The sequence below is a fragment of the Kineosporia sp. NBRC 101677 genome (assembly GCF_030269265.1).
Taxonomy (GTDB): Bacteria; Actinomycetota; Actinomycetes; order Actinomycetales; family Kineosporiaceae; genus Kineosporia; species Kineosporia rhizophila.
Map to the genome: position 1 here is coordinate 172012 of NZ_BSTA01000010.1, position 56438 is coordinate 228449.

At 71.4% G+C, this 56438-nt stretch carries 60 protein-coding genes (2 of these 60 only partly in view); 29 read left to right on the top strand and 31 right to left on the bottom strand.

All coding sequences use genetic code 11. From position 1 onward, the window contains the following. From QSK18_RS26700 to QSK18_RS26710, 3 genes are all read left to right on the top strand, one after another. Positions 1 to 245, top strand: the 3' end of a protein-coding gene (locus tag QSK18_RS26700; RefSeq protein ID WP_232814005.1) for a ribose-phosphate diphosphokinase. Its footprint begins 694 nt before the window's first position; the window shows 245 of its 939 coding nt (coding positions 695–939); its start codon lies off the left edge, out of view; the stop codon is at positions 243 to 245. A gap of 70 nt (positions 246 to 315) precedes the next feature. Continuing rightward, positions 316 to 840 (top strand): MarR family winged helix-turn-helix transcriptional regulator, encoded by a 525-nt coding sequence (locus QSK18_RS26705; RefSeq protein WP_232814006.1) that lies wholly within the window; start codon positions 316 to 318, stop codon positions 838 to 840. Between the two features lie 219 nt (positions 841 to 1059). After that, a complete protein-coding gene (locus tag QSK18_RS26710; RefSeq protein ID WP_232814007.1) occupies positions 1060 to 2040 on the top strand; it encodes an EAL domain-containing protein in 981 nt (326 codons plus the stop codon). Positions 2041 to 2055: 15 nt separating this feature from the next. On the opposite strand, the gene QSK18_RS26715 is transcribed toward QSK18_RS26710, so the two are convergent. Then, the gene (locus QSK18_RS26715; protein WP_232814008.1) at positions 2056 to 2868 is read right to left on the bottom strand and encodes a TrmH family RNA methyltransferase; all 813 of its coding nucleotides are present in this window, start codon (positions 2866 to 2868) and stop codon (positions 2056 to 2058) included. Positions 2869 to 2880: 12 nt separating this feature from the next. Continuing rightward, positions 2881 to 4458, bottom strand: a complete 1578-nt coding sequence (locus QSK18_RS26720; protein ID WP_269810970.1) for a cryptochrome/photolyase family protein — start codon at positions 4456 to 4458, stop codon at positions 2881 to 2883. Positions 4459 to 4530: 72 nt separating this feature from the next. On the opposite strand from QSK18_RS26720, the gene QSK18_RS26725 reads away from it, so the two are divergent. After that, positions 4531 to 5736 carry a lytic transglycosylase domain-containing protein gene (locus QSK18_RS26725; RefSeq protein WP_285624630.1) on the top strand — a complete coding sequence of 402 codons (1206 nt, stop codon included), beginning with the start codon at positions 4531 to 4533 and terminating at the stop codon, positions 5734 to 5736. On the opposite strand, the gene QSK18_RS26730 is transcribed toward QSK18_RS26725, so the two are convergent. The 3 genes from QSK18_RS26730 to QSK18_RS26740 are packed head-to-tail and all read right to left on the bottom strand — an operon-like array spanning position 5709 to position 8227. Continuing rightward, positions 5709 to 6842 (bottom strand): SPFH domain-containing protein, encoded by a 1134-nt coding sequence (locus QSK18_RS26730; protein ID WP_232814011.1) that lies wholly within the window; start codon positions 6840 to 6842, stop codon positions 5709 to 5711. The genes QSK18_RS26725 and QSK18_RS26730 overlap by 28 nt on opposite strands. Before the next feature lie 2 nt (positions 6843 to 6844). After that, the gene (locus tag QSK18_RS26735) at positions 6845 to 7396 is read right to left on the bottom strand and encodes an NfeD family protein (protein WP_232814012.1); all 552 of its coding nucleotides are present in this window, start codon (positions 7394 to 7396) and stop codon (positions 6845 to 6847) included. A 42-nt stretch (positions 7397 to 7438) separates the two neighbouring features. After that, positions 7439 to 8227 (bottom strand): ABC transporter ATP-binding protein, encoded by a 789-nt coding sequence (locus QSK18_RS26740; protein WP_285624635.1) that lies wholly within the window; start codon positions 8225 to 8227, stop codon positions 7439 to 7441. A 124-nt stretch (positions 8228 to 8351) separates the two neighbouring features. Here QSK18_RS26740 and QSK18_RS26745 point away from each other — a divergent pair, with 124 nt between their 5' ends. Beyond that, positions 8352 to 9161 carry an Rv1486c family protein gene (locus QSK18_RS26745; protein ID WP_285624638.1) on the top strand — a complete coding sequence of 270 codons (810 nt, stop codon included), beginning with the start codon at positions 8352 to 8354 and terminating at the stop codon, positions 9159 to 9161. A gap of 153 nt (positions 9162 to 9314) precedes the next feature. On the opposite strand, the gene glgA is transcribed toward QSK18_RS26745, so the two are convergent. Continuing rightward, entirely contained in the window at positions 9315 to 10496 is a 1182-nt protein-coding gene (gene glgA / locus QSK18_RS26750; RefSeq protein ID WP_285624641.1) for a glycogen synthase, read from the bottom strand. A gap of 47 nt (positions 10497 to 10543) precedes the next feature. On the opposite strand from glgA, the gene glgC reads away from it, so the two are divergent. Both glgC and QSK18_RS26760 read left to right on the top strand, forming a co-directional pair. Beyond that, entirely contained in the window at positions 10544 to 11785 is a 1242-nt protein-coding gene (gene glgC, locus QSK18_RS26755; protein ID WP_232814016.1) for a glucose-1-phosphate adenylyltransferase, read from the top strand. A 49-nt stretch (positions 11786 to 11834) separates the two neighbouring features. Then, a complete protein-coding gene (locus QSK18_RS26760) occupies positions 11835 to 12605 on the top strand; it encodes an LLM class F420-dependent oxidoreductase (RefSeq protein ID WP_232814017.1) in 771 nt (256 codons plus the stop codon). Here QSK18_RS26760 and QSK18_RS26765 read toward each other — a convergent pair. From QSK18_RS26765 to QSK18_RS26790, 6 genes are all read right to left on the bottom strand, one after another. Further along, positions 12602 to 13573 (bottom strand): NAD(P)-dependent alcohol dehydrogenase, encoded by a 972-nt coding sequence (locus QSK18_RS26765; RefSeq protein WP_285624645.1) that lies wholly within the window; start codon positions 13571 to 13573, stop codon positions 12602 to 12604. The two genes, QSK18_RS26760 and QSK18_RS26765, sit on opposite strands and share 4 nt — an antisense overlap. Beyond that, positions 13521 to 14195: a DUF2306 domain-containing protein gene (locus tag QSK18_RS26770; protein ID WP_285624648.1), complete on the bottom strand. Its 675-nt coding sequence runs from the start codon at positions 14193 to 14195 to the stop codon at positions 13521 to 13523. Before QSK18_RS26770 ends, QSK18_RS26765 begins: the two co-directional genes overlap by 53 nt. Positions 14196 to 14290: 95 nt before the next feature. Next, entirely contained in the window at positions 14291 to 14956 is a 666-nt protein-coding gene (locus tag QSK18_RS26775) for a response regulator transcription factor (RefSeq protein ID WP_285624651.1), read from the bottom strand. After that, a complete protein-coding gene (locus QSK18_RS26780) occupies positions 14953 to 16107 on the bottom strand; it encodes a sensor histidine kinase (RefSeq protein ID WP_285624654.1) in 1155 nt (384 codons plus the stop codon). The genes QSK18_RS26775 and QSK18_RS26780 overlap by 4 nt, the downstream gene beginning before the upstream one ends. A 190-nt stretch (positions 16108 to 16297) precedes the next feature. Continuing rightward, on the bottom strand, positions 16298 to 16930 hold the full coding sequence (locus tag QSK18_RS26785) for a class I SAM-dependent methyltransferase (protein ID WP_285624657.1): 633 nt from the start codon (positions 16928 to 16930) through the stop codon (positions 16298 to 16300). After that, positions 16927 to 17874: an NAD(P)/FAD-dependent oxidoreductase gene (locus QSK18_RS26790; protein ID WP_285624660.1), complete on the bottom strand. Its 948-nt coding sequence runs from the start codon at positions 17872 to 17874 to the stop codon at positions 16927 to 16929. The genes QSK18_RS26785 and QSK18_RS26790 overlap by 4 nt, the downstream gene beginning before the upstream one ends. A gap of 93 nt (positions 17875 to 17967) precedes the next feature. On the opposite strand from QSK18_RS26790, the gene QSK18_RS26795 reads away from it, so the two are divergent. The 3 genes from QSK18_RS26795 (at position 17968) to QSK18_RS26805 (ending at position 20592) form a co-directional block, all read left to right on the top strand. Next, complete coding sequence (locus tag QSK18_RS26795; protein ID WP_232814024.1) at positions 17968 to 18570, top strand: helix-turn-helix domain-containing protein; 603 nt, start codon at positions 17968 to 17970, stop codon at positions 18568 to 18570. 133 nt (positions 18571 to 18703) lie between these two features. Further along, entirely contained in the window at positions 18704 to 20017 is a 1314-nt protein-coding gene (serB, locus tag QSK18_RS26800; RefSeq protein ID WP_285624664.1) for a phosphoserine phosphatase SerB, read from the top strand. Continuing rightward, on the top strand, positions 20014 to 20592 hold the full coding sequence (locus tag QSK18_RS26805; protein WP_232814026.1) for a SixA phosphatase family protein: 579 nt from the start codon (positions 20014 to 20016) through the stop codon (positions 20590 to 20592). Before serB ends, QSK18_RS26805 begins: the two co-directional genes overlap by 4 nt. Positions 20593 to 20678: 86 nt before the next feature. On the opposite strand, the gene fabI is transcribed toward QSK18_RS26805, so the two are convergent. Then, positions 20679 to 21452 (bottom strand): enoyl-ACP reductase FabI, encoded by a 774-nt coding sequence (gene fabI / locus QSK18_RS26810; protein WP_232814027.1) that lies wholly within the window; start codon positions 21450 to 21452, stop codon positions 20679 to 20681. A gap of 70 nt (positions 21453 to 21522) precedes the next feature. Next, on the bottom strand, positions 21523 to 22227 hold the full coding sequence (gene fabG, locus QSK18_RS26815) for a 3-oxoacyl-[acyl-carrier-protein] reductase (RefSeq protein WP_232814028.1): 705 nt from the start codon (positions 22225 to 22227) through the stop codon (positions 21523 to 21525). A gap of 363 nt (positions 22228 to 22590) precedes the next feature. On the opposite strand from fabG, the gene QSK18_RS26820 reads away from it, so the two are divergent. The 3 genes from QSK18_RS26820 to QSK18_RS26830 are packed head-to-tail and all read left to right on the top strand — an operon-like array spanning position 22591 to position 26469. Next, positions 22591 to 23571, top strand: a complete 981-nt coding sequence (locus QSK18_RS26820) for a quinone oxidoreductase family protein (RefSeq protein WP_285624669.1) — start codon at positions 22591 to 22593, stop codon at positions 23569 to 23571. Further along, complete coding sequence (locus tag QSK18_RS26825) at positions 23564 to 25078, top strand: TldD/PmbA family protein (protein ID WP_352396660.1); 1515 nt, start codon at positions 23564 to 23566, stop codon at positions 25076 to 25078. Before QSK18_RS26820 ends, QSK18_RS26825 begins: the two co-directional genes overlap by 8 nt. Beyond that, complete coding sequence (locus QSK18_RS26830) at positions 25075 to 26469, top strand: metallopeptidase TldD-related protein (protein ID WP_285624674.1); 1395 nt, start codon at positions 25075 to 25077, stop codon at positions 26467 to 26469. Before QSK18_RS26825 ends, QSK18_RS26830 begins: the two co-directional genes overlap by 4 nt. 69 nt (positions 26470 to 26538) lie before the next feature. Here QSK18_RS26830 and QSK18_RS26835 read toward each other — a convergent pair whose 3' ends face one another. Continuing rightward, positions 26539 to 27303: an SDR family oxidoreductase gene (locus QSK18_RS26835; RefSeq protein WP_352396661.1), complete on the bottom strand. Its 765-nt coding sequence runs from the start codon at positions 27301 to 27303 to the stop codon at positions 26539 to 26541. Positions 27304 to 27475: 172 nt separating this feature from the next. Between QSK18_RS26835 and QSK18_RS26840 the strand changes: the two genes are divergently transcribed. Then, complete coding sequence (locus QSK18_RS26840; RefSeq protein WP_352396662.1) at positions 27476 to 28330, top strand: prephenate dehydratase; 855 nt, start codon at positions 27476 to 27478, stop codon at positions 28328 to 28330. Here QSK18_RS26840 and QSK18_RS26845 read toward each other — a convergent pair. From QSK18_RS26845 to QSK18_RS26865, 5 genes are all read right to left on the bottom strand, one after another. Further along, positions 28321 to 29241 (bottom strand): SURF1 family cytochrome oxidase biogenesis protein, encoded by a 921-nt coding sequence (locus QSK18_RS26845; RefSeq protein WP_232814034.1) that lies wholly within the window; start codon positions 29239 to 29241, stop codon positions 28321 to 28323. The two genes, QSK18_RS26840 and QSK18_RS26845, sit on opposite strands and share 10 nt — an antisense overlap. Continuing rightward, positions 29238 to 29444, bottom strand: coding sequence for a hypothetical protein (locus QSK18_RS26850; RefSeq protein ID WP_232814035.1), 207 nt, complete (start codon positions 29442 to 29444; stop codon positions 29238 to 29240). Before QSK18_RS26850 ends, QSK18_RS26845 begins: the two co-directional genes overlap by 4 nt. Positions 29445 to 29604: 160 nt before the next feature. Further along, positions 29605 to 30051, bottom strand: a complete 447-nt coding sequence (locus tag QSK18_RS26855) for a DUF3099 domain-containing protein (protein WP_232814036.1) — start codon at positions 30049 to 30051, stop codon at positions 29605 to 29607. A gap of 185 nt (positions 30052 to 30236) precedes the next feature. Next, positions 30237 to 30455, bottom strand: a complete 219-nt coding sequence (locus QSK18_RS26860) for a helix-turn-helix domain-containing protein (RefSeq protein WP_231442330.1) — start codon at positions 30453 to 30455, stop codon at positions 30237 to 30239. Between the two features lie 180 nt (positions 30456 to 30635). After that, entirely contained in the window at positions 30636 to 32234 is a 1599-nt protein-coding gene (locus QSK18_RS26865; protein WP_232814037.1) for an ABC-F family ATP-binding cassette domain-containing protein, read from the bottom strand. Positions 32235 to 32420: 186 nt separating this feature from the next. Here QSK18_RS26865 and ypfJ point away from each other — a divergent pair, with 186 nt between their 5' ends. After that, positions 32421 to 33335 (top strand): KPN_02809 family neutral zinc metallopeptidase, encoded by a 915-nt coding sequence (gene ypfJ, locus QSK18_RS26870; protein ID WP_502894274.1) that lies wholly within the window; start codon positions 32421 to 32423, stop codon positions 33333 to 33335. Here the strand turns inward: ypfJ and QSK18_RS26875 are convergent. The 11 genes from QSK18_RS26875 to QSK18_RS26925 form a co-directional block, all read right to left on the bottom strand. Further along, positions 33281 to 34573, bottom strand: a complete 1293-nt coding sequence (locus QSK18_RS26875) for a GGDEF domain-containing protein (protein WP_285624687.1) — start codon at positions 34571 to 34573, stop codon at positions 33281 to 33283. The genes ypfJ and QSK18_RS26875 overlap by 55 nt on opposite strands. A gap of 38 nt (positions 34574 to 34611) precedes the next feature. After that, complete coding sequence (locus QSK18_RS26880; protein ID WP_285624690.1) at positions 34612 to 35949, bottom strand: GGDEF domain-containing protein; 1338 nt, start codon at positions 35947 to 35949, stop codon at positions 34612 to 34614. A gap of 3 nt (positions 35950 to 35952) precedes the next feature. Further along, positions 35953 to 37185, bottom strand: a complete 1233-nt coding sequence (locus QSK18_RS26885) for a GGDEF domain-containing protein (protein ID WP_232814041.1) — start codon at positions 37183 to 37185, stop codon at positions 35953 to 35955. A 59-nt stretch (positions 37186 to 37244) separates the two neighbouring features. Continuing rightward, entirely contained in the window at positions 37245 to 37592 is a 348-nt protein-coding gene (locus QSK18_RS26890; RefSeq protein ID WP_232814042.1) for a metal-sulfur cluster assembly factor, read from the bottom strand. Further along, positions 37589 to 38089, bottom strand: a complete 501-nt coding sequence (sufU, locus tag QSK18_RS26895) for a Fe-S cluster assembly sulfur transfer protein SufU (RefSeq protein WP_285624695.1) — start codon at positions 38087 to 38089, stop codon at positions 37589 to 37591. Before sufU ends, QSK18_RS26890 begins: the two co-directional genes overlap by 4 nt. A gap of 1 nt (position 38090) precedes the next feature. Further along, entirely contained in the window at positions 38091 to 39371 is a 1281-nt protein-coding gene (locus QSK18_RS26900) for a cysteine desulfurase (protein WP_285624697.1), read from the bottom strand. Between the two features lie 79 nt (positions 39372 to 39450). Continuing rightward, entirely contained in the window at positions 39451 to 40209 is a 759-nt protein-coding gene (sufC, locus tag QSK18_RS26905; RefSeq protein ID WP_232814045.1) for a Fe-S cluster assembly ATPase SufC, read from the bottom strand. A gap of 6 nt (positions 40210 to 40215) precedes the next feature. Further along, a complete protein-coding gene (locus QSK18_RS26910; protein ID WP_232814046.1) occupies positions 40216 to 40560 on the bottom strand; it encodes a non-heme iron oxygenase ferredoxin subunit in 345 nt (114 codons plus the stop codon). Continuing rightward, a complete protein-coding gene (gene sufD, locus QSK18_RS26915; protein WP_285624710.1) occupies positions 40557 to 41729 on the bottom strand; it encodes a Fe-S cluster assembly protein SufD in 1173 nt (390 codons plus the stop codon). Before sufD ends, QSK18_RS26910 begins: the two co-directional genes overlap by 4 nt. A 48-nt stretch (positions 41730 to 41777) precedes the next feature. After that, entirely contained in the window at positions 41778 to 43190 is a 1413-nt protein-coding gene (gene sufB, locus QSK18_RS26920; RefSeq protein ID WP_232814048.1) for a Fe-S cluster assembly protein SufB, read from the bottom strand. Continuing rightward, positions 43168 to 43986 carry a helix-turn-helix transcriptional regulator gene (locus QSK18_RS26925; protein ID WP_285624722.1) on the bottom strand — a complete coding sequence of 273 codons (819 nt, stop codon included), beginning with the start codon at positions 43984 to 43986 and terminating at the stop codon, positions 43168 to 43170. The genes sufB and QSK18_RS26925 overlap by 23 nt, the downstream gene beginning before the upstream one ends. A 209-nt stretch (positions 43987 to 44195) precedes the next feature. Here QSK18_RS26925 and QSK18_RS26930 point away from each other — a divergent pair, with 209 nt between their 5' ends. From QSK18_RS26930 to QSK18_RS26995, 14 genes are all read left to right on the top strand, one after another. Then, the gene (locus QSK18_RS26930; RefSeq protein WP_232814050.1) at positions 44196 to 45197 is read left to right on the top strand and encodes an ABC transporter ATP-binding protein; all 1002 of its coding nucleotides are present in this window, start codon (positions 44196 to 44198) and stop codon (positions 45195 to 45197) included. 11 nt (positions 45198 to 45208) lie between these two features. Continuing rightward, entirely contained in the window at positions 45209 to 45994 is a 786-nt protein-coding gene (locus tag QSK18_RS26935; RefSeq protein WP_269810993.1) for an ABC transporter permease, read from the top strand. A 1-nt stretch (position 45995) separates the two neighbouring features. Further along, positions 45996 to 46541, top strand: a complete 546-nt coding sequence (locus tag QSK18_RS26940) for a flavoprotein (protein WP_285624727.1) — start codon at positions 45996 to 45998, stop codon at positions 46539 to 46541. Between the two features lie 609 nt (positions 46542 to 47150). Beyond that, entirely contained in the window at positions 47151 to 48824 is a 1674-nt protein-coding gene (locus QSK18_RS26945; RefSeq protein ID WP_285624730.1) for an ABC transporter substrate-binding protein, read from the top strand. Next, the gene (locus tag QSK18_RS26950; protein ID WP_232814054.1) at positions 48817 to 49653 is read left to right on the top strand and encodes an ABC transporter permease; all 837 of its coding nucleotides are present in this window, start codon (positions 48817 to 48819) and stop codon (positions 49651 to 49653) included. Before QSK18_RS26945 ends, QSK18_RS26950 begins: the two co-directional genes overlap by 8 nt. Next, complete coding sequence (locus QSK18_RS26955; protein ID WP_285624743.1) at positions 49650 to 50747, top strand: ABC transporter permease; 1098 nt, start codon at positions 49650 to 49652, stop codon at positions 50745 to 50747. The genes QSK18_RS26950 and QSK18_RS26955 overlap by 4 nt, the downstream gene beginning before the upstream one ends. Before the next feature lies 1 nt (position 50748). Continuing rightward, entirely contained in the window at positions 50749 to 51432 is a 684-nt protein-coding gene (locus tag QSK18_RS26960) for an alpha/beta fold hydrolase (protein ID WP_285624746.1), read from the top strand. After that, entirely contained in the window at positions 51429 to 52421 is a 993-nt protein-coding gene (locus QSK18_RS26965) for an ABC transporter ATP-binding protein (protein WP_285624749.1), read from the top strand. The genes QSK18_RS26960 and QSK18_RS26965 overlap by 4 nt, the downstream gene beginning before the upstream one ends. Beyond that, positions 52418 to 53416, top strand: coding sequence for an ABC transporter ATP-binding protein (locus QSK18_RS26970; RefSeq protein ID WP_285624752.1), 999 nt, complete (start codon positions 52418 to 52420; stop codon positions 53414 to 53416). Before QSK18_RS26965 ends, QSK18_RS26970 begins: the two co-directional genes overlap by 4 nt. Next, the gene (locus QSK18_RS26975; protein WP_232814059.1) at positions 53406 to 54164 is read left to right on the top strand and encodes an amidohydrolase family protein; all 759 of its coding nucleotides are present in this window, start codon (positions 53406 to 53408) and stop codon (positions 54162 to 54164) included. Before QSK18_RS26970 ends, QSK18_RS26975 begins: the two co-directional genes overlap by 11 nt. Next, positions 54161 to 54589, top strand: a complete 429-nt coding sequence (locus tag QSK18_RS26980; protein ID WP_232814060.1) for a cytidine/deoxycytidylate deaminase family protein — start codon at positions 54161 to 54163, stop codon at positions 54587 to 54589. The genes QSK18_RS26975 and QSK18_RS26980 overlap by 4 nt, the downstream gene beginning before the upstream one ends. Positions 54590 to 54602: 13 nt before the next feature. Then, a complete protein-coding gene (locus QSK18_RS26985; RefSeq protein WP_232814061.1) occupies positions 54603 to 55388 on the top strand; it encodes a creatininase family protein in 786 nt (261 codons plus the stop codon). A gap of 12 nt (positions 55389 to 55400) precedes the next feature. Then, positions 55401 to 56030 carry a cyclase family protein gene (locus QSK18_RS26990; protein ID WP_232814062.1) on the top strand — a complete coding sequence of 210 codons (630 nt, stop codon included), beginning with the start codon at positions 55401 to 55403 and terminating at the stop codon, positions 56028 to 56030. A gap of 15 nt (positions 56031 to 56045) precedes the next feature. Continuing rightward, positions 56046 to 56438 carry the 5' end (the start) of a gamma-glutamyltransferase gene (locus QSK18_RS26995; protein ID WP_285624760.1) on the top strand. Its footprint extends 1299 nt past the window's final position, so the window shows 393 of its 1692 coding nt (coding positions 1–393); it begins with the start codon at positions 56046 to 56048; its stop codon lies beyond the right edge, outside the window.

A 56438-nucleotide genomic window follows, 5' to 3' on the forward strand; every position in this document is an offset into this window, starting at 1 on the left:
AGCGGCTGCGCGAGCGCGGCGCCGGGCAGATCCGGGTGGCCTGCACGCACGGGCTGTTCTCCTCCAACGCCCTGGACCGGCTCCAGGCCCAGCCGGACGTGCTCGAGGTGATCTGCACCAACACCGTGCCGATCGGCAAGGAGAAGCGGGTGCCCAAGCTCGAGGTCCTCTCGATCGCCCCCGCGCTGGCCGAGGCGATCCGGCGGATCCACAACGGGGAGTCGGTGTCCTCGCTGTTCCACTGAGGTCAGCCCATATGGGTGAGCGTTCAACCTTCCCGCGCGCGGTTACAGACCGAAAGGTACAGTGCTGCGTATGGCGCAACCGCGGTGGCTGGACGAGGAAGAGCACCACACCTGGCGTTCCTATCTGGCCGCCACCCGGCTGCTGGCCGCCCAGCTCGACCGCGAGCTGCAGCACGACTCGGGCATCCCGCAGTCGTACTACGAGATCCTGGTGCGCCTGTCCGAGACCCCCGGCCGACGGCTGCGGATGAGCGACCTGGCCGACGCCAGCGACTCCTCCCGCAGCCGGCTCTCGCACGCGGTGGCCCGGCTGGTGGCCAACGGCTGGGTCGAACGGGAGAGCTGCCCGACCGACCGGCGGGGGGCCTTCGCGGTGCTCACCGACGCCGGGTTCGAGGCGCTGTCCAACGCCGCCCCGTCGCACGTGGCCAGCGTGCGCGCGCACCTGTTCGACCGGCTCACCCCCGAGCAGGTGGTGCAGCTCGGCCAGATCAACGACGCGATCCTGGCCGGCCTGCGGGAGGCCTCGGCCGAGATCGACCAGGAGTGCACCGCCCGCGAGCAGGAGCGCACTGCTCCTCCCCAGGTGGCCTGAGACCGACCCGACCCGACTTCGGCCGGCGCGCAGACTCGTCCTCAGTTGGCCCTTTTCGGTGCCGCCGCGCTCTGTGGTCCCGATCTGCTCCGGCTGGCCCCGATCGTCCCCGGCGGCAAACGACGGCGAGCCGGACAGTTTCACCATATTGACAGAGCGTTATCGAATGTTGACGTCCAGTAATGGACTGTGGTGCGCAAGCGCCCTAGCGTGTCGGCCGTGACGACTGTCCTTCCGGGGCGCCCCCAAGAGGATCCGCCGGCGTACTCGACCTCGTCGGAACTCGCCGTCATCGCGCCGCGCGAGCCCGAGATCGCCGAGCCGATCGCGCAGACCCTGGCGCGGCCCGCGACCATCCGCAGCATCCACCGGCCGGTGGTGGCCCTGGCCGACGGCACCTGTCTGGGCTACCAGGCCACGGTGCGGGTCGGGGACTGGGCCGCCCGCTCGGCCGCGCCCTACTTCGAGGCGGCCGCCCAGGCCGGGCTCTCCGGACAGCTCGGGGCCCTGGCCCTGCAGTCCGCGGTGCGCGAGCGGGTCGCCCTGCCCGCGGACAAGTTCCTGGCCGTCGAGATGGACGCGGACGCCCTGACCCACCGCGACGTGCTCGACGTGCTGGAGCGGGCCGGTGAGATCAGCGACCTGGTGCTGAGCCTGATCAGCCCGTACCTGGCCCCGCGGCACCCGGCGATCGAGGTGGTCTCCGAGCTGCGCGGGCGGGGCCTGCTGGTCGCGGCCGGGGCCGGCGGCGCCGGGCTGGACGACCTCACCGCGCTCGAGCACCTGGTGCCCGACCTGGTGCGGGTGCCCGCCGAGCTGGTGCGGGACGTGCACCTGCACGCGGTGCGGCGCCGGCTGGTGGAGAACGTGGTCGACCTGGCCGAGGAGCTCGGCGCGGCGGTGCTGGCCGAGGACGTGGAGAGCCTGGACGAGGCGAGCGTGCTGCGTGGCTGCGGTGTCCGGCTGGCCTCGGGCTGGCTCTTCGGACGGGCCCGGCCGGGTTTCGCGCCGCCCTCCCCGGAGGTCTGCGAGTGGCTGCGGGTCTGGAACACCCGGCCTGGGCTGATCCCGCGGCAGTTCGTTCCGTCGCCGCCGCTCTCGCCCGAAAGTCCCTCGGAAGGGGGCCGTTACATCGACCTGGACAGCTATCGCGTGCCCGAGCCGGTGACCACCGACGAGGACGGCCCGCGCCTGCTCTGAGCAGCTGCTGACCGCCTACCCCACGCGCAGGCTCCACATCGCCACGGCCGCCGCCGCGGCCACGTTGAGCGAGTCCACGCCGCCGGCCATGGGGATGGTGACGGCCCGGTCGGCGTGCTCGATCGTGACCGGGCTCAGGCCGTCGCCCTCGGTCCCCAGGACCAGGGCGACCTTCTCCGGGGCCTTGGCCACGTACTCGTCCAGGCTCACCGCGTTCGGGCCCAGGGCCAGGGCGGCCACGTCGAAACCGGCCTTCTGCAGGTCGTCCATGCCGCCGGGCCAGGGGTCGATCCGGGTCCACGGCACCTGGAACACCGTGCCCATCGAGACCCGCACCGAGCGCCGGTAGAGCGGGTCGGCGCAGCGCGGGGTGACCAGCACGGCGTCGGCCCCCAGGCCGGCCACCGAGCGGAAGATCGCGCCCACGTTGGTGTGGTCGGTGATGTTCTCCAGCACCACGATCCGCCGGGCGCCGGCCACCACCGACTCCACCGAGGGCAGGACCGGCCGGTGCATCGCCGCGATCGCGCCCCGGTGCACGTTGAACCCGGTGATCGCCTCGACCAGGTCGATCGGGCCGGTGAACACCGGGGCCCCGGCCGCCTGCACGTCGCGGACCAGGTCGTCGAGCGAGTCCCGCCACTTCTCGGCCAGCATCATCGAGCGCGGCCGGTGCCCGGCCCGCAGCGCCCGGCGGATCACCTTCTCGCTCTCGGCCATGTAGAGGCCGCCGGCCGGCTCGAGCCGGGTGCGCAGCACCACGTCGGTCAGGCCGACGTAGTCGCTGAGGCGTTCGTCGTGCGGGTCGTCCAGGTGGATCAGGGTCACCGGACGATTTTATTAGGGTGCCGAGGCGCCCCGGTGACGCTCCTGCTCCAGCACCGCCTCGAGGTCGTTCAGCCGGCCCATCCCGGCGTACGACCGGCTCATCCGGTGGTTGTTCGCGAACTCCTCCCGGTTGCGGTCGAGGAAGGCCCAGTAGCCGGCGGTGAACGGGCAGGCGTCCGGGCCCAGCCGCTTCTTCGGGTTGTACCGGCAGCCGCCGCAGTGGTCGCTCATCCGGTTGATGTAGGCACCCCCGGCCGCGTAGGGCTTGGTCATCATCGCCCCGCCGTCGGCGTGCAGGGCCATCCCGACCACGTTCGGCACCATCACCCAGTCGTAGCCGTCGACGAAGGCCCGGTGGAACCAGTCGGTGACCGCCACCGGGTCGTAACCCTGCTGCAGGGCCCAGTTCCCGAGGACCATCAGCCGGGGGATGTGGTGCGCCCAGCCGTCCTCGCGGACCGAGGCCAGCGCGCTGGACAGGCACTTGGCCCCGACCTCGCCGTCGGGGTCAAGCTCGGCGAACCACTTGGGCAGCTTCCGGCGAGCCTTCAGGTGGTTGCGTCGCCGGTAGTCGTCACCGAAGTGCCAGTAGACGTGCCAGACGTAGTCGCGCCAGCCGACCACCTGCCGGACGAAGCCCTCGGTGCTGGCCAGGCCGGCGTCGCCCTCGTGGTAGGCGCGCTCGGCCCGCTGGGCGACCTCGACCGGATGCAGCAGGCCGAGATTCAGCGGCACCGAGAGCAGGGAGTGCGCCATCCAGCGGTCGTCGGTCAGGATCGCGTCCTCGTAGGGGCCGAAGTCGTGCAGCCGGGTGGTGACGAACGACTCCAGGGCCTTCAGCGCCTCGTCGCGGGTGACGGCGAAGCGGCGGGGCCCGTCCTCGCCGAGGAACTGGATGCCCTCGTCCCGTTCCCAGCGGTCCAGGTCGGCCCGGACCTGCTCATCGATCTCGTCCTCCTCCGGCCACCAGGGGGCGTCGAGGCCCCTCGCCTGGGCGAGGGTGGGTGCCTTGGGCGGAGGTTCGCGGTTGTCCTGGTCGTAGTTCCAGCGGCCGCCGACCGGCTCGCCGTCGCCTTCCAGCAGAAGACGATGGTGCTTGCGGACGTCGCGGTAGAAGTCCTCCATCAGCAGCTTGCGGCCACCGCGGCGTTCGGCCCAGTCGGCGAACTGCGCCTCGTCGACGGCGTAGCCGCGGGAGGGAAGCATCTCGACGTCCAAGGACCCGATCAGGCGGCGGGCGGCGTAGGTGGTGGGGGCGCAGACGCTGAGCCCGGACGTGTCCGGGGGCAGGCCTTCCCGGTAGGTGCGGGTCTGCTGGAAGGTGGCCTGGTCGCCCAGTTCGGCGGCGCGGTGGCGCAGGGCCGAGAGGACGAGATGGGCCTTGCGGCGGTGGAATCGGCGGCGCCGGAACACCTGCTGCGACTCGATCAGCAGCACCGGCTGGTCCGGCGAGTCCAGGTAGTGCGGCCCGAGCTGGTCGGCGAACAGCCACCGCCGGGCCTCGGCCTGCTTGCTGCTGGATCGCTTCTGACCTGCGTTCTTGTCCCCGCCCACGGCGACCACCCTGCCGTTCGGCGGGCTCGGCGGCATCCCGAGGCGTTGCGGGTGAGTGGGACGGGGCCGAGGGTCAAGGCGGGGCGGGAGGAGCCCGACTGTTGTGGGGTGGAGGGGATCGAGCCGGGCGCCGGGCACCGCCGACCCGGCCTGCGCCTGGCCGGGTCGTGCGGGGGGATCGTCGGCCTTCTGGTTGCGGCCGTGGTGTTCGCGGCGCCGGCTGGGGGTCGTGAACCTGCGCGCGGGCAACCCGTTGCCATTGCTTTCACCACCGACACCTCGGCAGGCACCTCGGCAGGCGCCGAGGCCCGGGCGAAGCGCGCCCGGGCCCGGGTGGAGGCCCTGGTCGAGGAGTACACCGACGCAGAGCGGGCCGTCGCCCGCGGGCTTACCCGGTTGTCGAAGTCTTTCGAGGCGGCGGACGCAGCCGTTGTGGACGCCGACCAGGCCGCCGCCGCGCGGGCCGCGGCGGAGGTCCAGCGGGGGCAGGACATCCGCGCGATCTACGCCTCCGGCGGCTCGGCCGGGCTGACCGCGACGCTGCTGGCGGCCGACTCCCCCACCGAACTGCTGTGGTGGCAGAGCACCAACCAGCGGCTGCTCAGCGGGGTGATGACCTCGAACGAGCGGAGTCTGCGCAGTGCCGACGCCGACTCCCGGCTGGCCGAGCGGCGGGCGGCCGAGGCCGAGCGGGCGGCGGACGAGCACCTGGCCGCCCTGAACGAGCTGCAGGCCGAGGCCGACCGGGCGGAGAGTGCGCTGCAGGACGCCCGGCTCACGCTGCGGCGGCTGGACCGTCAGGCGAAGCAGGCCCGCGCGGCGGAGCAGGCGCGGGCGGAGCTGGCGCGGGCGCAGCGCACGGCCCGGGCCGACCGGCAGACCGCCACCGGAAAGGTCACTGCGCTGGGCATCCCCACCGAGTACGAGCTGGCCTACCGGGCGGCGGCGGGCGCCTGCCCAGGGCTGCGGTGGACCCTGCTGGCGGCCGTGGGTCAGGTGGAGAGCGGGCACGGGCGCAACGTGGGGCCCTCCTCGGCCGGGGCCAAGGGACCGATGCAGTTCATGCCGGCCACCTTCGCGGCCTACGGGGTGGACGGCGACGGTGACCGGGTGGTCGACATCTGGGACGCCGAGGACGCGATCTTCTCGGCCGCCCGCTACCTGTGCGCCACCGGCCTGCGCGACACCACACGCGACAGCGCGGCCCGGGACCGGGCCGCGCTGTACGCCTACAACCGTGCGGGGTGGTACGTGGACCTCGTGCTCTCGACCGAGCAGTCGATCATCTACGCGTTCTCGGGGGGCGTGCCGTAACCGCTCGGCCCCGGGCCGGGGGGCGTGGCCGAGCTGCCCAGGCCACCGGCCCCCGACACCTTCCGTGCGTCCGCGTCGGCCTCGGCCGAGGCCCCGGCAGCTTCCTGCCGGGCCCGCTCCAGCGCCTCGTTCGGGTCTTCCAGCTCGGTGCCGTCGAACGGGTTGTCGCTGATGCCGGTGTCGCGCTCGCGGTACCGGGCCGCCGACGGCGCCGCGATCGTCTCCGGGTCTCCCCCGAGCGCGCCGCTGATGCTGCCCAGCGCCTGGGTGAGCTCGGTCGGCACGATCCACATCTTGCTGGCCGTGCCGTTGGCGATCTGCGGCAGCATCTGCAGGTACTGGTAGGCCAGCAGCTTGGGGTCGGCGTCGCCGCGGTGGATCGCGTCGAACACCTGCAGGATGGCCTTGGACTCACCCTGGGCCTTCAGCACCGCGGCCTGGGCCTGGCCCTCGGCCCGCAGGATGGCCGACTGCTTGTCCCCCTCGGCGGTGAGGATCTGTGACTGCTTGACGCCCTCCGCGTTCAGGATGGCCGCGCGCCGGTCCCGCTCGGCCCGCATCTGCTTCTCCATCGAGTCCTGCACCGAGGCGGGCGGGTCGATGGCCTTGAGCTCGACCCGGTTCACCCGGATGCCCCAGCGGCCGGTCGCGTCGTCCAGCACCCCGCGCAGCTGCCCGTTGATCTGGTCGCGGCTGGTCAGCGTCTGCTCCAGGTCGAGCGAGCCGATCACGTTGCGCAGCGTGGTGACGGTGAGCTGCTCGATGCCCTGGATGTAGTTGTAGATCTCGTAGACCGCGGCCTTGGGGTCGGTCGGCTGGAAGTAGATCACCGAGTCGATGCTCACCACCAGGTTGTCCGATGTGATCACCGGCTGCGGCGGGAACGAGACCACCTGCTCGCGCATGTCGACCACGGCGCGCGGCCGGTCGACGAACGGGACCAGGAAGTGCAGGCCCGGTTCCAGCGTGCGCGAGTACCGGCCCAGCCGTTCGACCAGCACGGTGGTGGCCTGCGGGACGATCCGGATCGCCTTCGCGATGGTGGTGCCGACCATCAGCACCACCAGGGCGAGGACGACGAGGAGCACGATATCGCCTGGTTCCATGACTACTGCCTTCCTTCGGGGCTCTCGGGACGCTCGGGACGCTCGGACTGCGGGGAGGGCTCGTCGGCCAGCTCGGGGATCTCGGCGAGCTCGGGGATCTGCGGGATCTCCTGGTTCGAGGCCACCACCGCGGTGGCCCCGTCGATGCGCACCACGTGCACCGGGCTGTCCACCTCGAGGGTGAGGCCACCGGGCAGGATCCGCGCGGTCCAGGTCTCACCGGCCAGCTTGACCAGCCCGGTGTGCTCGGTGACCGGCTCGAGCACCAGCGCCGGGGCGCCGACCAACGCGGCGGTACCGGTGACGGTGTCCTGCCCACGCGTCATCCACGCCTTCAGCGGCGGGCGGACCACGCCGATCAGCACGCCCGAGGCGAGCGCGAACGCCAGCACCTGTAGCGGCAGCCCACCGCCGAGGGCGTCGGCCCCGGCCGCGGCCAGCGCGCCACCGGCCAGCATCAGGAAGAAGAAGTCGAGCGTGGTGATCTCGACCAGGCCGAGCACCACGGCCGCACCGATCCAGATCAGCCAGGCCTTGTCGCCCCAGTCGTCCACCCGCACTCCTCCGCTTGGTCCCGGCGGAGGGTGACCCCTCCGCTACTCCTGACGCAGTACCGCCGTCCAGCGTTGCGCCACCTGCTGCACATTCAGAGGAACGTCGAAGGTCTTGGTCAGGTTCTCGTCGTTCAGCGTCTCTTCGATCGGCCCGGCGGTGACCACCTGGCCGCCGCGCAGCATCAGCACGTGGGTGAACCCGGGCGGGATCTCCTCGACGTGGTGGGTGACCAGGACCAGCACCGGCGAGCGGCGGTCGCCGGCCAGCTCGGCCAGGTCGCGCACCAGGGTCTCGCGGCTGCCCAGGTCCAGGCCCGCGGCCGGCTCGTCGAGCAGCACCAGTTCCGGGTCGGTCATCAGCGAGCGGGCCAGCTGGACGCGCTTGCGCTCGCCCTCGCTCAGCGTGCCGAAGGTTCGCTCGAGGAGGTGCTCCACCCCGAAGGCGGCGAGCAGGTCACCGGCCCGGCCGTGGTCGAGCTTGTCGTACTCCTCGCGCCAGCGGCCGGCGATCGCATAGGCCGCGGTGAGGACGACGTCGCGCACCACCTCCTCGGCCGGGATGCGTTCGGCCAGAGCGGCACTCGCCAGGCCGATCCGCGGGCGCAGCTCGAAGACGTCGGTCCCGCCCAGGGTCTCGCCCAGGATCACGGCGCTGCCCTTGGTCGGGTGCATGCGGGCCGCGGCGACCTGCAGCAGCGTGGTCTTGCCGGCGCCGTTGGGGCCCAGCACCACCCACCGCTCCCCCTCGCTGACCTGCCAGCTCACGTCGTCCAGGAGTGCGTTGCCGCCACGCATGATCGTGACGCCGTCCAGATCCAGCACGTCGGCCATGCGAGGACCCTATGACACCGGCGATCACCCGCGCCCCCGGGTGGGCCGGTTCCGCGCAGATCCGCCGCAGATCACAGTTCTCAGGACCGGCCGGTGGGCGCCCGACAGGCTTTAGGCTGACGTGATGCTGTTGCTGCCCAGGTCTGCCCGTCTCGCCGCCTGGGGCACCGCCGTGCTCGCCGACGGTCTGGATCCGGCTCTGGCGGTGGCCGCGGTGACCCGGGACGACGAACCGCACGAGGTGACCGCCGACTTCGAGGTCTCGGCCACGCTCGGCCTGGCCCCCAAGGGCGGTCTGCTCGAACTGCTCACCAGCCTCCAGCGGCACGGCACCCCCAGCCTCACCGTGGCGCTGCCCGCTCCCGGCGACATGCTCGGCCTGCCCGGCCCGCCCAGTTTCAACGAGGCCGCGGTGGAGGCCGGCGAGTGCGTGCTGACCGGTGACGGGCCGGACGGCCCGGGCGGCCCGGCGATCGGGATCGTGGCCGAGATCACCGAGTTCGGCTCGGTCTACGAGCCCGGCGCGATGGTGTCGTGGCAGGCGCACTCGGTCGGCCGCCGCCGGGTCACCGACCTGGGCAGCGTCGGTGAGGCCGACCGCGAACTGCGCACCGCGCTGGCCGAGGCGATCGAGGAACTGGGCCGGCTCGACGTGGCCCGCTGGCGCGAGGACGCCGCGGTGCGGGTGGCGGCGATCCGCGACGGCGGGCTGGAGCGCGGGATCATCCCGCCGACCACCCCGCAGCGCTGCGTGCAGGTGCTTGCGAGGGCCGCCCGGGTGCGCGCGATCGTGGAGCTGGCCAGCGAGGACGACGGGGCTGCGGTCACCCAGCACGAGGCCGAGCGCCGCGCCCAGGCCCTGCGCCGGCTCGACGGGGTCTCCCGCCGCGCGATGGCCGCCGCGGTGAACGGGATGCTCGAGAAAGAGGACTGACGACGTCCGTCCTGGCGAACGCCGTCCGGCCCGGTCGGGCGGGCGGGGAGTTCGGTTCAGAGCAAGGACAGAGCAGGTCAGAGCGAGGACGCCGGCCGGTGCGGCCCACCACCAGGAGCGGGACCGCAGCGGACCGACGTCTTCAATTCTCTCTCAGAGCACCGAGCGGTAGACCTCGAGCGTGCTGTCGGCGATGGCCGACCAGGAGAAGTGCTCCTCGGCGCGCTGCCGGCCGGCCCGCCCCCACGCGCGGGCCCGTTCGCGGTCGGCGCACACCTCGGTGAGTGCGGCGGCCAGGTCGGCCACGAACCGGTCCGGATCCAGCGGGGTTCCGGTGCCGTCGCTGACCTGCTCGATCGGCACCAGCAGACCGGTGACCCCGTCCTGCACCACCTCGGGGATGCCCCCGGTGGCGGTGCCGACCACGGCCGCCTCGCAGGCCATCGCCTCGAGGTTGACGATGCCGAGCGGCTCGTAGACCGACGGGCAGACGAACGCGGTGGCCGTGGACAGCACCGTGCAGAGCTCGTCGCGGGGCAGCATGCGCTGCAGCCAGACCACCCCGTCGCGGGTCTTCTGCAGATCCTCGACCAGGGCGCTCACCTCGACCATGATCTCCGGCGTGTCGGGCGCCCCGGCGCACAGCACCAGCTGGATCTCCGGCGGCAGCTGGGCGGCCGCCCGCAGCAGGTAGGGCAGCCCCTTCTGCCGGGTGATCCGGCCCACGAACACGATGCTCGGGCGCTCGGGGTCGATCCCCAGCGCGCGCACCGTGGCCTCGTTCTCGATCCGCTTCCAGCCGGAGAGGTCGATGCCGTTGTGCACGACCTTCACCTTCTCCGGGTCGACCGAGGGGTAGGAGCGCAGGATGTCGGCCCGCATGCCGGCGCTGACCGCGATCACCGCCGAGGCGGCCTCGTAGGCCGTCTTCTCGGCCCAGGAACTCAGCGCGTAGCCCCCGCCCAGCTGCTCGGCCTTCCACGGCCGCAGCGGCTCCAGGCTGTGCGCGGTGAGCACGTGCGGCACCCCGTGCAGCAGTCCGGCCAGGTGCCCGGCGAGGTTGGCGTACCAGGTGTGCGAGTGCACCAGGTCGGCCCCGGCGCAGTCACCGGCGATGGCCAGGTCGACCCCGAAGGTGCGCAGGGCGGCGTTGGCGCCGGACAGCGTGGCCGGCTCGGGGTAGGCGGTCACCGACCGCTCGTCGCGCGGTTCGCCGAAGGTGCGGACCTCGACGTCGATCCTGCTGCGGAGAACCTCGACGAGATTCTCCACGTGAACACCCGCCCCTCCGTAGACATCCGGCGGGTATTCACGAGTGAGAACGTCGACGCGCATGGGCACCACCGTAGTGCGGACGAGGACCTACGGCCTATGGTCAGCACATGGCGAATCCGAAGGTTCTGGCGATCGTTCTGGCCGGCGGGGAAGGCAAGCGGTTGATGCCACTCACGGTGGACCGCGCCAAACCCGCCGTACCCTTCGGAGGCGTCTACCGCCTCGTCGATTTCGCGCTGAGCAATCTGGTCAACTCCGGGTACCTGCGGATCGTGGTGCTGACCCAGTACAAGTCGCACAGCCTCGACCGGCACATCGCCCAGGCCTGGCGGATGTCGACCCAGCTGGGCAACTACATCGCGCCGGTGCCGGCCCAGCAGCGGGTGGGCAAGCGGTGGTACCTGGGCAGCGCGGACGCGATCTACCAGAGCCTGAACCTGGTGAACGACGAGAAGCCGGACATCGTGGTGGTGGTCGGGGCCGACCACGTGTACCGGATGGACTTCGCCGCGATGGTCCAGCAGCACATCGACTCGGGGGCGGGCTGCACGGTGGCCGCGATCCGCACGCCGATCGAGGAGGCCAACCAGTTCGGTGTGATCAAGACCTACGACGAGGACCCGCGGCGGATCGAGGCGTTCCTGGAGAAGCCGACCGACCCGGTCGGCCTGCCGGACTCGCCGAACGAGGTGCTGGCCTCGATGGGCAACTACGTGTTCGACGCCAAGGCCCTGATCGAGGCGGTCACCAGCGACTCCGACGACCCGGGCTCGCGGCACGACATGGGCGGCGACATCGTGCCCTACTTCGTCGGCCGGGGTGAGGCCGCGGTGTACGACTACAAGGACAACGACGTGCGCGGCTCGACCGACCGCGACCGCCACTACTGGCGTGACGTGGGCACCATCGACGCCTACTTCGAGGCGCAGATGGACCTGGTGTCGGTGCACCCGGTGTTCAACCTCTACAACTACGACTGGCCGCTGTACACCCACCAGGGCCCCTGGCCCCCGGCCAAGTTCGTGCACGGCTGGCAGGGCCGGATCGGGCACGCGGTGAACTCGATCGTCTCGCCCGGCACGGTGGTCTCCGGCTCGTTCGTGGAGAGCTCGGTGCTCTCGCCCAACGTCAACGTCCGCTCCTGGTCCACGGTCAGCGAGAGCGTGCTGATGGACGGGGTGGACATCGGCCGGCACGCGGTGGTGCGCCGGGCGATCCTGGACAAGAACGTGATCGTGCCCGAGGGCGCCCGGATCGGGATGGACCCGGACGCCGACCGCGAGCGGGGCTTCGTGGTCACCGAGTCGGGGATCACGGTGATCGGCAAGGGGCAGCGAGTCACCGTGTAGCCGTGTCCTGCCTGCCCGGGGCGTCTGGTCACGCCTACAGTTTCGCGGCGTGACCATTCGTATTGCAGTGCAGTTGAAGCCGCAGCACTCGGACTACGCCGACATCCGCCGGGCCCTGGCCCGGGCCGAGGAGGCCGGGGTGGACGTGGTCTTCAACTGGGACCACTTCTTCCCCCTGTACGGCGAGAGCGACGGCAAGCACTTCGAGTGCTGGACCATGCTCGGCGCCTGGGCCGAGGCCACCTCCCGGGTCGAGATCGGCGCGCTCGTCACCTGCAACAGCTACCGCAACCCGGAGCTGCTGGCCGACATGGCCCGCACCGTCGACCACATCTCCGGCGGCCGGCTGATCCTGGGCATCGGGGCGGGCTGGTTCGAGCGCGACTACGACGAGTACGGCTACGACTTCGGCACCCCGGGCCGCCGGCTGGCCGACCTGGAGCAGGCCCTGCCGCGCATCCAGGCCCGCTGGAAGAAGCTCAACCCGGCTCCGGTGCGCGACATCCCGATCCTGATCGGTGGGGGCGGCGAGAAGAAGACGCTGCGCTACACCGCCCGGCACGCCGACATCTGGCACTCCTTCGGTGACGTGGAGACGCTGCGCCGCAAGGGCGCGATCCTCGACGAGTGGTGCGGCACCGAGAACCGCGCCCCCTCCGCGGTGGAGCGTTCGATCGGGGTGGACAAGGCACCCGAGGAGGTCGGCGACGAACTGGTGGCGGCCGGGGCCACGCTGTTCACCCTCGGCCTGGACGGCCCCGACTTCGACCTCGGCCTGACCCGCGAGTGGCTGGCCTTCCGCGACCAGAAGAACGGTTAGGGCACTTCGATCACGGCCTTGCCGCGAGTGTGTCCCTGTTCGAGTTCGGCCAGGGCCCGGGCGGTCTCCGGCAAGGCGTAGGTACGGCTGATCACCGGGCGCAGCCTGCCCTCGGTGATCAGCCGGTTCACCTCGAGCAGGTCGTCCCGGTGCTCGCGGGTGGGCAGCAGAGTGATCCGGGGCCCGACGAACCAGTTCAGCACCACGCCGCGCAGCATCGGCCCGATGGGTCCGAAGAAGCCGCCGGGGGTGCCCCCGTCGTTCAGCACCAGGGTGCCGGTGGGGGTAAGTGCTTTGAGGACGAGTCTGGGCGCCTTTGCGCCCGCGTTGTACAGGATGGCGTCGTAGCGTTCGGGAGCGGCGGTGAAGTCGCTGGCCCGGTAGTCGAGCACCTGGGCCGCACCGAGCTCGCGGGCCAGGTCGGCGTTGGCGGCGCTGCACTCCGCCGTCACCTCGGCCCCCAGGGCGACGGCGACCTGCACCGCGAAGTGCCCCACCCCACCCGAGGCCCCGGTCACCAGCACCCGCTGCCCGGCCCGTGCCCCGGCGATGTCACGGATGCCGCGCAGAGCGGTGGTCGCCGCGACCGGCAGAGCGGCGGCCTCGGCGAAGCTCAGAGCCGCGGGTTTGGGCGCGATCTTGGTCACGTCGGCCACCGCGTACTCGGCGAAGGCCCCCGCCACGAACCCGTAGACCTCGTCACCGGTTTCCACCCCGGAGACCCCCGGCCCGACCCGTTCCACCACCCCGGCCGCGTCGAGCCCGGCCACCCGATTCCGGGGCCGCCGCCCGCCCATCCCGGGGCGGGCGATCACCGGAGACCCCCGCAGCAGGTGCCAGTCGGCGGGATTCAGCGCCGCCGCCCGGACCCGCACGAGAACCTGCCCCTCCCCGGGAACCGGCTCACCGACGTCTTCAAGCCGCAAGCTTTCCGGCGGGCCGAACCGTTCCTGCACGATCGCTTTCATGCCTGCTCCTCCTCGATCCGGCTGCGCGTGAGCGCAGGTACCACTCGGCCACCGCAAGATTGATCAGCCACCCGGCCGCCATCGCGAGCGCCCTCAGCAGCCCGCCCGGCTGGTGCCCGAGCGCTACCGCGAACGGGCCGACGGTGAGCACCTGAGTACCTGCCCCCAGGCCGATTGCGTAGCCCCACAACATCCAGCGTTGGTGGCTGCGGAAGTTCCGGCGCCGGACGGCGCGGTAGCCCAGGTAGAGGGACACCGCCATACCGATGCCGAAGACCAGCCGGAAAGCGTTCAACAGGGCGCTGTCCCACTCCGGCAGGTCGTAGGCCAGGGTCATCCACAGTCCGCTCAGCGCTGCGGCCATCCCGGCCGGCAGCAGCACGACCCGCCCGAGCCGACCGTGGCCCCGGCGATGCCCGGTGACCTGGAAGGCCCCGAGCACACAGAACAACGTCGCCCCGACGATGTGCACCACGATCGGCACCGGGGAGTGGAAGAACCGGGCGTTCTCCTCGGTGATCCGGGCCCCGCCGGTCAGCTCGCCGAGCCGGGTCGCGCCGGCCACCACCGGGATCGCGGTGAGCAGCAGCAGTCCGGTGAGCGTCGTGTTGTTCCTGGCCATGCGGTCAATGGTGGACGTGGGTGGGTCACCGTCTCATCGGAGCGGAGGCCGGACCTACGCCGTACCGCGGACCGAGCCGGCGCTCGTACTTTCGGTCAGGAACGGCGCCCGGCCCGGCCGGTCTCGTAGGCCCAGATCGCGATCTCCACCCGGTTCCGCACCCCGAGCTTGGCCATCAGGCTGGCGATGTGCGTCTTCACCGTGCTCAGGCTGATGTGCAGCTCGGCCGAGATCTCGGCGTTGGTGCGGCCCTGGGCCACGGTGAGCAGGATCTGCTCCTCACGGTCGGTCAGCGGCTCCACCGGCTGCTGCCCGCCGGCGCGCGGCCCCGACGAGGCGAAAGCGGTCAGCAGCCGGGCGGTCACGCTGGGCGCGATCAGGGCGTCGCCGGCCGCCGCGGCGTGCACGGCCTGGGCCAGCAGGGCCGGGCCGGCGTCCTTGAGCAGGAAGCCCCGGGCTCCGGCCCGCAGTGCTGAGTACACGTACTCGTCCAGGTCGAAGGTGGTGATCACGACCACCGCGACCGGGTCCGGCACGTCCGGGCCGGCCAGCCTGCGGGTGGCCTCCAGCCCGTCCATCCCCGGCATCCGTACGTCCATCAGGACGACGTCGGGCTTCAGCGAGCGCGCGGCCTCCAGCGCCTGCAGGCCGTCCGCGGCCGTGCCCACCACCTCGATGCCGGGCTGGACCTGCAGGATCATCTGCAGCCCGGTGCGCACCAGCTCCTGGTCGTCGGCCACCAGCACGCGAATGTCGTTCATGCCGACCAGCCTGCCCGGGGTAGCAGCGCCGTCACCACCCAGCCCCGGACGTCTCCTGGCCCGGCTGCGCAGGTTCCTCCCAGAAGGTGCGCACGCTCGGCCATCCCGATCAGCCCGTACCCCGGCGAGAGAGCCGGACGTACGGCCGCGACCGGCTCCCCGTCGTCGGTCACCGACAACCGAAGGTGCTCGGGGTCTCCTTCGACCAGCACCTCGATCCGGGTAGCGCCGCGAGCATGACGCCGCGCATTCGTCACTGCTTCCTGAGCCAGCCGATACACCGCCGAACCGACCCCGGGAGGCACCCCACCGACGTCCCCAATGATCCTGACCTCGACCGCCGGCCCCTCGCCCGGACCGGCCAGCTGGGCGATGTCGGCGACCCCCGGGCTGGGCAGCAGCTCGGCCTCCTCGTCGCGACGCAGCATCCGCACCATCGTGCGCATCTCGGTGAGCACCTTCGACGCCTCGGCCTCGATCACGCCCAGGGCCTGCACCGCCGGCTGCTGGTCGCCCGTCACCGCCGCCTGGGCCAGCCCGGCCTGAGCCCGGATCACCATGGCCGAGACGTGATGCGCCACCACATCGTGCAGGTCGCGGGCCAGCTGCTCCCGCTCCAGCAGCTTCACCCGCTCCAGCTCGCGCTCGTAGGTGCCCGCGCGATAGCGCACCGCCAGGGCCACCGCGCCCAAGGTGGTGAGAACTCCCGCCCCGCCCAGCAACTCGACCCACTCGGTGGCCCCGGCCGGGTCGTACACCTGCCACAGGAGCAGCTTGACCGCCACGAAGGTCAGGCCGATCACCGCCTCCCGCCCCGATCCCCAGCGCAACAGCGCATAGATCAGGAGCAGCATCGCCGCGAGCGCGCCCATGTCCGGCTCGCGCCCCCCGGCGGCTATGGGGACGACCGTAAGCACGGTGAACGCGATGGCGACGGTGTGCATCGGGTACGCCCGGCGCCAGTAGAGCAGCGGGGTGAGCGCCAGGGTGGTGACGACCGAGAGGACGCGGTTGGGCAGGTCGGGACGGAGGACGCCTTCCAGCAGGGTGACCAGGGCGGCCGCGAACACCAGCGCGGCGTCGAACCGGTGGGGGGCACGGGCGCCGGGCGGGCGGGGCGCGTTCCAGATGGAGCGCAGGAGGGCGGTCACGGTTTCAAGGTAGGCGACGTCGAGCCAGGGCGGATCGGCCGGAAGTACGCCTGAATCTGGGGACCGCGCAAAGCCCGCCCTCCCCCAACGCCTCCGGCTCCGGGCGGTACCCCCACCGGGAAGACACAGGCAAGATCGGGAAAGGTTGAGGCGCGGAGCCAGAGCCCACCCGACTCCGCAGTTTCGCGCCTCAGCCCCGCCGGGCCCGGAACACCGTGTCGTGGATGGTGATCTCGCGGCCTTCCGGATCGGTGGCCGGGCGCGGCCGGGCCTCGGAGGTGAGCACCTCCCAGCCGTCCAGGTCGAGCGCGGCGGCGATCTGCTCCGCCGTCCAGAAACCTTCCGGAACGTTCGGGCGTCCCATGGTGGTCTCCAGATCCAGCGGGCTGTGCAGCACGATCAGCAGCTGCCCGCCCGGCGCCACCGCACTGGCCAGGCGGCGGAACAGGTCCTGCCCGCTCTGGTGCAGGAAGTGGCTGGTGACCAGGTCGTACTGGCCGCGCGGCGGGGTCCAGGTGCGCAGGTCGGCGTGGATCCACTCGGTGCGGGTGGCGATCTCCTGGCCCAGTTCCGCGGCCCGGGCCGCGTTCTTCTCCAGCACCACCGACGAGAAGTCGGCGCCGGTGACCCGCCAGCCGCGCGAGGCGAGCCAGAACACGTCACCACCCTCACCGCAGCCCGCATCGAGGGCCGAGCCCGGGGCCAGGTCCGAGATCTCGTCCACCAGCTGCGGATTCACCCGGCCGCTGAACAACGGCTCCGCCGCGCGATACCGCTCTTCCCAGGCCGGGGCCTCGAACCAGACGCGCAGGTCCTGACTCACTGTGCGCCCGCCATCGCTGCCCGGACCTCTTCCTGGATCAGGTCGCCGTTGATCGCCGCCCCGGCCATCAGGCCCTGCCCGGCCGAGACCATCACCTGCGCCATCGGATTCGCCACGTTGCCGGCCGCCCAGACCCCGGGCACCTCGGTCCGGCCGGTCGGGTCCACCTTCAGCGAGGTACCCAGCACGAAGCCCTCCACCTCCATCGGGGCGGTCTCCAGCCCCAGCCCCTTGAGCCCGTCCAGCCGGGCCTCGAACCTGGGCCCGACCGCCACAACCTGCCGCGCGACAACCTCGCCGGAGGTCAGCCGCAGACCGGTGACGCCGCCGGGCCCGCTCTCCACCGCGGCCACTTCGCCCTCGACCACCCGTACCCCGACCGCCGCCAGCTGCGCCCGGCCGTCGGCACTGATCTCCGGACCGGTGTGGGCGAACACCACCACGTCGGCGGACAGTTGCCGGAACATCAGCGCCTGGTGCACCGCCATCGGGGTGGTGGCCAGCACGCCGATCGCCTGGTCGCGGTGCTCGTAGCCGTGGCAGTAGGGGCAGTGGATGACGTTCTTGCCCCAGTGCTCGGCCAGACCCTCCACGGCAGGCAGTTCGTCTTTCAGGCCAGTGGCGATCAGCAGCCGGCGGGCCTGCACCTCGCGACCCTCGTCCAGGGTGACCGCGAACCCGGAGTCCCGGCGTGAGACCTCGCTCACCCGGCCCTTGACGGTGGTGCCGCCGTACCGGGCCACCTCCTCGCGACCGACGGCCACCAGCTCCAGCGGGTTCAGGCCTTCCCGGCCCAGGTAGTTGTGGATGCCCTCGGCCGGGGCGTTGCGCTGCTCCCCGGCGTCGATCACCAGCACCGATCGGCGCGAGCGCCCCAGCGCCACCGCCCCGCTCAGCCCGGCCGCACCGCCACCGACCACCACGACGTCGTACTTGTCGTTCATCTCGGACCACCTCTCTGGGAACGTCTGTGCCGCAAAGGTGCGCCTCGAGTTCCAGGGTTGACAAGCTTTGTTGCCGGAACGGCAAATAGAGGGGTGAGCGACACCGGTGACTTCGAGGACGTCCTGCACGCCGTGGGCCCCCGACTGCGCCTGCTGAGGCAGCAGCGCGGCACCACGCTGGCCGAACTGGCCGAGGAGACCGGCATCTCGGTGAGCACGCTGTCCCGCCTGGAGGCCGGGCAGCGGCGCCCCACCCTGGAACTGCTCCTGCCGCTGGCCCGGGCGCACCAGGTGCCGCTGGACGAACTGGTCGACGCCCCGCCCACCGGCGACCCCCGGGTGCAGCTGCGCAGCTTCGAGCGCAACGGCGCGGCGTACCTGCCGCTGACCCGCCGGCCCGGTGGTCTGCAGGCGTACAAGATCGTCTATCCACCCCACTTCCCCGGTCGCGAGCCCACCCCGGAGGACCAGCGCGTGCACGAGGGCTACGACTGGATCTACGTGCTGCAGGGCCGCCTGCGACTGGTTCTCGGCGAGCACGACTTCGTGCTGGAGCCCGGCGAGGTGGCCGAGTTCGACACCCGCACCCCGCACTGGATGGGCAATCCGGGCGACCGGCCGGCCGAGGTGATCGGTCTGTTCGGGCCCCAGGGCGAGCGGCTGCACGTGCGCGCCCGGCCCCGGGCGGGCACCTGAGCGAGGCCACCCGCACGGGTGGGAAAGGCGGGTCCGATGGGATGAAGCCCGGCTGAAGTCAGGCCGAAGTCAGGCCGAAGTCAGAGAGGGTGGGATGGTTTCAATCCGGCAACGCTCGACTAGCCTCGATGCCGTGACCACGCAGCAGGACGTCATCCCCGCCCTCCCGGCGCCCGCCCCGGCGGCGCCCCGCACGGTGCTCTTCACCCTGACCGGCCCGGACCGCCCGGGCGTGACCACGGCCGTCTTCCAGGTCCTGACCCGTTCCGGGGTCGAGGTTCTCGACGTCGAGCAGGTCGTGGTGCGCGGGTACCTGACGCTGGCCGTCCTGGTCACCGCGGGCGCCGACGAGGCCGGGATGATCTCGGCGGTACGCCTGGTCGGCGGCGAGCTCGGGCTGGACGTGAGCGGCGAGCCGGGTACCGGCGACAACTCCCCGCGCCGGCGCAACCGGCTGGCCGTCACCCTGCTCGGGGCGCCGCTGCGGCCCTCGGCGGTGGCCGGGGTGGCCGGGCGGATCGCCGAGCACGGCGCCAACATCGACCGGATCCGCCGGATCTCCCGGTTCCCGGTGACCACGCTCGAGCTCGACGTCTCCGGCGGCGACGGTGAGGTGCTGCGCCGCGAGCTGGCCGCCGAGGCGATGGCGCACGGCGCCGACCTGGCGGTGTGCCCGGCCGGGCTGGCCCGCCGGGGCCGCCGGCTGGTGGTGATGGACGTGGACTCCACGCTGATCCAGGACGAGGTGATCGAGCTGCTCGCGGCCCACGCCGGGCCGGAGGCGGAGAAGAAGGTGGCCGCGGTCACCGAGCGGGCGATGCGCGGCGAGCTGGACTTCGAGCAGAGCCTGCACGAGCGGGTGGCCTGCCTGGCCGGCCTGCCCGAGAGCGTGCTGACCGACGTCTACCGTTCGGTCCGGCTGAGCCCGGGCGCCCTCACCCTGACCCGCACCCTGCGCCGCCTGGGCCTGACCCTGGGCGTGGTCTCGGGCGGGTTCATCGAGGTGGTCGCCCCCCTGGCCCGCGACCTGGGCATCACCCACGTACGGGCGAACCAGCTGGGGATCGAGGACGGGCGGCTCACCGGCCGGGTGGTCGGCGAGGTGGTCGACCGGGCCGCCAAGGCCGCCTCGCTGCGGCACTTCGCCGAGCTGGAGGGCCTGCCGCTCTCGCGCACCGTGGCCATCGGCGACGGCGCCAACGACCTGGACATGCTGGCCACCGCGGGCCTGGGGGTGGCGTTCAACGCCAAGCCGGTGGTGCGTGAGCAGGCCGACACCGCGGTCACCGTGCCCTACCTCGACGCCGTGCTCTACCTCCTGGGCATCCCGCGCGCCGAGATCGAGGACGCGGACGAGGAGCCGGACACCATCCCCGACAGCACCCCGGCAGGCACATCGGCAGGCACATCGGCAGAGCTCGAGGACACCGGAGGGACCCGACGATGAGCACCACCACCCCGACCCGCAGGCTGATCCTGATCCGGCACGCCAAGGCGGAGCAGCCGACGCCCGGGCAGGCCGACACCGACCGCCCGCTGGCCGCCCGGGGCCTGCTCGACGCCGAGGTGGGTGGGCACGAACTGGCCCGGATCGCGGTGCCCGACGTGGTGTTCTGCTCCCCCGCCCGGCGCACCCGCCAGACCTGGCGCTCGGTGCTCGACGGCCTGACCACCGAGGTGAAGAGCCAGGAGGGCCCGGCCGAGCCGCATCCCGAGGTGCACTACGTGCCGGCGCTCTACGAGGCCGGCACCTTCGACGTGATCGAGACGGTGCGCCAGGCCGCTCCGTCCGCCTCGGTGGTCGTGGTGGTCGGGCACGAACCGGCCATGTCCGAGACCACCGTCGCCCTGGCCGGGGCGGGTTCCGACCCCGACGCGGTGCAGCACGTCAAGAACGGCTACCCCACCGGCGGCATCGCGGTGCTCGCAGTGGAACGCGAGTGGGCCGACCTGGCCCCCGGCGACGGGCGGCTGGAGCAGTTCGTGGTGCCGCGTGCCGAGGGCGGCGGCTCGATCGGCTGAACCACCCACCAGAACCGAACAATGGACGCCCGAGTCGCCTCGGGCGTCCATCGTTCCGTTCTGGGGTTCCGGGGTTATGGACGTTTCTAGACGTTGCCGGCCATCGCCTGGAACCCGCCGTCCACGTACACGATCGTGCCCGTGGTGGAGGGGAACCAGTCGGACAGCAGGGCCACGCAGGCCTTCGCCGTGGGCTCCGGGTTGCGCACGTCCCAGCCCAGCGGGGCGCGGGTCTGGAACAGCTCGTCGAACGCCTCGAAGGTCGGGATCGCCTTCGCCGCGGTGGTGCGCAGCGGGCCGGCCGCCACGATGTTGCTGCGGATGCCCTTCGGGCCCAGGTCGCGGGCCACGTAGCGGCTGGTCGACTCCAGGGCGGCCTTGGCCACACCCATCCAGTCGTAGGCCGGCCAGGCGATCCGCGCGTCCAGGGTGAGGCCGACGATCGCGCCGCCCGACTTCATCAGCGGCAGCGCGGCCACGGCCAGCGACTTGTAGCTGTAGGCGGAGATCTGCAGCGCGGTGGCGACGTCCTCCCACTCGGTCTTCAGGAAGTTGCCGCCCATCGCGGTCTGCGGGGCGAAACCGATCGAGTGCAGGACACCGTCGAGGCCGTCGACGTGCTCACCGACGCGCTCGGGCAGCTTCTGGAGGTCCTCGGTGCTGGTCACGTCCAGCTCGATCACCGGCGGGGTCTTCGGCAGCCGCTTGGCGATGGCCTGGGTGAGCTTCATCTGCCGGCCGAAGGAGCTGAGCACCACCTCGGCGCCCTCCTGCTGGGCAACCTTCGCGGCATGGAAGGCGATGGACGTGTCCATCAGCACACCCGTCACGAGCAGCTTCTTGCCCTCGAGCAGTCCCATTCGTGCAGTCCCTTTCAATTGACGCGAAAGCGCCCGCGGCCGGTCTGGCCGCGGGCGAAAAGCTGGGGGCTCAGTGGCCCATACCGATGCCACCGTCGACCGGGATGACCGCGCCGGTGATGTAGGCGGCCTGCTCGGAGGCGAGGAAGCGCACCGTGGCGGCGATCTCGTCGACGTTGCCGAAACGCCCGGCCGGGATCCGGCTCAGGTACTCGTTGCGCAGCTTCTCCGGCAGTTCGGCGGTCATGTCGGTGTCGATGAAACCGGGCGCCACCACGTTGGTGGTGATGCCCCGGCCGCCGATCTCCCGGGTGATCGCCCGGGCCATCCCGACCAGACCCGACTTGGTGGCCGCGTAGTTGACCTGACCGGGCGAGCCCATCAGCCCGACCACGCTGCCGATCAGGATGATCCGGCCCCGGCGGGCCTTGATCATCGACTTGCTGACCGCCCGCACGCAGCGGAAGGTGCCGCCCAGGTTGGTGTCGACGACGGTGTCCCAGTCGTCGTCGCTCATCCGCATGAGCAGGGTGTCGCGGGTGACGCCGGCGTTGGCCACCAGCACCTCGATCGGGCCCTGGTCGGCCTCGACCTGGGCGACCGCGTTCTTCACCGACTCGGCGTCGGTGATCTCGCAGATCACGCCCTTCAGCCCGGCCGGCGGCTCGCCGCTGCGGTGGGTCACGGTGACGTCGTCGCCGTCCTCGGCCATCGCGCGGGCGATTGCCAGCCCGATCCCCCGGTTACCACCTGTCACCAGCACGCTGCGCGCCACGATCACCCTTCCAGGAGCGGAATCTCTTGTCTGTCCGGTCACACCACGCTCAGCCCGTGTTCGCTGTCCGTGATGCCCGGCCGGTCGGACCGGAATCGGCGACCGAAGGCCCGGGGTGACGTTATCCGACCGTGGAACCGCGACGCACCAGCGCACCGGGGGCAAAGGTCGGATCGGAAAACTGTAGGAACCGTACAAGGACGGCTTCCCGGCGCCCGGTCCGCACCGGAACAGACAGTGTTGCCCGGGCCCGGCGATTCGCCCGGGTGTGCGACCTGGACCACACCGCGGCCGCCAAAGGGGTAGGTTCGCGCCGTGCGAGCTGTGCAGATATCCGAGTTCGGCGGACCCGAGGTACTCAGGGTGACCGACCTCGAGGACCCGGCGCCGGGCGCGGGCGAACTGTTGGTCGAGGTCGACTCGGCGGGGGTGAACTATGCCGACACCCACCAGGCCGAGGACACCTACCTGACCCGTCAGACGCTGCCCTTCGTGCCCGGCGGCGAGGTGGTCGGGCGGGTCCTGACCGACCCCACCGGCACCTTCGCGGAGGGCACCCGGGTGCTGGCCCTGACCGCGGGCGGCGGCTACGCCGAGCGGGCCGTGGCCAAGGCCGCGCTGGCCTACCCGGTGAGCGACGAGCTGGGCGACGCCCAGGCGCTGGCCCTGCTGGTGCCCGGCACCACGGCCTGGCACCTGCTGCGGCGCAGCGCCCAGCTGAGCCCGGGCGAGACCGTGGTGGTCCACGCCGCGGCCGGCGGCGTCGGCACGATGGCCGTGCAGCTGGCCCGGGCCTGGGGCGCGGGGCCGATCGTGGCCACCGCCTCCGGCGAGGCCAAGTGCGAGCTGGCCCGTTCGCTCGGGGCCACCACGGCGATCGACATCTCGGCCACCACCACGGCCGAGGAGGTGCGCGAGGCGCTGCTGCAGGCCACCGGCGGCAAGGGCGCCGACGTGGCGCTGGAGATGGCCGGCGGCCACGTGTTCGACGGCACCCTGGCGGCGATGCGCCCGCTGGGGCGGCTGGCGGTCTTCGGCATCGCCTCCAAGACCCCGCCGGAGCCGGTGCAGGTGGGCCGGCTGATGAAGCGCTCGATCACGCTCACCGGTTTCTGGCTCCCGCACGCGGTGGCCCGGCCCGGGATGCTGGCCGGCGCGCTGGAGGAGCTCAGCTCGATGGTGCGGGCCGGGGTGCTGCGCCCGATCGTGGGCGGCAGCTACCCGCTGGCCGAGGCCGGCCGGGCGCACGAGGACCTGCGCAGCCGCCGCAGCACCGGCAAGCTCGTGCTGGACGTCTCCGGCCAGGGCCGTCCCACCCCGGTGAAGGAGAACCCCGCTGACTGACCAGGCGATCGACCAGGACTTCCTCGACCTTCCCCTCGACACCCTGGCCGACGCCGCGCTGCAGCACGCGCGCACGGCCGGGGCCGGTCTGCTGCAGCACGCCGACCTGCGGGTGCAGCGGATGCGCACGTCGACCACGCAGATGCGCGACGCCCGGCTCTCGTCCAGCTCGGACTCCTCGGCCGCCGGGCTGGCGGTGCGCGTCCTGCTCGACGGGGTCTGGGGTTTCGCCGCCACCGACGAGCTCACCCCGGCCGCCGCGGTGGCCACCGCCGAGCGGGCGCTGGAGGTGGCCCGCATCTCCCGGCCCCTGGTGGCCGAGCGGGTCGAGCTGGCGCCGGAGCCGGTGCACGCCGACGCCCGCTGGGTCTCGTCCTACCGGCAGGACCCGTTCGCCGTGCCGGCCGCCGAGCGCACCCGGCACCTGGCCGGCTGGTCGCACCCGCTGCTGGCGGCCGCGGGCGTGGACCACTGCGACGTGCTGCTGCACATGGCCAAGGAGCAGAAGTACTACGCCGACCTGGCCGGTACCGTCACCCGGCAGCAGCGGGTGCTGGTCGAGCCGGAGATCACGGTCGTGGCGATCGCCGCCGACGGCCCGGAGTCGATGCGCTCGCTGGCCGGCCCGACGGCACGGGGCTGGGAGTACCTCACCGGTGACGGCTGGGACTGGGACGCCGAGATCGCCGGCCTGCCGGAGCATCTGGCCGAGCGGGTGAAGGCGCCGAGCGTGCAGGCCGGCGACTACGACCTGGTGATCGACCCGACCAACCTGTGGCTGACCATCCACGAGTCGGTCGGCCACGCCACCGAGCTGGACCGCTCACTGGGCTACGAGGCCGCCTACGCCGGAACCAGTTTCGCCCGCCTCGACGGGATCGGAGCGTTCCGTTACGGCAGCCCGCTGATGAACGTCACTGCCGACCGCACGGTCGAGCACGGCGGCGCCACCACCGGTTTCGACGACGAGGGCGTGGCAACCCGCTCGTGGGACCTGGTCTCCGAAGGAGTGCTCCAGGGCTTCCAGCTCGACCGGGCGATGGCCGCACGCTGCGGTTTCGAGTCCTCGAACGGCTGCGCCTACGCCGATTCGGCGCTCAACGTGCCGGTGCAGCGGATGGCCAACGTCAGCCTGCGGCCCTCGGCCGACGCCACCACCACCGCCGACCTGATCGCCGGGGTGGAGAACGGCCTCTACGTGGTGGGCGACAAGTCCTGGTCGATCGACATGCAGCGGTACAACTTCCAGTTCACCGCGCAGCGCTTCTACCGGATCCGGGGCGGCAAGCTGGCCGGCCAGGTGAAGGACGCGGCGTACCAGGGCTCCACGCCCAGCTTCTGGGGTTCGCTCAAGGGCCTGGGCGGGGCCGGCTCCTACTACCTGGGCGGCGCCTCGAACTGCGGCAAGGCCCAGCCCGGTCAGTCGGCCTGGGTCAGCCACGGCGCCCCAGCAACACTTTTCGAGCAGGTCAAGGTGCTGAACACGCGCGCTGAGGGGGGCCGATGACCACGTCCGCGGAGCTCGTCGAGATCGCCCTGGCCGAGGTCGGCCCGGGTCTGGGTGCGGCCGTGCTGGTCTCGCAGTCGTCCACGGTGAACCTGCGCTGGGCGCTGAGCGGGCTGACCACCAACGGCCTCACCAGCTCCCGCACCGTCACCGTGATCGTCGGCGCCCCGGTCTCCGGCGGTACCAGCGCCGGGGTCCTGAGCCGGGAAGGGCTCGACGCCGAAGGCGTGCGGGCGCTGGTCCGCGACACCGTCGCCCTCGCCCGTGAGGGCGAACCGGCCGAAGACGCAGCGCCTTTCGTCACCGGTGACCAACTGCCCGGTTTCACCGACCCGGCCGCCGAGACCGGCGCCTCCACCCTGGCCGGGGTGGCCGAGGCGCTGGGCGAGGTGTTCGGCCGCTCGCGGGCGGCCGGGCGCGAGTCGTTCGGTTTCGCCCTGCACGAGGTGGTCACCACCTGGCTGGGCACCACCGGCGGCCTGCGCTACCGGCACGAGCAGCCCCGCGGCACCATCGAGCTGACCGGAAAGGCCGCGGCCCGCAGCCGTTCCGCCTACGTGGCCGGGGCCACCCGCGACTTCAGCGACGTGGACGTGCTGGCGCTGGACGACGAGATCGCCACCCGGCTGCGCTGGCAGGAACGCCAGATCGAGGTCGAGCCGGGCCGTTTCACCACGATCCTGCCGCCGACCTCGGTGGCCGACCTGATGATCTACTACCTGTGGTCGGCCGACGCCCGCTCGGCGTACGAGGGCCGCAGCGTGTTCTCGAAGCTGGGCGGCGCCGGGGGCGGTACCCGGGTCGGCGAGAAGATCAGCGACACCCCGCTCAGCCTGCTCAGCGACCCGTACCACTTCGGACTGGGTTGCGCCGACCGGGTTCTCACCGGCGCCTCCTCCCCCACGGCCTCGGTGTTCGACAACGGCCTGCCCGCGCCCGCGGCCACCTGGCTCGACCAGGGCACGATCAGCGCGCTGCCCACCACCCGGTTCAGCTCGGAACTGACCGGTCTGCCGGTGGTTCCGCCGGCCGACAACCTGGTGCTCACCGGGACCGACGGCACCGGAAGCACCCTGGACCTGCTCGAGGGGGTCGACCACGGGCTGCTGCTGAGCTCGATGTGGTACATCCGCGAGGTGGATCCGCAGACCCTGCTGCTGACCGGGCTCACCCGGGACGGCGTCTACGTGATCGAGAACGGCGAAGTGGTGGGCGCCACCAAGAACTTCCGCTACAACGAGAGCCCGGTCGACCTGCTGGGCCGGGTCGAGGCGTACGGCGCCACCGAGATCTGCCTGAGCCGCGAGTGGGGCGAGTGGTTCACCCGCACCGCCATGCCGGCCCTGCGGATCGAGGGCTTCAACATGTCCACGGTGGCCGAGGGGTCCTGAAAGGCAACCACTTTGAGGACGTTTGTGGGCACCCATAGTGCTCACAAACGTCCTCAAGTTCGGCAGTTTCTAGAGCCCGTGGGAAAGGCCGCCGTCGACGGTCAGCATCGTGCCGGTGACGAAACTGGCTGCGGGAGAGAGCAGGAACACCGCGGGCCGGGCGAACTCCAGCGGTTCGCCGTAGCGCCCCAGCGGGATCCGCGACTCCTGTTGCCGCCGGGCCTCTTCCGGACGGCCACCGGACGCGTCCAGCGTGCGCACCCGGTCGGTGTCGATCCGGCCGGGCAGGATGCCGTTCACCCGGACGTTGCGCTCGCCCAGCTCGTTCGCCAGCGACTTGGCGGCCATCGCCAGACCGGGCCGCAGCCCGTTCGACAGGGCCAGGCCCGAGATCGGCTCGCGGACCGAGGTGGAGAGCACCATCACCACCGAGCCGCCCTCGCGCGAGGCCAGCTTGCCGATCGTGCGGGCCAGCCGGAGCGGGCCCAGGAAGGTCTCCTCGAACGCCACCCGCCAGGCGCCGTCCTCCAGGTCCATCACGGTGCCCGGAGCCGGCCCGCCCACGCTGATCAGCCCGCCGTCGAGCCGCCCGTAACGCGCCACCGCGGCTGCTACCAGGCAGGTCTCGATCCCGGGATCACTCAGGTCACCCGGCACCGCGATCGCCCGTTCCGAGCCCCCGAGCGCGGCCGCGGTGGCCTTGAGCTCCTCCTCGTTGCGGGAGCAGAGCACCATCCGCGCCCCCTCCGCCGCCAGCAGCTCCGCACAGGCCCGCCCCAGCCCCTTGGACGCCCCGGTGACCACGTACACCCGGTCCGACAGCCCCAGATCCATCGAGTTCATCCCGTTCTTCACGCGCGCGACGGCGCCCCCTGACGCACAGTGACTGATCGAACACTCTAGAGTGATTGGCCGGGCGGATCGTGCTGCACACCTCGTCCGATCGGACGGGCCTGAAAGTACTGTGCTCGCGGCCGGAGCCATGCGGCATCATTTGGGCATCATGATGACCCGTACCCGGCGGATCGCGTTCCAGGGAGACCTGGGCGCCAATTCGCACATCGCCTGCCGTGACGTCTATCCCGACTACGACCCGCTGCCGTTCCGCACCTTCGAGGAGTGCTTCGGGGCGCTCGGCGACGGCACGGCCGACCTGGCGATGATCCCGGTGGAGAACTCGACGGCGGGCCGGGTGGCCGACATCCACTACCTGCTGCCCAAGTCCGACGTGCACATCATCGGCGAGTTCTTCCTGCCCGTGCGGCACCAGTTGCTCGGCCTGCCGGGCGCCCGGCTGGAGGCGGTCAAGACCGCCCGCAGCCACCCGCAGGCCCTCGACCAGTGCCGTAACTCACTGCGTGAGCTGGGGATCACCCCGGAGGTGGCCACCGATACCGCGGGCAGCGCCCGTGAGCTGGCCGAGTCCGGTGACGAGTCGGTCGCCTCGATCGCCACCACGCTGGCCGCCGAGGTCTACGGCCTGGAGATCCTGCGCGAGAACATCGAGGACGAGGACCACAACACCACCCGGTTCATCATCCTGTCCCCCGAGAACCTGCGGGCCGCGCCCGGAGTCGGGCCGATCGTGACGACCTTCGTGTTCGGGGTGCGCAACATCCCGGCGGCGCTGTACAAGGCGCTGGGCGGTTTCGCCACCAACGGGGTGAACATGACCAAGCTGGAAAGCTACATGGTGGGTGGGCAGTTCACCGCCACCCAGTTCCTGGCCGACATCGACGGCCACCCGGACGAGCCGCACGTGGCCCGGGCGTTCGAGGAACTCGGCTTCTTCGCCGAGGTGCGGATGCTCGGTGTGTACCGGGCCAGCCCGTTCCGCGAGCGGCAGCGGCCTCAGCGGTAGGTGGCGCGGGTCAGAGTCGGGGGACCCTCGTCCTCCGGCTCCGCCTCGTCGTCCTCCGCCTCCTCGTCGCGACGGCGCACCTCCCGCACCAGCGCCACGCCGAACAGGATGTAGGCGATGATCGCGAAGCTGTCCCACTGCACCGAGTAGGACAGGTTGATGCCCAGCCCCGTCTCCGGCGCCTCCGCCGCCTCCGGCGTCTGCGGCGCCGGCGGGTCCTCGCTGACCAGCGCACCGTAGGCCTGCACCACCGGATCGGTGAGCCCGGCCTGCTCGGTCAGCGCGGGCACGTTGATCCGCACCGCCTGTCCGGCCGGGGCACCCCGGTCGGACGTGGGCTCGCTGGGGCGCAGCCGGGCCACCACGGTGACCTCCCCCGACGGCGGGGCGGGCACGCTGTCGGGCCGGGAGGCGTCGGTGTTCCCGGCCGGGATCCAGCCCCGGTCGACCAGCAGCACCGAGCCGTCCTCGGCCCGCAGCGGCACCACCACCAGGTAGCCGTTCTGCTGGTCCCCGCCGCTGACCCCGACCTGCCCGGCCTGGCCGGCCTGCTCGTGCGGCCGGTTGCGGATCAGCACGGTCTTCTCCGGCAGGTACTCACCGGTGACCTCGACCGGGCGCCACTGGAGCTCGCCGGGCAGGGCCGCGCCCGGGGCCAGCAGATCGGCCAGCGGCACCGGCGCGGCGTCGTAGTTGGCCTCGATCACGTGATTGCGCTCGGAACGGGCCTCGTGCCGGCTGAACTGCCAGCGCCCCAGGAAGACGAACACGATCGAGATCACCACGATCCCGGCCAGGGCCACGGCCCAGCCGCGCTCGCGCAGCAGACCGGCCGCCGCCCGCGCGGTGCCCCAGAATCCGCGCCGAACGGTCGGGCCGGGCTCCTGCTCCGGTGTGGTCTCGGGACTCATGCCAGCTCCTGGGTGCTCACCGTGTCGCGCAGAAAGCCCCGCAGACTCAGGAACTCCTCCAGCGAGAGGCGGTGCTCGTCGCACGCCGTCCAGATCTTGCGGCGATCGGGCGTGTGCAGCTTGGGGTTGTTCCACCGCAGGGCCCACACCGCGGGGCGCCGGCACCCGCGGGCGCTGCAGATCGGGTCGTGCGGTTCGCTCACCCGGGACAGTCTGCCAAAAGGCGAACGCCGGGCGGCCACGGGGGATGCCGCCCGGCGTTCTGGTGCGCGGCCCGACGGGGGATGCAGGCCGCGCCCAACAAGCATGACACGACTCGGTGTCAGTCTGACCCACGAATCAGCGGGGCCATTCGTGTGACGCTCACTCGGACTGATCGGGCGAGACGGGCGAATCCGGGCGTACCGAACCGGGATTCGTTCCCGGGGCAGCAGCGGAATCCCGCGAATCGGGCGCATCCGGACCAGCCGGGCGCTGGGGCGGATGGATCGTCATGGTGATCTCATCGTCGGCCACCGGCGGCAGCACGTAACGGGTCTGCGGGGTGACCGGCGGCGCACCCGGCCCGCCGCGCTTCTTGTCCACCGCGTTGGCCATCACCACGGCCACGTAGGGCAGGACGACCGCGCCCAGCGCGAAGATCCACCAGGACCAGTGGCCCCAGCGGGCGTGCACCACGATGGCCATGACGACGCAGACCACGCGCAGGCTCATCGAGATCAGGTAGCGACGGATCCGCGCGTCCAGATCGTCCGAGTGCGGAGAGACGGCTCCGGTGATGCTGTGGACCGGTTGCTCGCCTCTGTTCACCAGACCAACCGTACGCCTGACGGCGAACACTTCCAGTCGTGGGTGACGACCGGGCCGACGGCCCGGGAGCGCAGGTGGTACGACGCGCCCCCGGCCGTCGGCACTGCTCGGACTCGGTGAGGAGTCCTGATGATCACAAACTTCGGATCGCTGACGTGCTCTTGGTGCGGTTGGTGCTGTACGGGCTAGTGCTGTTTGGCCTTTCCGCGGGTCGCCCCGCCACGGCCGCGCAGCTGAACCTCGTTCTCCGTGAGGATGCGATGGACGAAACCGTAGGAACGTCCTGTCTCCTCCGCCAGGGCCCGGATACTCGAGCCCGACGTGTACTTCTTCTTCAGTTCGCCCGCCAGCTTCGAACGGTCGGTGCCCGTGATCCGGGCTCCCTTCTTGACACTCTCGGCCACGAATCCTCCTCGAACGTGTGTCGTTCCCGACCATGGTGATCTCGAGTCGGTGATCCGGCCATTCGACGCGCCACGCAAAGTGACGCCTCGGACATTCTTTTCAGGCACACGCAGGGCAGATGAATCGGAATCCGTTGTGCGGCGGGGTGCTGCCGGGCCGGGTGTGACGGCTGCGCGGACTCAGGCGAGGGTGACCAGATCGAGGTAGTCCTTGCTCCACAGGTCCTCCTCGCCGTCGGGCAGCAGAACCACCCGTTCGGGGTTCAGTGCCTCCACCGCGCCCTCGTCGTGGGTGACCAGGATGATCGCGCCCTCGTAGCGGCGCAGGGCGTCCAGGACCTCCTCCCGGCTGGCCGGGTCGAGGTTGTTGGTGGGCTCGTCGAGCAGCAGCACGTTGGCCCCGGAGACCACCAGGGTGGCCAGCGCCAGGCGGGTCTTCTCACCGCCGGAGAGCACCCCGGCCGGCTTCTCCGCGTCGTCGCCGCTGAACAGGAACGAGCCCAGCACGGTGCGCACCTGGGTGTCGGTCAGGTCGGGCGAGGCCGAGCGCATGTTCTCCAGCACGGTGCGGTCGGTGTCGAGCGTCTCGTGCTCCTGGGCGTAGTAGCCCAGCCGCAGGCCGTGACCGGAGATCACCTCGCCGGTGTCCGGCTTCTCGATGCCGCCGAGCATCCGCAGCAGGGTGGTCTTGCCGGCGCCGTTCAGGCCCAGCACCACCACCCGGGAGCCGCGGTCGATGGCCAGCGAGACGTCGGTGAAGATCTCCAGGCTGCCGTAGCTCTTACTGAGCCCCTCGGCGGTCAGCGGGGTCTTCCCGCACGGCGCCGGCTGCGGGAAGCGCAGCTTGGCCACCTTGTCGGCCTTACGGGTGTCCTCCAGGCCGGACAGCAGCTTCTCGGCCCGCTTGGCCATGTTCTGCGCGGCGGTGGCCTTGGTGGCCTTGGCCCGCATCTTGTCGGCCTGCTGGAGCAGGATCGAGGCCTTCTTCTCGGCGTTCTGGCGCTCGCGGCGGCGGCGCTTCTCGTCGGTCTCGCGCGCCTCGAGGTACTTCTTCCAGCCCACGTTGTACACGTCCAGCGCGGAGCGGTTGGCGTCCAGGTGGTAGACCTGGTTCACCACCACCTCCAGCAGCTCCACGTCGTGGCTGATCACGATCAGCCCGCCGTTCCAGACCTTGAGGAAGTCGCGCAGCCAGGCGATCGAGTCGGCGTCCAGGTGGTTGGTCGGCTCGTCGAGCAGCAGGGTGTCGGAGCCGGAGAACAGGATCCGGGCCAGCTCGACCCGGCGGCGCTGACCGCCCGAGAGGGTGCCCAGCGGCTGCTCGAGCACCCGGTCGGGCAGACTCAGGCTGGCGCAGATGGTGGCCGCCTCGCTCTCGGCCGCGTAACCGCCGCCGGCCGTGAACTCGGCCTCCAGCCGGGAGTAGCGTTCCATCGCGGCGTCCCGGGTCTCGTCGACCACGCTGGCCATCTCGCCCTCGGTCTCGCGCATCCGGCGGATCACGTCGTCGAGGTTGCGGGCGCTGAGCACCCGGTCGCGGGCCAGGATCGACAGGTCGGCGGTGCGCGGGTCCTGCGGGAGGTAGCCGATCTGGCCGGTCCGGGACACCGTCCCGGCCGCGGGCTGGCCCTCCCCCGCCAGCACCTTGGTCAGGGTGGTCTTGCCGGCCCCGTTGCGGCCGACGAGGCCGACCCGCTGGCCCGGGCCGACCCGGAACGTGGCGTTCTCCACCAGCAGGCGGGAGCCGGCGCGCAGCTCTACGGCGTTGGCGGTGATCATGTGGGACCTACTCCTGCGGGAAGATCTCGGACGGCTGAAACCTGCGCCCGGTGCTTACCTGTCAGTGAGCAGTCGAACCGGACCAAACGTGGCCCCAGCATTCTACGCGGGCGGCCTCGCCGGTACGCCAATGCATAACCGTGCGGAGCAGCTCCGCCCAGTACGCGACAGGGGAAAACGGTGGGTATCGAGTTCGACGACGATCGGGTGGACGTCGGTGGAGTGGACGACCGGCGCGGTGGCGGCGGGATCGGGCTGGGCCGCGGCGGGGCCGCCATCGGTGGCGGCGCCGGGGTGGTCGGCCTGGTGATCTACCTGCTGGTGGCGGTGCTCGGCGGCGGTTCCCCCGAGGGCGGCGGGCTGCCGCAGCTGGGGGCGGGCAGCGCGAACAGCACCGGCCAGCAGGAGTCGCGCGAGGAGCTGTCCGACCGGTGCAACGCCGAGGGGGCGCTGGAGAAGTACACCGACTGCCGGCTGATCAAGGTCTACGACATCGCCGACAACACCTGGGAGGACGAGTTCGGCAAGCGCGGCCTGGAGTACCGGCCCGCCTCGCTGGTGTTCTTCGCCGACGCCGTGAGCACCGGCTGCGGGCAGGCCTCGGCGCAGGTCGGGCCGTTCTACTGCCCGGCCGGTGAGGAGATCTACCTCGACCTGGACTTCCTCGACCAGCTGCAGCGCGAGTACGGGGCGCCCGGGGAGTTCGCGCAGGCCTACATCGTGGCCCACGAGTACGGCCACCACCTGCAGACCGTGCTGGGCACCGAGCAGCAGGTCCGCCAGGCCCAGAAGAGCAACCCGGACGCCGAGAACGAGTACTCGGTGGCGATGGAGCTGCAGGCCGACTGCTACGCCGGGGTCTGGTCCACCCTGGCCGACCAGCAGAGCAGCGGGATCGACCTGACCCGGGAGAACATCGCCGAGGCGCAGAAGGCGGCCGAGGCGGTGGGCGACGACCGGATCCAGAAGAAGGCCACCGGCTCGGTCGACCAGGACTCCTGGACGCACGGCTCGGCGGCCCAGCGCAAGCAGTGGTTCACCACCGGCTACTCCAGCGGTGACATCGACCAGTGCGACACGTTCGGGGCGATGGGGCTCTGAGTCTCCGGCCGGTGGCTGGCCCGCCGGCCGGCGCCGTCGAGCAGGGCCGGGCCGAACACCACCACCCGGTTGCGGCCCAGCTCCTTGGCCCGGTAGAGCGCCACGTCGGCGAACTCCACCAGCTCCTCGGTACCGAGGCGGCCGTCGTCCAGCGCCAGGCCCAGGCTGGCGCTGATCCGCACGGTGCGCCCGGCCAGGCCGAAGGGTTCCTCCAGGACCCGCCGGATCCGCTCGGCGAGCGCCTCCCCGGCCGCGGTGATCACCACGAACTCGTCGCCGCCGAGCCGGGCCAGCACGTCGGAGCTGCGCAGCACCGCGGTCACCCGGTGGCCGACCTGGCAGAGCAGGTCGTCGCCGGCGCCGTGGCCGAGGGTGTCGTTCACCGCCTTGAACTTGTCCAGGTCGAAGTAGATGACGCCGAGCGTGCGCCCGGCCCGTCGGCTGCGGGCCAGGGTGCTGGCCAGGTGGTCGGAAAACAGCGCGCGGTTGGGCAGGCCGGTCAGCGGGTCGCGGGTGGCCTGGTGCCTGAGCTCGGCGTTGGCCTCGGCCAGGCGCAGGTTCATCTGCTCCACCGCCTCCCGCTCCTGCCGCAGCTCGCCCACCAGCAGGGAGTTCTGCCGGGCCAGGAGCCGGGCCCCGGCCACCTGCTGGTAGCCGTAGCGGGCCAGCGGTGGCGCTCCTCCGGCCCCGAACACGACCAGCGCGACCAGGCCCCAGTTCTGCTGCAGGGCCAGGCCCAGCCCGCCGGTCAGCACGATGGAGGCGTGGAAGAGGCGGTAGGCGCCCGGGGTGGCCGCGCAGAACAGCAGGTTGGCCGCGTTGGCGAGCACCAGCGCGGTGATCGGGACGGCGATCAGCTCGGGGGCCGCCTCGACCGGCCGCAGGAACACGCAGCCGCTGCCCCAGGCCGCTCCGGTGACGCACTGCCCGAGGGCGAACCGGCGGGCGATCCGGGCCGGTGAGTGCCCCACCTCCAGGGCCCGGGCCGGGCCGGTGACCAGGGCGGGCACGAAGAACTGGAAGATCAGCAGCCAGGCCAGGCAGAGCAGGCTCCAGACCACCAGGCCGGTGGTCTGGCCCTGGGACAGCAGCATGATCGCGTCGACGGTGCCCAGCAGGCCGAATCCGAGCAGGTTGCTGAACCGCGCCGCGTCGCCCGACTGGATCAGCAGTTCCCGGCGGACGACATCGTCGAGTTCAGGGTCCGGGGCCCGGACCACCTGCAAGATGTCCTGCACCCCTCAGGCCTCGACATCCGCAGGCACCCGATTGAGCCCTACGGCGGGGGCGGTCGGTCGGTCACCGGGTCCTGACGCGGCCGGGGCAGGGGCGGCGGCGGCCGCCCGGCCAGCAGCCGGTTCAGGTGCTCCTCGTCGATCCGCCCGATCCGCCCGGTCCCGGCCCGCATCCCCGGCCCGTACACCGCCACCTGGTTCCCGCCGAGCTCCTTGGCCCGGTACAGGGCCACGTCGGCCCGCTCGACCAGGCGCTCGCCGTCCAGGGCGTCGTCGTCCAGGGCCACCCCGAGACTGCTCGAGACCCGCACCGTCCGCTCCCCCAGGTCGAACGGCTCCTCCAGCACGGCCCGGATCCGTTCCGCCACCCCGGCCGGCTCGCTCTGCCCCGAGGTCAGGACGACGAACTCGTCACCGCCCAGCCGGGCCAGCACGTCGGAACCGCGCAGCACCCCGCCCACCCGGTCGCCGACCTGGCGCAGCAGGTCGTCCCCGGCGCCGTGGCCCAGGGTGTCGTTGACGATCTTGAACCGGTCGAGGTCGAAGAAGATCACCCCGAGCGCCCGCCCACCGGCCCGGCTGCGGCCCAGGGCGCTGGCCAGGTGGTCGAAGAACAGCGAGCGGTTGGGCAGGCCGGTCAGCGGGTCCCGGGTGGCCTTGTGCTCCAGTTCGGCGTTGGCCTCGGACAGCCGCAGGTTCACCTGCTCCACCGACTCGCGTTCCTGCCGCAGTTCACCGGCCAGCAGTGCGTTCTGCCGGGCCAGCAGCATGGCCCCGGCCACCTGCTGGTAGCCGTACCGGGCCACCGGCAGGGCGGCGAACGCCGCGAACACGATGTAGCCGGCCAGGCCCCACAGCCGCTGCGAGGCCAGCCCGGCCAGCCCGACGAGCACGATGCTGACGTGGAAGGCCCGGTAGGCGTTGGGGGTGGCGGCGCAGAACAGCAGGTTCGCGGAGTTGATGATGACCATGACCACCACCGGTGCCGCGGCCAGGACCGGGTTGTCCTCCTCGGCCCGCAGGAACAGCGCGGAACTGCCCCACATCGCGCCCGCCCCGGCCTGGAAGAGCACGAACCACACGGCGGGGGCAGCCGTCGAGGCGCCGGGCCGGGCCCGGGCCCGGGCCGGGCGGATCACCAGGGCCGGGACCAGCCAGTGGTACCCGGTGAGCCAGAGGGCGGCCAGGGCGCTCCAGGCCAGCAGCCCGGCGGTCGGTCCCTGCGACCAGAGCATCACCAGATCCGTGGTGGCCAGCAGACCGCCGCTCAGCAGGCTGCACAGGCGCCCGGCGACCGCGGACTGGACCAGCAGCTCCCGGCGCACGACATCGTCGAGTTCCGGGTCCGGGGCCCGGAGCAGCTGCCAGATGTCCTGCACCCGTCAGGACTCGACACCCGGACGCGGCCGATTGAGGGTCTGGTCGAACTCACTGACCCGATTGCGGCCCTGCTGCTTGGCCCGGTACAGGGCCAGATCGGCGCGTTCGACCAGGTCCTCGCCGCTCAGCCCGGTCTCGTCGACCGCCACCCCGAGGCTGCCGGAGATGCTCACCGGGTTGCCGGACAGGCTGAACGGCACCTCCAGCACCTGCCGGATCCGCTCGGCCACAGCGGTCGGTACCTGGGCCCCACCGCCCCCGAAGTCGTGGGTCAGCACGACGAACTCGTCACCGCCGAGCCGGGCCAGCACGTCCGGGCTGCGCAGCACCGCCGTCACCCGGTCGGCCACCTGGCACAGCAGGTCGTCGCCGGCGCCGTGCCCCAGGCCGTCGTTGACCGCCTTGAACCGGTCCAGGTCGAAGTAGATCACCGCGACCGGGGTGGCGTTACGCCGGCCGTGCCGCATCGAGCGGTCGAGGTGGTCGAAGAAGAGGGTGCGGTTGGGCAGCTGGGTCAGCGGGTCGCGGGTGGCCTGCTGCCGCAGCTCGGTGTTGGCCTCGGACAGCTCCAGGTTGATCCGCTCCACCGCCTCCCGCTCGGCCCGCAGGTCGCTGGCCAGCACCGCGTTCTGGCGGGCGACCAGCTGGGCCCGGGCCACCTGCTGGTACATGTACCGGGCCAGCGAGAAGGCGGCCAGCAGGGTCAGCCCGTTCAGGGCGGCCACCCCGCTCTCGCCGTGGGCGACCAGCCCGAGGGTGGCGGTCAGCAGCGCCCCGAGGTGGAAGGAGAGCCACGGCAGCGGGGTGCCGGAGGCGAAGACCACGTTCGCGGCGACCGCCAGGGTGGTCGCCGCACACGACACCGAGACCACCGCGGGCTCGCCCGGGACCGGCGCGACGATCACCGGCAGCAGCCCCCAGCTCAGGCCGCCCGCGCCCTGCAGCACGACGAAGGCTCCCAGCCGGCTGCGGTAGGGGCGGCCCGGGCCGGCGACCAGCCAGCCGACCCCGAACACGTAGACGACCGCCGTCGCGACCGCCAGCACCGACCAGACCAGGCTCTGACGGGCCGAGGCCCCGCTCGCCCCCAGCACCACGAACACCACGGCGGTCACCGGCAGGCCGAGCAGACCGCTCAGCCGGGAGGCCTGGGCCGACTGGGCCAGGAGCTCCCGGCGGACGACGTCGTCGAGCACCGGGTTGGGTGCCACCACGAGCCGCCAGATGTCCTGCACCCAGGGTGTTTCGTCCGCCCGCCCGGCCTCATTGAGCCGGGCGGGGTACTACCGGCGGATCAGAGGTTGAAGCCCAGCGCCCGCAGCTGCTCGCGGCCGTCGTCGGTGATCTTGTCCGGGCCCCACGGCGGCATCCACACCCAGTTGATCGCCATGCCCTTGACCAGCGGGTCGAGCGCGGTCTGGGCCTGGTCCTCGATCACGTCGGTCAGCGGGCAGGCCGCCGACGTCAGGGTCATGTCGATGGTGGCGTGGTTGTGCTGGTCGATCGTGATGCCGTAGACCAGCCCGAGGTCGACCACGTTGATGCCGAGCTCGGGGTCGACGACGTCGCGCAGCGCCTCCTCGACGTCGGCCACGTCGGCCGGCCGGTCGGCCGGGTTCGTGTCCACTACCTGCTCGCTCATGACGCTTCCTTTGCTGTAGCGGTCGGGCTGTCCTGGCGGGAGGCCTCGATACGCAGCAACGCGTCCTCGAAGGCGGTCCATCCCAGGATCGCGCACTTGACGCGGTTGGCGTGCCGGCTCACCCCGGCGAAGGCCACGGCGTCGCCGAGCACCTCCTCGTCGGGGGTGCCCTCGCCGCGGCTGCGCAGCATCGCCCGGTAGTCGGCGAGGATGCTGCGGGCCTCGTCGACCGGCCTGCCCACGATCAGGTCGTGCATCACCGAGGTGGCGGCCTGGCTGATCGAGCAGCCCTCACCGGTCCAGGCCACCTCGTCGACGCGCTGCCCGCCGAGGGTCAGCTGCACGGTGACCTCGTCACCGCACAGCGGGTTGTACTGGTGGCTGCGCACGGTGCTGGCCGGGTCGAGAACGGCGTCGTCGGCCAGGTCGGTGCGCCCGTGCTTCTCCTTCGAGTGATCCAGGATCACCTGCTGGTAGAGGGCTTCGAGAGAGGACACGTCAGCTCCTGCCGAAGAATCCGCGGACGGTGCCGAGCGCCTGCACGAAGCGCTCCACGTCGGCGTCGGTGGTGTAGAGATAGGCGCTGGCCCGGGTGGAGGCGTTGACCCCGAACCGCCGGTGCACCGGCTGGGCGCAGTGGTGGCCGACCCGCACCGCGACCCCGGCCGCGTCGAGCACCTGGCCGACGTCGTGCGGGTGCACGCCCTCGACCTCGAAGGCCACGGTGGCGGTGCGGTCGGCGGCGTCGGCCGGGCCGATCACCCGTACGCCCTCGACCCCGGCCAGGCCGTCGAGCATGAGCTGGGCCAACTGGTGCTCGCGGGCCGCGATCCGCTCCATGCCCACGTTGCTCAGGTAGTCGACCGCGGCGCGCAGCGCGACCGCCTGCGCCACCGGCGGGGTACCGGCCTCGAAGCGCTGGGGCGGCTCACGGAAGGTGGTGCTCTGCATCGTCACCCGCTCGACCATCGACCCGCCGGTGAGCACCGGGGGCAGGGCCTCGAGCAGTTCGGGACGGGCGGCCAGGCCACCGATCCCGGTCGGGCCGAGCATCTTGTGGCCGGAGAACACGGCCGCGTCGACGCCCAGCTCGGTCAGGTTCACCGGAAGGTGCGGCACCGACTGGCAGGCGTCGAGCACGGTGAGGGCGCCGACGGCGCGGGCCCGGGCCGCCAGCTCGGCCACCGGGGTGACCGTCCCGAGAACGTTGGAGGCGTGCGCGAAGGCGACCACCTTCGTCCTTGAGTTGATCAGTTCGTCGATGTCCGACAGGTCGAGCCGGCCGTCGTCGGTGAGCGGGATCCAGCGCAGGGTGGCGCCGGAGCGGGCCGCGGCCCGCTGCCAGGGCACCAGGTTGGCGTGGTGCTCCAGCTCGGTGACCAGGATCTCGTCACCCGGCCTCAGCGCGTACCGGCCGGCCTCGGGGTCGGTCAGCGCGAAGGCCAGCAGGTTCAGGCCCTCGGTGGCGTTGCGCAGCCAGACCAGGCCCTCGGTGGGCACGCCGACGAATCCGGCGACCCGCTCCCGAGCGTCCTCGAAGGCGTCGGTGGCCTCGCCGGCCAGGGTGTGGGCGCCCCGATGGACAGCGGCGTAGGAGGTGGTGGCGAAGTCGTACTCGGCCTGCAGCACCTGCTTCGGGCGCTGCGAGGTGGCACCGGAGTCGAGGTAGACCAGCTGCGCGCCGTCCGCCACCGTGCGGTGGAGGATCGGGAAGTCCGCGCGGATCGCCTCTACCTCGGCCGCGGCCAGGGGCTGGGCCTCGGTGTGCGTGAGGGTCACGTCGGATCCTTAGTGTTCAGATCGAAATTGGGGACGTCCGTGCGCGAGGCGCGCACGGACGTCCACCATCGGTTGTTGCTCAGACGGACGCGCTGGTCCAGCGGTCGTACCCGTTCGCCTCGAGCTCGTCGGCCAGCTCGGGACCGCCTTCGGCGGCCACCTTGCCGTCGACGAACACGTGCACGAAGTCCGGCTTGATGTAGCGCAGGATCCGCGTGTAGTGCGTGATCAGCAGGACGCCGACCTCGCTGTTCTCACGCACCCGGTTGACGCCCTCGGAGACCACCTTGAGCGCGTCCACGTCGAGGCCCGAGTCGGTCTCGTCGAGCACCGCGAACTTCGGCTTCAGCAGCTCCATCTGGAGGATCTCGTGGCGCTTCTTCTCACCGCCGGAGAAGCCCAGGTTGACGTCGCGCTCGGCGAACTCCGGGTCCATCTTCAGGTCGTCCATCGCGCTCTTGACGTCCTTGACCCAGTGCCGCAGGCTCGGCGCCTTGCCGTCGATCGCGGTCTTGGCCGTGCGCAGGAAGTTCGACACGGTGACACCGGCCACCTCGACCGGGTACTGCATGGCCAGGAACAGGCCGGCCCGGGCGCGCTCGTCCACGCTCATCTCGAGCAGGTCCTCGCCGTCGAGCGTGACCGTGCCGGAGGTGATCGTGTACTTCGGGTGCCCGGCGATGGAGTACGCCAGGGTGGACTTGCCGGAGCCGTTCGGGCCCATGATCGCGTGCGTCTGCCCGGAGGCGATGGTCAGGTCCACGCCGCGCAGGATCTCCTTGGGGCCCTGCTCGGTCTCGACACTGACGTGCAGGTCGCGGATTTCCAGTGTGGCCATGACGGTTCAGTTCTCCTTGGCAGTTTCAGCGTTCACAATGACGTCGGTGTCGACGTACACGTCGTCCCCCTCGACCGAGACGGCGTACACGTCCACCGGGGTGATGGCGGGCAGTGCGGTGGGCTTGCCGGTGCGCAGGTCGAAGGCCGAGCCGTGGAGCCAGCACTCGATGGTGCAGTCCTCGACCATGCCCTCGGAGAGCGAGACGGCGGCGTGCGTGCACAGGTCGGCGACCGCGTGCACGTCGCCGTTGGCCTGGCGGGCCAGCGCGACGAGCTCGCCACCGACCCGCACCTGCACGGCCTCGCCCGGGGTGAGGTCGTTCAGTGACGCGACGCGCTCGCGGGTCACTTGCTGTCCTCGGTGACCGCGCTGATCGCGGCCTCGGGCTCGCCGCCCAGCTCGGCCTCGATCGCGGTGAGCAGGCGCTCCTGCAGGTCGGGGACGCCGATCTTGTGGATCAGCTCGGCGAAGAAGCCGCGCACCACCAGGCGGCGGGCCTCCTCCTCCGGGATACCGCGGGCCTGCAGGTAGAACAGCTGCTCGTCGTCGAACCGGCCGGTGGTGCTGGCGTGCCCGGCGCCTACGATCTCGCCGGTCTCGATCTCCAGGTTCGGCACCGAGTCGGCCCGGGTGCCGTCGGTCAGCACCAGGTTCCGGTTCATCTCGTAGGTGTCGGTGCCCTCGGCCGAGGCGCGGATGAGCACGTCACCGATCCAGACCGTGTGCGCGCCCTCGCCCTGCAGCGCGCCCTTGTAGACCACGTTGCTGCGGCACTTGGGGGCGCTGTGGTCGACGAAGAGCCGGTGCTCGTGGTGCTGCCCGGCGTCGGCGATGTAGAGGCCGGCCATCTCGGCGTCGCCGCCCGGGCCGGTGTACTCCACGTTCTCGACGAAGCGGACCAGGTCGCCGCCCAGGGTGACCTGGGTGGAGGCGATCGTCGCGTCCTTGCCCAGGCGCACGTTGACGTGCTGGGCGTGGACCGCGTCCCGGTCCCAGCCCTGCACGCCCACCAGCGTGAGCCTGGCGCCGTCGCCGACGAGCACCGACAGCACGCCGGAGTAGCGGGCGCTGCCGCTGTGCTCGATCACGATCTGCGCGCGGGAGTTGGCGCCGACGTCGAGAACGACGTGGCCCCAGACGATCTTGTCGCTGTCGTCACCGTGCAGCTTGATCACGACCGGCCGGTCGAGCTCGGCGTTCTGCTTCACCCGGACGACGACGGCGCCGTCCTTGGCGTTCTGCAGGGCCAGCGCACCGACCCGGTCGAACACCTTGGGCAGGGTGCGCAGGAACGGGCCGCCGGCGCCGACGGTGGTCAGCTCGACGCCCTCGGGCAGGTCGGTGGTCCAGGTCAGGTGGCCGTCGGAGGGCTGGTCCTCGAGCAGGCCGCGCAGCCGGTCCAGCGGGGTGAACCGCCACTCCTCCTCGCGCCCGGTCGGCGTCGGGAAGTCCGCGACGTCGAAGCTCGAGCGGTGCAGCTCGACCGGTCCGCCTTCGATCGTGTAAGTCTCAGTCATGGCTCTCTACTTGTGGTTTGAGGGTGGGGCAGGCGGGGCAGGGCGGACCTAGCCGACCGCGCCCTCCATCTGCAGCTCGATCAGGCGGTTCAGCTCGAGCGCGTACTCCATCGGCAGCTCCCGGGCGATCGGCTCGACGAAACCGCGCACGATCATCGCCATCGCCTCCTCCTCGGTCATGCCGCGCGACATCAGGTAGAACAGCTGGTCCTCGCTCACCTTCGAGACCGTGGCCTCGTGACCCATCGCGACGTCGTCCTCGCGGACGTCCACGTAGGGGTAGGTGTCGGAACGGCTGATCGTGTCGACCAGCAGCGCGTCGCAGCGCACGGTGCTGGCCGAGTGGTGCGAGCCCTCGAGCACCTGGATCAGGCCGCGGTAGGAGGTCCGGCCACCGCCGCGGGCCACCGACTTCGACACGATGCTCGAGGAGGTGTGGGGGGCGGCGTGCACCATCTTGGCGCCGGCGTCCTGGTGCTGGCCCTCACCGGCGAACGCGATCGACAGCGTCTCGCCCTTGGCGTGCTCGCCGAGCAGGTAGATGGCCGGGTACTTCATGGTGACCTTGGAGCCGATGTTGCCGTCGACCCACTCCATGGTGGCGCCCTCGGCCGCGGTGGCCCGCTTGGTGACTAGGTTGTACACGTTGTTCGACCAGTTCTGGATGGTCGTGTACCGGACCCGGGCGTCCTTCTTGACCACGATCTCGACCACGGCCGAGTGCAGCGAGTCGGAGCTGTAGATCGGCGCCGTGCAGCCCTCGACGTAGTGCACGTACGAGCCCTCGTCGGCGATGATCAGGGTGCGCTCGAACTGGCCCATGTTCTCGGTGTTGATCCGGAAGTAGGCCTGCAGCGGGATCTCGACGTGGACGCCCTTGGGCACGTAGATGAACGAGCCGCCGGACCAGACCGCGGTGTTCAGCGAGGCGAACTTGTTGTCGCCCACCGGGATCACCGTGCCGAAGTACTCCTGGAAGAGCTCCGGGTACTCGCGCAGGCCGGTGTCGGTGTCGACGAAGATGACGCCCTGCTTCTCGAGCTCCTCGTTGATCTGGTGGTAGACCACCTCGGACTCGTACTGGGCGGCGACGCCGGCGACCAGGCGCTGCTTCTCGGCCTCCGGGATCCCCAGCTTGTCGTAGGTGTTCTTGATGTCCTCGGGCAGGTCGTCCCAGGAGGTGGCCTGCTTCTCGGTGGAGCGCACGAAGTACTTGATGTTGTCGAAGTCGATGCCCGACAGGTCGGAGCCCCAGCTCGGCATGGGCTTCTTGCCGAACAGCTTCAGGCCCTTGAGACGCTGGTTCAGCATCCACTCCGGCTCGTTCTTCTTGGCCGAGATGTCGCGCACCACGGCCTCGGAAAGGCCACGCTGCGCGGCAGCTCCGGCGACGTCGGAGTCGGCCCAGCCGAACTCGTAGTTACCGAGGCCCTCGAGTTCAGGATGCGAAACGGTGCTCATCGGCTGCGTTCTCCTCGCAAGATGTGACGTCCGGCTCGACGTGTGCTGGCGGCCGGCTGGTCGCGGTGCTGGTGTTCGGGTTCTGGCTGAGCTTGGAGGTGACCGCGCTCAGAGGGATGTGGGTGGTGCAGACGTGCTCGCCGTGCGCCAGCGTGGCCAGACGCTGCACGTGGACCCCCAGAAGACTGGAGAACGCGTGCGTCTCGGCCTCGCACAGCTGCGGGAACTGCGCCGCGACCTGCTGCACCGGGCAGTGCCCCTGGCAGAGCTGCTTGCCGGTGACCTGGGTCTCGCCCCGCCGGCCCCGCTCCTCCACGGAGCGGACGCTGGCGGCGTACCCGTCGGTGCTGAGGGCCTGGGCCAGGGCCCCGGCCCGGTGGAGCGGATCGGCCCCGGCGGCCTCGACGGCCGGCCGGTACCGCTGGGCCAGCCGCTCGGCCCGCACGGTGGCGAACTCGCGCACCGCCTCGGGCCCGGCCGTCTCGGCCAGGAACTCCAGCAGGTGGACGGCCAGGTCGTCGTAGGCGGTCGACATGGCCGAGTGGCCGGTGTCGGTGAGCACGAACAGGCGGGCCGGACGGCCCCGGCGCCGCGGAGCTCCCTCCGGCGGGTCCCAGGTGCAGACCAGGCCCTGTTCGGTCAGGGTGTCGAGATGACGGCGCACCGCCGCGGGCGTCAGCCCCAGCGTGCCCGCCAGATCACTTGCGGTGACCGGACCGTGATGGAGGATCTCGCGGGAGACCCGGTCACGGGTCCCCCGGTCCTCCGTCCGATCGTCCAGATCAGTCTCCGCCATTTCCACCACATCAGTGTGACGTTATTCGGCGCCCGGCTCAAGCCGATCCGCCGGGGCAGGCGCTCACCAGTTCTGTCTGGTGCGTCACGGAAGGTAAACCTAACTACCACCGTCCCGGAACCCGTGCCGCACAAGGAAACCACGAATTGCCGGGCCCGCCGTGCGGGGCCGGAGCCACCGCGTCCGGCGCTCTTCCCTATGGTGGAGGTGTGCCAGGTTCTCCAGCGTCATCCTCGGGCAGCACCGGGGCCAACGGTGCCGCCGTCGAGGTGAGCGCCCTGGTGAAGCGTTACGGGACGAAGGTCGCCGTCGACGGCGCCTCGTTCACCGCCGCCGCCGGAGCGGTCACCGCCGTCCTCGGGCTCAACGGCGCCGGCAAGACCAGCACCATCGAGTGCTGTGAGGGGCTGCGCCGGCCCGACGGGGGCAGCGTGCGCGTGCTGGGCCGCGACCCGGTCACCGACGGTGCCTGGCTGCGCCCCCGGGTCGGCGTGATGCTGCAGGACGGCGGCATGCCCCAGGCCGCCCGGGCCGGCGACGTCCTCGAACTGGCCGCCGCGATGTACGCCCGGCCGCACCCGGTGAAGGACCTGGTCGAGACCCTCGACCTGGGTTCCCGGCTGCGTACCCCGGTGCGCCGCCTCTCCGGCGGCGAGCGTCAGCGCCTGGCCCTGGCGGTGGCCCTGGTCGGCCGCCCCGACGTGGCCTTCCTCGACGAGCCCACCGCCGGTCTCGACCCGCAGGCCCGGATCGCGGTCTGGGAGCTGATCGGCCGGTTACGCCGTTCGGGGGTGGCCGTGGTCCTGACCACGCACCTGCTCGACGAGGCGGAGCGGCTGGCCGACCACGTGGTGCTGATGGCCGAGGGCCGGGTGGTCGCCGCGGGCACGCCGGGCGAACTCACCGGCGGAACCGAACGCACCCTGAGTTTCGGGGCGCCGGCCGGTCTGGACCTGACCGAACTGGCCCCCCTGCTGTCCGCCGGGATCGCTGCCACCGAGGTGCGGCCCGGTCACTACGTGGTCGCGAACCGCACCCCTGAGGCCCATCTGCTCCCCGGCGACGTGGCCGCCACCACCGCGTGGTGCGCCCGGCTGGGGATCATGCCCGAGGGTCTGGTGCTCGGCCGGAGGAGTCTGGAAGACGTGTTCCTGGAGATCGCCGCCCGCCGCTCCGGCGCCGCACAGGTCGTAGGGGTGGTCGGGGCGTGAGTGCTCTGGAGATGACGGTGCCCGGTTCCCAGACGGCGCTCAGCGGCGACGGTGACGAGCGCGCGGCCCCGCCGCTGCGCCGGGTGCTGGCCCAGGCCCGGTTCGACGCCCTGGCCATGCTCCGCAACGGTGAGCAGCTCCTGCTCACCGTGATCCTGCCGTTGTTCGTGCTGGCCGGCCTGGCCCGCAGCGGAGTGGTCGACCTGGGCGAGGGCCGCCGCATCGACCTGGCCACCCCGGGTGTGCTGGCGCTGGCCCTGATCTCGACCTCGTTCACCGGCCAGGCGATCAGCACCGGCTTCGACCGCCGGGCCGGCCTGCTGCGTCTGCTGGGCACCACTCCCCTGGGCCGCTCCGGGCTGATCGCCGGCCGCCTCGGCGCGGTGGCCGCGGTCTCGGCGATCCAGGTGGTCCTGCTCGGTGCGGTCGGCCTGGCCCTGGGCTGGCACCCGGCCGCCTCCGGCCTGCTGCCCGCCCTGCTGGTCGGGGTGCTGGGCTCGGCCGCGTTCGTCAGCCTGGGCCTGCTGCTGGCCGGGACCCTGCGCGCCGAGGCCGTCCTGGCCGCGGCCAACCTGATCTGGGTGCTGCTGCTGGCCGGCGGCGGCGTGGTGCTGGCCGCCGACCAGCTCGGGCCGCTGGGCGACGTGGTGCGCTGGCTGCCCTCCGGTGCGCTCGGCGACGGCCTGCGCGTGGCCCTGACCGACGGAACCTGGCCCTGGGCCGACCTTCTGATCCTCTCCGCCTGGACCGCCGCGGGCACTGCGGCCACGATCCGCTGGTTCCGCTGGGACAGCTGACGTGCCCGTCCTGAGCCTGATCGCCTGCGCCGCCGGGGGTCTGGCCGGACTCCGCCCCGGCCTGGTCGAACCCCTGGCCGAGGCGGGCTGGCAGGTCGCGATCACACTGACCCCCACGGCCGGCACCTGGCTCTCGGAAGACGGCGAGGCCGAGGCACTGGCCGAGCTCACCGGCCTGCCGGTGCGCTGGACCTCCCGCCGCCCCGGCCAACCCCGCCCCCACCCCGAGCCGGATGTCTGTGCGGTGGTCCCGGCAACCGCGAACGCCGTGGCCAAGCTGGCCCTGGGCATCAGCGACAACCAGGCCATGACCGCGGCCAACGAAATGATCGGCCGCCCCGACGTGCCGGTGCTGCTGTTCCCCTGCATCAACCTCGCCCACACCCGCCACCCCGCCTGGCCCGGTCACATCGCCGCCCTACGCGCGGCCGACGTGCACCTGCTGACCGGCGAACATTGGTGGCCCCTCACTTCCCCCCGCCAGGAACCCGGCCTCCCCTGGGCCCGCATCCTCACCGAGATACAGACCGCCCTACCCCGCCGCTGACCTACCCCTGCGATCCGGAACGGGTCGGGGCCCAGCGATAGGCAAGTCACGGGCCACCTCTCATCGAGACCCAGCGGCAAGGCCGGAACGATCTACGGCCTACACCTCAACAAAGTGTCGCTATAAGGCTCTTTATTCATACCTAGGCGCCTGAACAATCAATCAAAAGCCTGTTATCACGTAGAGGCATGCGTTCACGAGTGCCAGGTTCGTACCCACTCGTGGCGCCAGGTGCACCCCGCCGGTACGCACCGCCTCACGGGCCACCGGCGTTCACCCCGGGTCGACGCAGACCAGTGCGGCAGCACGGTCGGGACGCTCCCGCCTCGACCCACACCCAGACCAACCGCGAATCAGCTCCCGACTACCCCGGCGGGCACCCACCAGCCCCGAGCCCCGAGCCCCGAGCCCCGAGCCCCGAGCCCCGACGCCACCCCTAACAGCCCAAGGCTGGCGCACCAGAAGCACCACCCAACCCTCCGCGGCCTCGCAGATCACTCTAGACGCGACCTCCTATTCAGGATACGTTCCCTTCCTAGATGGATCCAATCTGCGTCGATTGCTATCCAGGCTGTCCCCTGCCGACCTGCCCGTCTCGTAGGAGCTCTCATGCCGCGACCCGCCAGCGCCGCACCCCAGCCGTCCTCCGGATCCACCCCCGAAGACGTCTCGCGAAGGACCATGCTCCGTGGAGCCGGCCTTCTCGGGATGGGCCTGACCTTCGGCCTCAGCGGCCTGCTCTCGGCCTGCGGCGTGGCCGCGGGCGACGACACCGCCGAGGCCGGCGAGAACCGGACCGGGGGCACGCTCACGCTCGCCGTCGACGGCACCAGCGCGGTGAACGACCCGGCGTTCTACACCACCCTCGGCGACTGGATGGCGGTCGACTGCATCTGCCGCGGCCTCACCTTCATCGACTTCGAGAGCAACGAGCCGCAGCCGGACCTGGCCGAGTCCTGGGAGGTCTCGGACGACCAGCTCACCTACACCTTCAAGCTCCGCAGCGGGGTGAAGTTCCACGACGGAACCGATTTCACCTCCGCCGACGTGCTCGCCAGCCTCGGCCGGCAGTTCGACGAGAACGACAAGACCCTCCCCGAGGGCTCCTCCCGCCCGCTGCGCAGCCTCGGCGACAACGTCAAGTCGCTGACCGCCCCCGACGATCTCACCGTCCAGATCGTGCTCGGCGTGCCGGACCGGATGATGCTCTCAGACCTGTCCGACATCGGTGGCCGGATCATCTCCAAAGCCGCTCTGGACAAGGCCGGTTCGGACATCGGCAAGGCGCTGGTCGGCACCGGACCGTTCAAGTTCGTCTCGGCCACCCCCGGCCAGTCGGTCGTGCTCGAGGCGTTCGACGGCTTCCGGCTCGGCCGCCCGCCGATCGACCGGCTCGTCCTGCAGCAGGTCACCGATCCCTCCACGATCGTGAACTCGCTGATCTCGGGCGACATCTCGGCCACCCAGTTCACCCCTTACTCCTCGCTGCAGTCGCTGGAGAAGAACGACGCGGTCACCGTGCAGGACACCACCATGGGCTTCGACGCGATCATGCTGATCGACGCCCGCCGGATCACCGAGCTGGAGGTCCGCCAGGCGATCAACCTGGCGGTCAACCGGGAGGCCATCGTCTCCCAGGCGTTCTTCGGAAAGGCCCAGCTGCCGGAGGGTTACACCATCCCGCCCTCGCAGGACGGCTACGACCCGAGCCTGGCCGACCTCAGCGCCTACGACCCGGCGAAGGCCAAGCAGCTGATCGAGCAGGCCGGCGCCACCGGGCGCACCGTGCACCTGATGGCGGCCAGCGACAGCTGGCACCCCAAGGCCCAGCAGATCGTCGAGCAGAACCTCACCGACATCGGGCTGAAGGTCGAGGTCACCTCGGTCGACCCGGCCACCTACTTCGGGCGGGTCACCGATCCCGAGGACGACGCGCACGACCTGATGATCTGGGAGCGCAACTCCTACGTCCCCGACCCGGACAACATGGTCGGCTCGATGGCCAGCCCGTCCGGCGTCTACGGCGACTACGCCACCGGCATGGTCACCCTGAAGGGCGCCGACAAGTTCGCCGACGAGTTGTTCGCGGCCAAGAACCTCGAGGTCGGCGACGAGCGCACGGCCACCTACAGCGACATCCAGCGCCGCTGGGCCGAGCAGTACATGACGCTGGTGATGCTCGCCTACTCCACCAACCCGGTGGTCAGCGGCGCGAACGTGCAGGGCATCAGCCCCAACGCGCTGGGCAACCACCGGTGCTTCATGGAGAAGGCGAGTGTCTGACCTGCTGAGGAACCGCCGGATCGCCACGAACTGGCTGTCGATGCTGTCGTGGCTGATCCTGGCGTTCTTCGTCCTCGTCGCGCTGTTCGGCCCGTTGCTGGTCAGCGCCGACCCGGTGCGCCAGAGCAGCGACCCGTTGCTGCCGATCGGCAGCGGCGGGCACCTGCTGGGCACCGACGACCTGGGCCGTGACGTGCTGGCCCGGCTGGTGCACGGCTCCCGGCCGCTGCTCACCGTGGCCGTGCTGGCCACCGCCCTGGCCACGCTGATCGGCCTGCTGGTGGGGGTGGCCGCCGGGTACTTCGGCGGTCTGGTCGACCAGGCCGTGATGCGCACGGTCGACCTGGCCCTGGCCTTCCCGTCGATCCTGCTGATCATCCTGCTGGTGGCCGGCGCCGGGGCCGGCCCGACCACGCTGGTGATCGGCATCGGGGTCTCGCTGGCGCCGGGGCTGGCCCGGCTGGCCCGGGCGCTGAGCGCGCGGGAGGCGGCCCGCGACTACGTGCTGGCGTCGAAGCTGGGCGGCAGCCGGGGCCCACGGATCATGCTGCAGGAGATCCTGCCGAACATCGCCGGGCCGATGATGGCGCAGGTGGTCATGACCCTCTCGATCGCCGCCGGGTTCGCGGCCGGTCTTTCCTACCTCGGGCTGGGCATCCCGCCGAGCACCCCCGACTGGGGAAACATGGTGCAGGCCGGGCAGGAGTTCGTGCTCACCACCCCGTCGCTGACCGTGCTGCCCGCCACCGCCACCCTGATCTTCGTGGTCGCCTGCAACTTCGCCGGTGACGACCTGCGCGACGCGCTCGACCCCCGGGGGCTCACGTGACCATCGCTCCAGTCTCCCGGGTTTCGGCCAAGCAGCCCGGTAAACGCCTGCAGCGGGCCACCACCGGCTTGCCTCGGATGATCGCGCTGCGCCTGCTCACGGTACCTCTGGTGCTGTGGGCGCTGGCCACCCTGGTCTTCGTGGCCCTGCGGCTGCTGCCCGGATCGCCCGCCAAATCCCTGGCTGCGGGCGGCGCCTCGGACCAGACCGCGGCGCAGATCACCGCCAACGCCGAGGAGATCACCCGCAACCTGGGTCTGGACAAGTCGCTGCCCGAGCAGTACCTGATCTATCTGAAAGACCTGCTGAGCGGCGACTTCGGCGAGTCCTACTTCGGTGGCAACGACGTGCTCGGCCTGATCGGCAACGCGCTGCCGGCCACGATCGAGCTGACCGTGGCGGCCATGCTGATCGCGGTCGCGATCGGCGGCGTCACCGGGTTGTGGGCGGCGCTGCGCAAGGACACCTGGGTGGACACCGCCACCCGGGCCGCCGCCACCGTCACCTTCAGCCTGCCCTGGTTCGCCCTGGGCGTGCTCGGCATCGTGGTGTTCGGCGTGTGGCTGGGCTGGCTGCCGGTGATCGGCCGGGTGCCCAACCGCCTGGAGTACGACCCGTTCACCAACTTCGTCCTGCTCGACGCGATCCTGCAGGACCGGCCCGAGCTGATCTGGCCGTGGGTGCAGCACCTGATCCTGCCCGCCTCCACCCTGGCCCTGTCCACCGCGGGTTTCATCACCCGGATCGTGCGGGCCAGCGTGCTGGAGGTACTCGGCGACGACTTCGTGCGCACCGCGCAGATGAAGGGCCTGGACGAGCAGCAGGTGGTGCGCCGGCACGTGCTGCGCAACTCCGCACTGCCGATCATCACCGTGCTCGGCCTCCAGTTCGGCACTCTGCTGGGCGGTTCCACGGTCACCGAGACCGTCTTCTCCTACCCCGGCGTGGGCGTGCTGCTGGTCGACGCGGTGCTGCAGCGCGACTACCCGGTCGTGCAGGGCGCCGCCCTCGCGATCGCCCTCCTGTTCACTTTGGTCAATGCGGCCGTGGACGTCCTGTACCTGGTGCTGGACCCGCGGCTTGGAGAGAGCTGAGATGGAAATCGTTCTCGTGCACGGCGCCGGCGGTACCCCCACCACCTGGACCCTGGTGCTTCCAATGGTGGACGAACGTGGGCACGCGGTCACGGCGGTCACCAATCCGATGACCTCCCTTGAGGACGACATCGCCACCACCACGGCGTGGATCGACGAAAACACCACCGAAGACGTCCTTCTGGTCGGCCACTCCTACGGCGGGGCGGTGATCACCGGAGCCGGCCACCACCCGAGGGTCAAAGGTCTGGTCTACGTGGCGGCCTGGGCGCCGGACGAGGGCGAGTCGATCCAGGACATCCTGGTGAACTATCCCGAAGCACCGGTGAGCAAGCACATGGGCCGCGGGCCGAACGGCGAGTGGTTCTCCCAACGCACGCCGGAGTACTACGCGGAGATCGCCTGGGACCTGCCGGAAGAGCGCCGTACGGTCTGGGACGGCGAGTCCCGCAAGAGCTCCAACCTGATCTTCGAGCAGAAGTCCGCCTCCCCCGCCTGGCGGGCGAAGCCGGCCTGGTACCTGGTCGCCGCCCAGGACAAGACCCTTCGGGTGGACACCCAGCGCGACATGGCGGCACGGATCGGCGGCCCCACCTACGACGTGGACGGCAGCCACTTCGTGCCGCAGGTCAGCCCGGGCCGGGTCGCCGACCTGATCGACGAGGCCGCGGAAGCGCTCTCGTGAGCGCCGTTCTCAGCATCCGCGACCTCAGGGTCGAGTTCGACGTACCGGCCGGCCGGCTGCCCGCGGTGAACGGGGTGAGCCTCGACCTGCAGGCCGGCGAACTGCTGGCGCTGGTCGGCGAGTCCGGCTCGGGCAAGTCCGCCCTGACCATGGGCCTGACCGGGCTCAACCGCGGCCCACGCACCCACATCTCGGGCACCGCCGACTACCAGGGCACCGACCTGGTCGCGGCGAACACCCGACAGCTGCAGAAGATTCGCGGGGCCGGTATCGCCGTGGTGTTCCAGGACGCGCTGGCCGCCCTGAACCCGGTGCAGCGGGTGGGCCGGCAGGTGGCCGAGATGATCCGGCAGCACCAGGACATCAGCAAGGCCGACGCCGCCCGCAAGGCCGAGGACCTGCTCCGGGACGTGGGTATCGCCAACCCGGCCCAGAGCGCCCGGGCCTACCCGCACCAGCTCTCCGGGGGCATGCGCCAGCGCGTGATGATCGCCATCGCGCTGGCCAACGACCCGGGGGTGCTGATCGCCGACGAGCCCACCACCGCCCTCGACGTGACCATCCAGGCCCAGGTGCTGGCCCTGCTGAAGCGGATGCAGTCCGAGCACGGCAGCGCGATCGTGCTGATCACCCACGACCTGGGCGTGGTGGCCGAGGTGGCCGACCGGATCGCGGTGATGTACGCGGGGCGGATCGTCGAGATCGGCACCCGCGACGAGGTGCTGGGCAACCCGCAGCACCCGTACACGATCGGTCTGCTCAACTCCATGCCGCGGATCGAGGGCCCCCGGCCGAAGCGGCTCAGGGCCATCCCCGGCAGCCCGCTCACCGGTGTGAACCGGCCCGAGGGCTGCGCTTTCGCCCCGCGTTGCCCGCAGGCCGAAGACGGCTGCACCCAGCGGCCGGAACTGGAGCAGCGGCACGGCGAACCGGGTCACCTGGACGCCTGCCTGCGCAACGACGAGGCCCGGAAGGCCGGTGCGGCATGAGCACCCCGCTGCTGAAGCTGACCGGCCTGCGGGTCGAGTACACCCGCCCGGGCGGCCGCCGGGTGCGGGCCGTGCGCGACGTCGACCTGGAGATCGCCGAGGGTGAGACCCTCGGCCTGGTCGGCGAGTCCGGCTGCGGAAAGTCCAGTCTCGGCCGGGCCGTGCTGCGGGCGATCGAGCCCCAGGCCGGGCGGATCGACTTCCTCGGGCTGGACATCACCCACCTGCGCGGGGCCGCGCTGCGCCGGGTCTGGGCCGACCTGCAGATGATCTTCCAGGACCCGTTCGGCTCGCTCAACCCGCGCCGGAAGATCGTCGACATCATCGCCGAGCCGGTGATGCGGGCTCGCGGCGCCACCCGCGCCGAGGCCGAGGACCGCGCCGGCGAACTGCTCGACCTGGTCGGCCTGGGCCGCGAGGCCGGGCACCGCCGCCCGCGGGAGTTCTCCGGCGGTCAGCGACAGCGCATCGCCATCGCCCGGGCCCTGGCCCCCTCGCCCCGGTTCGTGGTGGCCGACGAGCCGGTCTCCGCCCTCGACGTCTCGATCCAGGCCCAGGTGGTCAACCTGCTCGCCGACCTGACCGAGGAGAGCCGGCTGACCTGCCTGTTCATCTCGCACGACCTGGGCGCGGTGCGGCAGCTGGCCGACCGGGTGGCGGTGATGTACCTGGGGCAGATCATCGAGGTCGCCGAGCGCGACGCGTTCTTCGCCGGCCCGGCGCACCCCTACAGCAGTGCCCTGCTGGCCTCGGTGCCCCGGGTCACGGCCAAGGCCGAATCCCGGCCGGCCCAGTTGCCGGGCGACCCGCCGGACCCGGCCGACCCGCCCAGCGGGTGCCTGTTCTCCACCCGCTGCCCCAAGGTCACCGACCTGTGCCGCACCGAGCAACCGGTGCTGCGGGAACTCGAGCCGGGACGAAGCGTCCGTTGTCATTTTCCGCTAGCCACAGCAGGTCTGGAAACCAGCAAGGAGCACGCCCACAGTGATCATTGATGCCTACAACACCACCCAGGACGTCCGGGGCCGCTCCGACTACCTGACCGGCGCCCGGCCGGGCGAGAAGCCCCCGGCCCACGTGCCCTTCGACCCGCAGCGGATCCTGACCCGGATGGACGCCGCCGGGGTGGACATGGCGATGGTGTGCTCGCTGGCCCAGCGCATCGAGAACGACTTCCTGATCGGCATGGTCGCCGAGTTCCCCGACCGGTTCATCGGTTTCGGCCAGGTGATGCCCCAGGCCGACAACGCCCTGGAGGAGATCGAGCGGTTCGCCGCGGCCGGCCTGAAGGGCCTGAAGCTGCACCCGAGCATGCACGGCTACCACGTGGCCGACCACGGCCTGCTCGACCCGGTCTTCGAGAAGTGCGCCGAGCTGGGCCTCCCGGTGCTGATCAACGCGCTCGACGACGCGTTCTGCGCCCCGCTGGCGATCGAGGAGATCGCCAAGGACCACCCGGGCGTGCCCACGATCATCGCGCACATGGGCGCGGTCTGGAACGTGCCCGAGGCGATCATCGTGGCCGAGCGCCAGCCGCACGTGTACCTGGAGACCTCGGCCACCCTGATGAGCGACGTGAAGCGGGCCTACGCCCGGCTCGGCGCCGAGAAGATCCTGCTGGGCAGCGAGTGGCCGGGTTCGGACTTCGACCTGGAGCGGATGAAGATCGCCAAGGCGATCCCCGACGAGGCCGACCGGGCCCTGGTCGAGGGCGGCAACTTCGCGAAGATCCTCGGTCTGTGATCACCCGCCTGGTGGCCCCTTCGGCCATGTCCGCGGCCGACGTCGAACTGCTCGAACGGGCCCAGGACGTCCTGGGCCGGGTCTGGGTGGACGGTCGCCACGAAGTCGCCACGGCTTTGCGGACGAGCGACGGCGCCATCCACACCGGCGTACACGTGGAGGGTTCCTGCCGACGTAGTTCGATCTGCGCTGAGGGGGTGGCCATGGGGACGGCCGTGGGCGCGGGCGTGCTGTCTATCGAGGCCGTGGTGTCGGTCCAGATCAAACCCGCCGACCGGTTCCGAGTCATCGCCCCCTGCGGGGTGTGCCGGGAACTGATCAGCGACTACTGCCCCGACGCGCGGGTCTGGGTGACCGCGGGCGAAGAGATCAAGGCTTACGCCGCGCTCGATCTCCTGCCGGAGAAGAGCAGACGCAAATGGTGAATGGAGGACGTTCGTGAGCGACTTGGGTGGCTCGGGTGGCACTGGCAGCCCGGTGCGTTGGGAACAACAGACCTGGCCGGAAGCCGGCGAGGTGGTGAAACGCACCGACGCCGTGATCATCCCGGTGGGGGCGATCGAGCAACACGGCCCGCACCTGCCCCTGGCCGTGGACACGCTGATCTGCCAGGCCGTGGCCGAGGGGGTCTCGGCCCTCACCGGCGTCCCGGTGCTCCCGCCGGTCACCTACGGGGTCTCCGGTTCGCACGGCGACTTCCCCGGCACGGTGGCGCTGCGCCCCGAGACGCTGATCGCGGTGATGGAAGACCTGATCGACTCGCTGTACGCCTCGGGCGTACGACAGTTCGTTCTGCTGAACGGGCACATCTGGAACAACGGTTCGCTCGACGTGACCGCTGAGAAGCTGCGGGTGCGGCACAAGGACGCCCGGGTGCGGGCGCTGGGCTACGTGACCATGTACCCCGGCCCCGAAGTGAACGGCCGGGTGCAGTTCGGCCGGGGCCTGATGCACGCCAACTTCTTCGAGACCTCGGTGATGCTGCACCTGCACCCCGAACTGGTGCACATGGAGAGGGCCACTTCCCACGTGGACGTGGACTCGTTCTGGGACTACCGGATGGACCAGGTCAGCGACACCGGCGTGTGGGGCCGCGAGGTGGCCGAGGCCGACCCCGACCATGGCAAGACCGAGTTCGAACGGTGCGTACGCACCACCGCCGAGGCGGTGGCCAAGGCCGTGGCCGAGTCCTGGCCCGACCCCACGCACCGCCCCAGCGTCTAGGAAGGAACCCGCATGAAGATCTACGACATCACCCTGCCCATCCACCCGAAGATGCTGCACTGGGGCCGCAAGCCCGAGGTCGAGGTGGTCGAGTCGGTGGCGAACGGCGACGCCAGCAACGTGACTCGCTGGCGCATCGGCGCTCACACCGGCACCCACGTGGACGCGCCCGCGCACTTCGTCGACGGTGCCACCCCGATCGACAAGGTCTCGCTCTACTCCCTGGTGGGCCCGTGCATCGTGGCGGACCTGACGCACGTGGAAGGCGAGGTGCTGCCCGAGCACTTGGAGGCCGCCGGGGTGGCCGGGCACAAGCGCGTCCTGCTGAAGACCACCAACTCGGCCGGCCCGCTCAAGCAGACCGAGCGCGCCGAGACCTGGGTGGGCGTGGGCCCGGAGGCGGCCAAGTGGCTGGTGGCCAACGAGGTCGAGCTGATCGGCACCGACTACATGACCCTGGAGCACCACACCCGCACCGACACCTGGGACTCCCACCACGTGCTGCTCAACGCGAACGTGCTGATCCTGGAGAACGCCGACCTGGACGAGGTGGCCCCCGGGGAGTACGAGTTGGTGTGTCTGCCGGCCAAGCTGGTCGACGCCGACGGCTCGTTCACCCGGGCCATCCTGATCGAGCGCTGAGGTAAGGAAACCGAGATGACTGGTGTAGCGATCGCGGCCCCCCACTCCGACGCGGTCACCGCCGCCGAGGCCGTGGTGAGCAAGGGGGGTGGGGCGGTAGACGCGGCGATCGCCGCCGCTGCCGCCCTGACCGTGGCCTACCCGCACCAGTGCTCGATCGGCGGTGACCTGATCGCGCTCTTCCGCTCCCCCGACGGCGAGGTCCGCGCCGTGCTCTCGGCCGGGGCGGCAGCCGCCGGATTCGACGTGACGGCGGTTGCCGGGCTGGACCGGATGCCGCCCGGTGGGCCACTGGCCATCACCGTTCCGGGCGTGGTGGCGGGCTGGGCCCGACTGGCCGAACTGGGCGCCCGCCTGCCGCTGGGCGATCTGCTCCAGCCCGCGATCGGGCTTGCCCGCGACGGCGTG

Excerpts from the sequence above, each read along its gene's own strand:
- QSK18_RS26705 (WP_232814006.1), top strand. The coding sequence starts at position 316 with ATGGCGCAACCGCGGTGGCTGGACGAGGAAGAGCACCACACCTGGCGT.
- QSK18_RS26720 (WP_269810970.1), bottom strand. The coding sequence starts at position 4,458 with ATGCCGCCGAGCCCGCCGAACGGCAGGGTGGTCGCCGTGGGCGGGGAC.
- QSK18_RS26730 (WP_232814011.1), bottom strand. The coding sequence starts at position 6,842 with ATGGAACCAGGCGATATCGTGCTCCTCGTCGTCCTCGCCCTGGTGGTG.
- QSK18_RS26740 (WP_285624635.1), bottom strand. The coding sequence starts at position 8,227 with ATGGCCGACGTGCTGGATCTGGACGGCGTCACGATCATGCGTGGCGGC.
- QSK18_RS26745 (WP_285624638.1), top strand. The coding sequence starts at position 8,352 with ATGCTGTTGCTGCCCAGGTCTGCCCGTCTCGCCGCCTGGGGCACCGCC.
- glgA (WP_285624641.1), bottom strand. The coding sequence starts at position 10,496 with ATGCGCGTCGACGTTCTCACTCGTGAATACCCGCCGGATGTCTACGGA.
- glgC (WP_232814016.1), top strand. The coding sequence starts at position 10,544 with ATGGCGAATCCGAAGGTTCTGGCGATCGTTCTGGCCGGCGGGGAAGGC.
- QSK18_RS26765 (WP_285624645.1), bottom strand. The coding sequence starts at position 13,573 with ATGAAAGCGATCGTGCAGGAACGGTTCGGCCCGCCGGAAAGCTTGCGG.
- QSK18_RS26770 (WP_285624648.1), bottom strand. The coding sequence starts at position 14,195 with ATGGCCAGGAACAACACGACGCTCACCGGACTGCTGCTGCTCACCGCG.
- QSK18_RS26775 (WP_285624651.1), bottom strand. The coding sequence starts at position 14,956 with ATGAACGACATTCGCGTGCTGGTGGCCGACGACCAGGAGCTGGTGCGC.
- QSK18_RS26790 (WP_285624660.1), bottom strand. The coding sequence starts at position 17,874 with ATGAACGACAAGTACGACGTCGTGGTGGTCGGTGGCGGTGCGGCCGGG.
- QSK18_RS26805 (WP_232814026.1), top strand. The coding sequence starts at position 20,014 with ATGAGCACCACCACCCCGACCCGCAGGCTGATCCTGATCCGGCACGCC.
- fabI (WP_232814027.1), bottom strand. The coding sequence starts at position 21,452 with ATGGGACTGCTCGAGGGCAAGAAGCTGCTCGTGACGGGTGTGCTGATG.
- QSK18_RS26830 (WP_285624674.1), top strand. The coding sequence starts at position 25,075 with ATGACCACGTCCGCGGAGCTCGTCGAGATCGCCCTGGCCGAGGTCGGC.
- QSK18_RS26835 (WP_352396661.1), bottom strand. The coding sequence starts at position 27,303 with ATGGATCTGGGGCTGTCGGACCGGGTGTACGTGGTCACCGGGGCGTCC.
- QSK18_RS26840 (WP_352396662.1), top strand. The coding sequence starts at position 27,476 with ATGACCCGTACCCGGCGGATCGCGTTCCAGGGAGACCTGGGCGCCAAT.
- QSK18_RS26845 (WP_232814034.1), bottom strand. The coding sequence starts at position 29,241 with ATGAGTCCCGAGACCACACCGGAGCAGGAGCCCGGCCCGACCGTTCGG.
- QSK18_RS26865 (WP_232814037.1), bottom strand. The coding sequence starts at position 32,234 with ATGATCACCGCCAACGCCGTAGAGCTGCGCGCCGGCTCCCGCCTGCTG.
- QSK18_RS26890 (WP_232814042.1), bottom strand. The coding sequence starts at position 37,592 with ATGAGCGAGCAGGTAGTGGACACGAACCCGGCCGACCGGCCGGCCGAC.
- sufC (WP_232814045.1), bottom strand. The coding sequence starts at position 40,209 with ATGGCCACACTGGAAATCCGCGACCTGCACGTCAGTGTCGAGACCGAG.
- sufD (WP_285624710.1), bottom strand. The coding sequence starts at position 41,729 with ATGACTGAGACTTACACGATCGAAGGCGGACCGGTCGAGCTGCACCGC.
- sufB (WP_232814048.1), bottom strand. The coding sequence starts at position 43,190 with ATGAGCACCGTTTCGCATCCTGAACTCGAGGGCCTCGGTAACTACGAG.
- QSK18_RS26925 (WP_285624722.1), bottom strand. The coding sequence starts at position 43,986 with ATGGCGGAGACTGATCTGGACGATCGGACGGAGGACCGGGGGACCCGT.
- QSK18_RS26935 (WP_269810993.1), top strand. The coding sequence starts at position 45,209 with ATGACGGTGCCCGGTTCCCAGACGGCGCTCAGCGGCGACGGTGACGAG.
- QSK18_RS26945 (WP_285624730.1), top strand. The coding sequence starts at position 47,151 with ATGCCGCGACCCGCCAGCGCCGCACCCCAGCCGTCCTCCGGATCCACC.
- QSK18_RS26960 (WP_285624746.1), top strand. The coding sequence starts at position 50,749 with ATGGAAATCGTTCTCGTGCACGGCGCCGGCGGTACCCCCACCACCTGG.
- QSK18_RS26970 (WP_285624752.1), top strand. The coding sequence starts at position 52,418 with ATGAGCACCCCGCTGCTGAAGCTGACCGGCCTGCGGGTCGAGTACACC.
- QSK18_RS26990 (WP_232814062.1), top strand. The coding sequence starts at position 55,401 with ATGAAGATCTACGACATCACCCTGCCCATCCACCCGAAGATGCTGCAC.